The following is a 57,671-nucleotide window of genomic DNA, read 5'->3' as shown; positions in this document are numbered from 1 at the left end:
TGGAGCGGGCCGCTCTCCCGGCAGATCAATAATGGCCTGCATCAGGTTCGTCTGATTGAGATTGGCCCCAGACAGATCGGTGCCCAACAGGTTTGTCCCCAGTAGGTTGGCCCCAGATAGGTCAGCGTTGGCCAGGCAAGCCCCCCACAGGTCAGCGTGCATAAGGTTCGCGCCCGCCAGATTGGCACCGCTGAGGTCGACTCCAGTCAACTTGGCACCGCTGAGGTCAACCCCCCCCAGCGATGCCCCTGGCGCCAGGCGATGGAGGGTTTTGGGTACCTGAAACCCCTGGGGAAACTGGGTGCTATCCGAGTAGAGCGCTCCCTCCAGGTTGGTGGTCGCTAGCCAACATCCCCGCAAATTAGCGCCCATCAGGTTGGCCTGGCTCAAATTGGCGTGGCGCAGGTCCGCGCCGCGCAGGTCCGCCAGCACCAGGGTGGCCTGGCGGAGGTCTGCGTAGCGCAGATCGCTTTCGCCCAGCAGGGCGCTCAGCAAATTCGCTCGATTCAGGATGGCTCCGAACAGCTGGCTGTTGAGCAGCAGGGCACCGCTGAGATCGGCCGCCGTCAGGTCAGTGCCACCCAGATCCCGCTCCTGCAGGTCTTTGGTCGCGAGCGCTGCTCCAGGCTGTACAGTCCACATGCGGGCTTGTTCAGGTCTGAAGCCGGCAGGGAACTGGGTTGCGGCATTATAAATCGCCCCCTCCAGGCGAGCAGCATCGAGATCTGCCCCGGTAAGTACAGCCTCGCGTAGGTCAGTCCAGCGCAGGTCGGCCCCGGCCAGTTTGGCGTCTCTAAACTGGGCCTGCTTGAGATTGGCGCGACGAAAGTTGGCCTGGGTCAGATTAGCCCGGCTGAAGTCAGCGCCCCAAAAGTCTACTTTGGCTAAACTCCAGTGGCTGAGATCGGCCCCAGCCAGGTCAATTCCGGTAAAATCTCGCTCTCCCTCCACGAAAGCTGTCCAGAGTTGTTCCAGGGTTGTGAGATGCATGCTTATGTACTGCTCGAGGTTGCCTGCGGATATCGTTAGCGATTCATTGGCGGTTGGCCATAGGGCCGTCACCCCCGAGCGCTGGCTGCTGGGGTTGGCCAGGGAATAGCCTGCTGGGTCGCTGCTTCGTGAATCCAGACCAGGTAGCCGCTCTCGTCCGGAGTGGCGATCGCTGGTTTACCCCGCTGCTGAAGCTGCGCAATCAGGCGGTGGGCTTTGTCTAGGTTGGGACGGTTGCAGTAGTAGCGGTAGTATTCACCACCTCTGGCTAGAGCCAGGTAGCGCTGCTGGTTTTGCCCCTGAATGTGGTAGAAAAACTGGTCTCTGGGGTCCGCAGAGAGTTGTTCAGCGGCTGGGGCATCTGGCTCGTTTAAGTCACCCTTGGCTACGGTATTGGTTCTATCTCTGGGGACAATCATCGGGCGATCGCCAACGACAGTCAGCACCTGATCGGGCAAAGCAATATTGCGAACGGAGGAATGATCCATTACAGAGGACACACTGAGGTAAACAGACTACCCTCTCGGGCGTCTTCCCCAGAATACGTAACGAACCGGCAAGAAACTGCGAATTCTCCCCAGGTAATCTGTGATACTTTGATGAATCCTCAGGGCAGTCTACGTAATTTTACGTAGATTTTCCGTTCCTTGCTGAATTAAGGCAAAAATTTGGGTAAGGGCAAACGGCAATTTGCTCCCAAGACGCCCTGCTGATTGATTCAGTCTTGTGTTCAGCAACGCCCCTTCAATGCTGTTGTGAACTGGATTTGCTGGATCCGATTCCAGGCATCAGGTTCACCACCGAAACGGATTAGGATGCAGCCGAGAACCGCTCCCGGCCCGGCTCCCAAAGCCGAAAGCCGCCGACAAAGGCATTGCTGTTGTGGCCGAGGCGGCAGCCCGTCGGGAGTTCCTTCAGCAGCTTGATCTGGCCGCCACCAATCACCACATCATCGAGCTGCAGGGCGGCCGTTAGGTGACCCACGCAGGTCTCTACGTATTCGCGCCATTTCTTTTTGTCCAGCCGCTCCAGAGCGCGCTTGCCGAGGTAGTGCTCGTAGGTGCCCTTTTTGTAGGGCAGGTGGGCCAGTTCTAGGGGCACGACCACCCCTTCGACCACCATGGCCGAACCGAGGCCGGTGCCCAGGCCTAAAAAGAGCATGGTGCCGCTTTCATAACTGCCCAGGGCCTGCATCGCCGCGTCGTTGATGATGCGCACCGGGCAGCCAAAGGCCGCCTCAAAATCAAATCCAATCCAGCCTGGACCCAGGTTGTAGGGCTCCTTGGTGACCACTCCCCTGTGCACTAGCCCCGGATAGCCGATCGCCACAGCCTCGTAGGCCCAGTCCTGGGTCAGTGCCTTGACTCCTGCCACCATCGCCTCGGGGGTCATAGTGGGGCCAGAGGGGATCTTGCGAACATCGGTCTGACCCGTCGCCAGAACCTTGACGTTACTCCCGCCGATATCGACTACCAGTACATTCATGGTGATTCAGATTGGATGGATGCCCGTCCCTGGGGGCTGTCATCAATCGGTTTCTGATGAACAGGATGCCTTTAGAAACGGGGGTAGACCGTCAACCCCAAATTACTGAAAGTTGACAATGCGAGCAAAACTGTCGGCTTCCAGGCTGGCTCCCCCCACCAGGGCCCCGTCGATTTCGGGCTGGGCCATCAGTTCATCGACGTTGCTGGGTTTGACCGAGCCGCCGTACTGGATGGTCACGTCAGGGTTTTTGAGCAGCTTGCGAATGCCGCCAATCACCTGGTTGGCATCGGTGGCTTCGCAGGTGTCGCCGGTGCCGATTGCCCAGATGGGCTCGTAGGCAATGATCAGGTTGTTCTGGTCCACATCGACCAGGCCTTTCTCAATTTGGGTGGCAATGACCGCTTCGGTTTCACCGGCATCGCGCTGGCTCTTAGTTTCGCCCACGCACAGGATGGGGGTCAGCCCGCATTTCTGTGCGGCTTGCAGACGCAGATTAACGGTCTCGTCGGTGTCGGCAAAGTACTGGCGCCGCTCGCTGTGGCCCACAATCACGTAGCGCACGCCCAGTTCCCGCAGCATATCTCCCGAGATCTCGCCGGTAAATGCGCCCTCAGGCATCCAGTGAATATTTTGAGCCCCGACTTTAATCCTGGCTCCGTGCAGACTCTTCGACAGGGCCCCCAGGGCTGTAAACGGCGCACACAGCACGATCTCCCGCCCGTCGGGGGTTTCGGTCAGTTGTCCCAGGAAATGACGCAAAAAATCCAGGGTCTCGCCCTGGGTCTTGTACATTTTCCAGTTGCCAGCAATAACAATTTTTCGCACGATAGTTTGAGGTTAGAGGCTAGGTATACAGATTTGCATCCTACTAAGAAAAGAACCCCCGAATCAAATGTTGTGGCGGACAACGTTTGGTTCGGGGGCGGGATGGGGATGGGGAAGATGAGGAGATCAAGACGATAAGGGGTTAGAAAGATCGCATTACCTTCCTCAGCCCCTTTACCTTTCTCATCGCTTCCACTGCGCTATCGCAGCGCTGCCGCCTCCCGCGCCGCTGCGGCCTCATCGGGGTGGATGTTGAGGCGGGTGAGATTGATGCGGCCGCGACCGTCGATCTCCCGCACCTTCACAATCACCTCGTCATCCACGTTCACTTCGTCTTCAACCTTGGCCACCCGGTAGTCGGCTAGCTGGGAAATGTGGATCATGCCTTCCTGGCCCGGCATAAACTCCACAAAGGCACCAATGGGAATCACCCGCGTGACTTTGCCCACAAACACATCCCCGGCGGAGGGCTTGAAGACAATGGCTTCGATCAGGGCTTTGGCCTGGAGAGCCTTTTCCCCTTCGATGGAGGACACCGTTACGGTGCCATCGTCGGCAATGTCGACCTTGGCACCGGTCTGCTCGGTAATGCCTTTGATCTTCTTGCCACCAGGGCCAATGACCATACCGATCATTTCGGGATCGATCTTGAAGCTGATCAGTCGAGGCGCGTAGGGCGAAAGCTCAGTCCTGGGGGTATCAATGGTGGCCAGCATTTTTTCCAGGATATGCAGTCGGGCCGGTTTGGCCTGGTTAATTGCATCGGCAATCACCGTCAAAGGTAGGCCGGTGATTTTCATATCCATTTGCAGGGCGGTGATGCCGCTGTCGGTACCGGCGACTTTGAAGTCCATATCGCCCAAGAAGTCTTCGATGCCCTGGATATCGGTCAGAATCCGCACCTCGTCGCCTTCTTTGATCAGGCCCATGGCGGCACCGCTGACCGGTTTGGTGATGGGTACCCCGGCATCCATCAGCGACAGGGTCGAGCCGCACACGGAGCCCATTGAGGTCGATCCGTTGGACGACAGTACTTCAGAAACGACGCGAATGACGTAGGGAAACTCCTCTTTGGGCGGCAACACCGGCACCAGAGCCCGCTCAGCCAGGGCCCCGTGGCCAATTTCACGCCGACCGGGCGATCGCATGGGCCGCGTCTCGCCCACCGAGTAGGGGGGGAAGTTGTAGTGGTGCAGATAGCGCTTTTCTTCGTCGGGGTGGAGGTCGTCCATCATTTGGGCATCGCCGGGGGTGCCCAGGGTGGTGACCGACATCACCTGGGTTAGCCCGCGACGAAATAGGCCAGTACCATGGACCCGCTTGGGCAACAGCCCCACCTGGCAGGAAATCGGACGCACCTCGTCGAGCTTGCGGCCGTCAACCCGCACCTTCTCGTCCAGGATTTGCTGCCGCATCAGCTTCTTGGTCACGGATTTGTAGGTGTTGCCCAGGGCTTTGCTGTTCTCAGTCACCGCGAGTTTGATCGGGCTGTCGTCTTCGAGGGCCTCGATCGCGGCGGCTAGCTCCTCTTTAATCGCGTCTAGCTTTTCGTCGCGCTCGGGCTTGGTGAGGCTAAACTGCTTCAGCACCTCTTTGATCGCCGCGGCAGTTTTTTCTTCAATAAAGGTGGCGAGGGTTGGATCGGTTTCGGGCTCCTGCTCGGTGACGATCTCAATGCCCAGCTCTTTGATCAGATCCAATTGGGCGTTGATCAGGTCCTGCACCACTTCGTAGCCAAAGTCGATCGCTTCAATCACATCGGCTTCGGGCAGCTGATTGGCGCCGGCCTCAACCATAATCACCCCGTCGGGAGAGCCAGCTACCACCAGGTCTAAATCGCCGGTCTCCACTTCTTTATACGTCGGGTTGATGACAAAGTCGTCGCCCACCAAGCCCACGCGCACCGCCGCCATTGGGCCGTAGAAGGGAATTTTGGCCAGCAGCACCGCGATCGACGCGCCGGTCGCCGCCAGGACATCGGGGGGCACCTGTTCATCCATTGCCAGGGTAGTGGCGACAATTTGAATGTCATCGCGCAGCCACTGAGGGAACAAAGGCCGCATGGGGCGGTCAATCAGGCGAGAAATCAGGGTGGCGCGCTCTGGGGGACGACCCTCCCGGCGCAAAAAACCACCGGGAATCCGTCCGGCAGCGTAGAGGCGCTCTTCGTAATCGACCAGTAGCGGCAAAAAGTCAATGCCCTGACGTCCGGCTGAGCGGGTTGCCGTTACCAAAACGGCAGTTTCCCCCGACCGTACCAGCACTGCGCCCCCCGCTTGGGGAGCCAGCAGTCCACCCCTCAGGTGAATATCGCGACCACCAAAGGATATTGTTTTTTCAAATTCTTGCATGTACGACTACGTCCTTTCTCTCTTACCATTCTTTTGGGTTTCTTTCGCCTGATCCTAGCACCGATGGCGGCAATGGCTGCTGGCTAGGCGCTGAGGAGGCAAAATTAGGCAAAAGACTTAAGATTTCAGGCCTCCTTTGGGCACAATACTGGCACTGGTTCGATTAGCTATTGACTTAGTTGAGGGGAACAGATCATCGCAGTACTAGTGACCGGAGTCGCAGGGTTTATCGGCTCATTTGTAGCTCGGCGGCTGTTGGACAGCGGCCAGCAGGTCTATGGCATTGACAACCTCAACGACTACTACGACGTGGGGCTGAAGCGCGATCGCCTGGCCCAGCTAATGCCTGAGGCGGGCTTTACTTTTGAGCAACTCGATCTCTTTGATCGCGCGGGGATGCTCGCTCTGTTTCGTAACCATCGCTTTCAGTACGTGGTTCACCTGGCGGCCCAGGCCGGGGTGCGCTACTCCCTCGAAAACCCCTTTGCCTACTCCGACAGCAACCTGTCTGGATTTCTGAATGTTTTAGAAGGGTGTCGCCTGATGGGGGTCGATCACCTGGTGTTTGCGTCCTCAAGCTCAGTCTATGGGGCCAATCGCAAAGTGCCCTTTGCCGTGGACGATCGCGTCGACTACCCGGTGTCGCTGTATGCCGCCACCAAAAAAGCCAATGAGCTGATGGCCCACGCCTACAGCAGCCTGTACCAAATTCCCACCACCGGGCTGCGGTTTTTCACCGTGTACGGTCCCTGGGGACGGCCCGACATGGCCTACTTCAAGTTTGTGGAAGCCATTCTGGCCGATCGCCCCATTCAGGTGTTCAATCAGGGGCACATGAGGCGCGACTTCACCTACGTAGACGACGTCGTAGAAGGGGTCGTACGGGTGATGGAGCATATTCCCGTGGCTGGTGCCCAGGGTGACGATGGCAGCCAGGCTCCCTACAAAATCTACAATATTGGCAACCACCAGCCGGTGGAACTGCTGCGCTTTATTGAAATCATTGAGTCGGCCCTGGAAAAGCCAGCAAAAACCGTTCTCTGCCCAATGCAGCCGGGGGATGTGCCCTCTACCTATGCCGATGTCAGCGACTTGATGGCGGAAGTGGGATTTGCGCCCAACACCCCCCTGACCACAGGAATTGAAAAATTTGTTGCCTGGTACAGAGAGTACTACGGGGTTTAGGGCGGTAACGTTTTGCGCCTGAACTCCGCGCAGCTAGGCGACAGTCCCAGGCAAAAGGTCAGTAGGCTAGGGTTTCGAGGGTTTCGCGCAGGTAGCGCCGCACCAGCTGATCGAGGGGAGTGGACTCGGCCTCGGTGGTGGGCAGCTCCCCTTTCCAGCTCTTAAACCCAGAGCTGCTGGCGATCGCGCATTTGAGGCTGTACCAAATGCGAGCGTGGTCGGAAAGTTGTGCAGAGCTTGCGGAGCGGGTTGCGGCCATAGCTGCCTCTTAAAAACTTTGGGTATAACGTTAAACCTGGCGGTCCTAGGAACGTTTGGGGTGTTTCAGTCAATCGGTGAGCCAGCAGAACCCCAATTGACTCAGTGACCACCCCTACACAATAGCGCAACCGTCCCGACGCTGTTGTGACCAAAACCACAGTATCAAGGATTGAGGTAAATCTATGACACTCTCAGCTTACCCCTTGACTCGCTATGGGTAAATGTCTAGCGCTAGGGGTGCAGCGGCAGTGGTCTCAGGGTGGACGATCGCCTCTGGGTCGGCGGAGTCCTGCCAGTCCTCGGCCTCAGGATGCATGGCTTCGGGATGGCTGGAGGGGGAGTCGTCACCTGAGACCGGCTCTGGATGATGGCTATCTGGGGGAATCCTATCTGCGGCCTCTGGCTTTGCCAAAGTTGGTTCTGGGCCGACTGCGATCGGTGTTGCCTCGGCAGGGGGAACTTCGCGGTCGTGCGCTTGCTCAACGTGCGCTTGCTCAACGTGCGCTTGCTCTGGGGGCGATCTGTCAGCCTCTGCGGTCAGAGCCTCTGCGGGATCGCCGGCAGCGAGGGGTGCTGATAGCTCTGCGATCGCTGGATCTACAGGGGCGATCGCTTCGTCGCCGATCCCTGGAACGGCATCCTCCTGAGCGAAAGCTTCTGAATGCAGAGAAGCCGGGGCCCGGTCGCTCGAAACCGCGCCTTCTGGGATTGGCGCCAGGTTCGGCAGTAGCTTACTCACGGGCAGCCCCAACCAGCTAAAGTGAGCCGCTACGGCTTCGGTTGGATACGGGGTCACGTCTGCCATACGGCGATCGGAGGTGGCCAGCACCTGGAGGACGGCGACGGGCACCTGTAAAAACAGGTTGGCTAGAAGGAAGCTGACAGTGGCGACAGCCATGCCGCCAAGCCTGCCCCAGTCACCGAAGGGCGTGATGCCACGGGCTAAAAAGGCCAGGGGGTAGAGCTTGATCAGAACCCACACCAGCGGCACGGGCACCAGTAGGGCTCCCAGCCGCACCCGCCACCGCCGAAACTGGCTCAGCAGGCGGCGCTGGTCATTGCTGAGGGCCGCAGGGCGCAGGGCAATCCCCGGCAGGCTAAAGATGTAGAAGGGGCGGCGCAGCTGCATCAGCAGCACGGGCAAAACGCCCAGCGCGCCGATCAAACCCAGCTCTAGCCCTGGCAGGGCGGGGTTTCCCACCGCCAGCCCCAGCAGGCACAGGTCGATCCACAGGGGTACAGTAGCTAAACCAGCCAGGTGTACCCACAGGTATGGATCGTAGCGCCAGGGTGCCATTGCCTACTCCACTGATGATGTACAGAATTGTCGGGTCGTCTGCGGCTGGACTTGGGGGCATTGCCGGGCAGGACCGCCCAGCAATGTCCTAGGCCATCGCCAGGGTGCGGCGCTTCGTCACCAGACGGTAGGCGTCGATGATGTCGCCCTCCTTCCAGTCGCTAAAGTTGTCGATGCCGATACCGCACTCAAAGCCAGCAGCCACATCCTTGGCGTCCTCTTTCATCCGCTTGAGGGAGTCGAGTTTGCCGGTATAGACCACGTCGCCCCCGCGCACAACCCGCAGGTTGCAGTTGCGGGTCACCTTGCCCGAGAGCACGTAGCAGCCCGCTACGGCCCCCTTGCGCACCGGGAACACGGCCCGAACTTCCACCTGACCCAGGGGTTCTTCGACCATTTCGGGCTCCAGCAGACCTTCCATGGCCCCCTGGATGTCGTCGAGCAGGTTGTAGATCACCTCGTAGTCACGCACATCAACGCCCTGGCGATCGGCGGACTGACGGGCACCTGGGGCCAGCGTGGTGTTGAACCCGATAATGACCGCGCCACTGGCGGCCGCCAGATCGACGTCGGTTTCGCTGATTTCGCCTGGGGCGGCCAGCAGCACTCGAATCTGCACCTCGTTCTGGGGCAGCTGCTGAAGCGCCGCCAGAATGGCTTCGATCGACCCCTGCACATCGGCCTTGAGCAACAGGTTGAGATCCTTGAGATCGCCCTCCTGCACCTGGGCCGAGATGGTGTTGAGGGTGACGCGGCGGGAGGCCATAGCCTGTTGGAGGCGGGACTGGCGCTGCTCGAGCATGCGCTTGTCGGCCACCGCCCGAGCGGTTTTCTCGTCGGGGTAGACCTCAAACTCGTCGCCGGCGGCGGGGACGTCGTTGAGGCCCAGCACCTCCACCGCAAAGGAGGGACCCGCCACCTGAACCCGCTGCAGGCGATCGTCGAGCATGGCCTTGACCTTGCCCAGGATGGGACCCGCCACCAGGGAGTCGCCCACCCGCAGGGTGCCGTTCTGGATCAGCAGGGTGGCCACAGGACCGCGGGCTTTGTCGAGGTTGGCCTCGATTACGGTACCGCGGGCGGGGCGATCGGGGTTGGCCTGAAGGTCTTCGACCTCGGCCACGAGAACGATCATCTCCAGCAGGCTGTCGAGGTTGTCACCCGCTAGAGCGCTGACCGGCACCATGATGGTGTCGCCACCCCATTCCTCGGGCACCAGCCCGTGTTCCATTAGCTCCTGCTTGACGCGATCGGGGTTGGCGGTCTCCTTGTCGACCTTGTTGATGGCGACAATCAGCGGCACCTCGGCAGCCTTGGCGTGGCTGATCGCCTCAATGGTTTGGGGTCGCACGCCGTCGTCTGCCGCCACCACCAGAATGGCGATGTCGGTAACCCGCGTACCCCGCGCCCGCATGGCGGTAAAGGCCTCGTGACCAGGGGTATCCAGGAAGACGATCTGGTGGGATGTGCCTGCGTGGTCCACATCGACGTGGTAAGCCCCGATGTGCTGGGTGATGCCACCGGCTTCGCCCTGAGCCACCTTGGTCTTGCGGATGGAGTCGAGCAGGGTGGTTTTACCGTGGTCAACGTGACCCATGATGGTGACCACCGGGGGACGCCGCTGCAGGCTGTCGAGGTCGGCTTCGTCGATCATCTCGGTGACCTTCTTGGCCTCAGACTCCACCTGACTAGTTTCCACCATGACCTCGAACTCTTCGGCCACCATTTTGGCCGTTTCGATGTCCAGGGTTTGGTTGATGTTGGCGGCAATGCCCTTGAAGAAGAGCGACTTGATTAGCTCAGTTTCGGGCACCATGATTTGCTCGGCCAGTTCATGGACGGTCAGACCTTCGGAAAGAATGATAAATTCTGGCCGTTCCTGGGTGGGTTGGGCTTCGCGGCGTCCGCGACGAGAGCGACCGCCGCCGCTTTCGCGGTGCTGCGGCTTGTGACTCTTCACCGTCGGCGACGAGGGCTTGGCCCCACCAGCGCTCTTGGGCTTGGGCGGACGAGCCAGGGAAACGCTCAGGTTTTGAGCATCGGTGACCTGATCGTCGTCCTCGTCTAGCTCATCAACGAGCACGTCGAGGTCTTCTTCGTCTTCACCCAGCACGCCCTGGCCACGGCGCTTGGTCTTGCCAGCCTTACTGGCTTTTTCCCGCATCTTTTGATCGTCATCCTCGTCCTCGCGCTCTTCGCGCTTGTGGCGCGGCGGCGAGGGACGGCGCGGCTGGGACTCATCGAGTCCGCCGACCCCCAGCACAGAGATGGAGTCGGTAGCGCCGGGAGTCTCGGTGCGGGCGGCCGTTTCGGCCCTGGCCGTTTCGGCGTCGGCATTGGGGCGCCGCAGTTTGGGCTTGGGCTTCAGCCGGGGAACGTCCTCGTCGGCGTCGATTTCGCGAATGGGAATCGTGGGACGGGCAGCTCCTTCTACCGGGCGGTCGGGACTGCTGCTGCGATCGCGGCGAATTACTGGCCGAGGAGGACGGGCGGCCTCGGTTGGCGCATCGGCGGGGCGATCCTCTAGTTCGGGGCGCGATCGCGATACCGGGCTGACCAGCTCGGGCTTGGGTTTGACCGGTGAGGCAGTGGGACGCTCGACGGTTTCGCTGCTGGCCTCGGTTGGGGCGACCGGCGGAGCGGGGCGACTGGGTGCCGCCGGAGGCTTCGGTGGACTGTCAACCGAGTTGCTGCGGGGAGGAGCAACTCCAGGTCGGCTCGGCGGCTTGGAGAGGCTATCGGTGCTGGGCCGAGACGGCTTGTCCTGGGCCGCCGGGGCTGGGGGGGTGGGGGCTGGAGGGCCGGCTTCAGCCTCAGACCTGGGGGTAACCCGGTGACGGCGAATTTCTAAAATTTGCTGCTTGCGCTCGGGACGGGCACTGTTTTTCACCGGTGCTGCCGGACGAGGCCGATCGGGACGGTTGGCTCCGCCGCTGGGGCGATTGGCCCCGCCGTTGGCGCGAGACTGACGCGCCGCTGCACGGATTTGGTCAGCATCTGACTCAGCAATGGTGCTGCTGTGACTCTTCACGGCAATATCGAGGCGACTTGCGATCGCCAAGATGTCCTTGTTATCCAAATTCAATTCCTTCGACAACTCGTAAATTCTCACTTTGCCGTTCATCCACAACTCCCTACGCTAGTCAAGCTTGTTACATAATCCAACCTGCTTCGTCCAACAAAACGACATCAAACCATTCTGACGGAGACGTTAGCCCTAGCAAGGCATTGTAAACCAAGGCTAGGTGCACATGGGACCCCAAGCAAGTTTACTGACGCCGAGAGGGGGTCAGTCAGATACCCATACTATGAGTGTAATCAGTTGCTTCCCCAATGAACAGAATCTCAGAGGGAACGGCCCCAGGAATAACTCGTTTGCAAAAATTTTTAGTTAAGCCTGCTGATTACACCCCCATGGCCGTTGGCCCCACGACCGTTTTCCCTCACTCCGCGCGGGCAGCGGGGTGAGGGCCACGCTGATGGGCCAGAGTGAGTTGGACTCGGGGCTGAGCCCTACACCGCCTCCCCATCGGTCCCAGTCTCTACTGTAGCGGCCGACAGTCGCTGCCAGAGCGTCTGGTAGATCCCATCGGGCACATTGGCTTTGAGGGCACGCCCCAGTCGGCCTTTCTTTTGGGCCTGCTGCAGACAGTCTGCCCGGGGACAAAGGTAGGCCGAACGCCCCATGCCAGTTTCCAAACCCACGGTACGGTCTGGGTAGAGCCGCACCAGCCGCCAGAAGTCGGACTTGGGACCGACCCGTCTGCAGCTGACACAGCGTCGATAGTTGGGTTTCATCGCTACTCCAGAATATCTATTCCTCCTCCGTTGTGGCCGCAGTCTCCTCATCGGCTTCCGCATCGGCCAGATCCGTCGCCAGAGCTTCGGGCTCGTCGGCCAAGTCATCCTCGGCCAGGTCATCGTCGGCCAGCTCTGGAGCCGGGGCGGTAGACTCCAGGGCAGGAGCCTCTGCGATCGCGGCCTCCAGCTCCAGGTCCTCCTCGTCTTCGGGGACGGCCTCCACCTCCAGACCGGCGGCGCGGGCTTCGGCAGCAGCCCGTTCGGCGGCGGCAGCGGCCCGCCAGGCAGCGGCTTCAGCTTCCTCGGCGGCCAGCTCAGCGGCCTCGGCGGCAGCGGCTTCCTTGGCGGCAATCAGATCGGCAATCTTGCGGTCCTCCTCCGCGTAGTCGTACTTGCCGGAGTCTTTGATGTCGATCTTCCAGCCGGTCAGGCGGGCGGCCAGACGCACGTTCTGGCCCTCTTTGCCGATCGCCAGACTGAGCTGATCTTCGGGCACCAGCACGTGAGCCTGGCGATCGTCAGGGTTGACTAGGCGCACCTCATCGACCCGCGCTGGGCTGAGGGCGTTGGAGATGTAGGTGGCCGGGTCGGGTGACCAGCGGATGACATCAATTTTTTCGCCCCGCAGTTCGTTCACTACCACCTGAATGCGCGATCCCCGCGCACCGATGCAGGCTCCTACCGGATCCACATCGCGCTCCAGTGTGTCTACAGCGATCTTAGTCCGGGGACCCACGGAGCGGGAAGGGGGGTTAGCCTCACGGGCCACGGCCACGATGCGGACGATTTCGTCCTCGATTTCGGGCACTTCGTTGGTGAATAGCTCGACCACCAGGGCCGCATCGGCCCGCGACACCAGCAGCTGTGGCCCCCGGTGGGAGCCCTCGGAAACTTTTTTCAGCGCCACCCGGAATGTGGCGTTGGCTCGGTAGTTGTCGTTGGGCAACTGGTCGCGCTTCAGCAGTTCGGCTTCTACCTCGGGCTGACCGACGCCGCTGCTGACCGCCATAATCACCGACTGGCGCTCAAACCGCAGCACCCGGGCCGAGAGAATGCTGCCCTCTAGATCCTGAAATTCTTCTTGAATCAGCTTGCGCTGCTGGTCGCGCAGCTTTTGGGCCAGCACCTGCTTGGTCTGAATGGCTGCCATCCGGCCAAAGTCGCGTTGGTCGGGGGTGACATCGAGGACCACGGTGTCGCCTGCCTGGGCTTCGGGGGCCACTTCGCGCACCTCCGCCAGGGCGATCTCGTGATCCTGGCTGGTGACTTCCTCGACAATAGTTTTGGTGGCCAGCACCCGAAAGCCCTGGTCGTCGTAGTCGTCAACGTCTAGCTCGATGTCAAAGTTGTCGAAGTATTCTTCGTCGAAGTGAGTGTCGATTTCGCGGGTGCGGCGGTAGCGCTCGTATCCCTTCAGTAAGGCCTCTCGCAGGGCATTTTCGACCGCGTGCTTGGGCAAATTGCGCTCGCGGCTAATGACATCGATCATTTCCTGCAAATTGGGCAGACTTACTAGCGACATAACCTACTCACCTCTGGACAATAAAAACTGGGGGCAATCTAAAAACTGAATGGAACGGGGGGCGACTTAGTCAGGGCTTTGGTCACTCAACTCCACCGCAGTGACCAGGTTTCGAGGTAGGGCCGTGGATTTTCCTTTCTGACTGAGCACGATCGCGTCGTCGTCCCGACGCACCAGCTGACCCACCCACTGGCGTTTGCCCTTGTGGGCTTCGCTGAGGGAGACTTCGACCATAAAGCCTTTGAACACCACAAAGTCGCGATCGGTTTCCAGGGCGGCAGAGACCCCTGGGCTGGATACCTCCAAAACGTAGGCATCGGGAATGACGTCGGTGGTATCGAGAACGGCTTCAAGGGCCTGGCTCATTTTTTCGCAGTCGTCGAGGCCGGTGTCTTCGTTTTCCAAGCTGCGCACGTCAATGCGGAGCACCGGGGGAGATTGGTTGGTGTGAAAAACCGCTTCAACCACTTCTAGCCCTAGCTCCTGGGCAACGGGAGCCGCCAGCTCGAGCACTTGGGGAATGAGGGGATGTGCCATGTAACCCAGAAAATAAAGCCAATAAAAAAGTGGGCCTCGACCCACCTCCCAAAACATTGCTGCTAAAGGAACCCAAACCTGAGGGCTTGAGCAACCTTATTTTAGCGGATTGTGGGGGTAATGGGGAGATCTGCTGCGCTGGGCTGGTTGGGGACTGGCATCACGGCGCGCACTGCTCGCCATCGCTGGTGAAGGCGAGGGGGTAGTCGGGGCTGAGGGGATAGCCCTCCGGGCCAGCGCTAAATCCGTAGCCGCGCACCACCTGGTAGGTTTGTAGCACCCGACCAAAGCGGCGAATTTCCACGGTTTGGGGTGGGCTGACCCGATCAAACATGGCCAGGTGGGTGGGGCAGATGGGGTGCCAGGCGTTACCCAGCAGCACGGCGTTGCGCCCCTCCAGGGCGGGGGCATCGTACCAGAAGTCGAACTGGTCGATGCGGCCTGAAATGGCCAGCACATCGGATCGGTTGAGGGTGTAGGCCAGGGCCGAGGCCGAGCGGTAGTCGGTGGTGAGCAGAATGGGATTCTCTAAAGTCTCGGCCTGGGCGGTGACCGCCTGGGCGATCTGGGGCCAGCCAAACAGGGCGGCGCCGTCGGGGTCCTGCGCGTCCAGGAAGACGCTGAAGGGCATTACGGTATAGTAGGTCACCAAAGCCGCTGCCACAAATAGCCCCAGCCCCTGGGCGATCGCCAGTTGGCCCCTCCGCACCGGCGCTATGCACTGGCGATAAAAGCGATCGCTCAGTAACGGCAGCAGCAGGGGGTAGGCCAGAATGTTCCAGTAGAACAGCGCCACCGAAACCGTAGCCAGGGCCGTAAAGGCGGCGGTGGAGAGGCCGAAGATCCACAGGGCCAGGGCGGGGTAGCAGGAGTTTCGCGTGAGGTTGGTCTGTCCCCGATTTCCTATCAATCGGCCAATACTCCAGGTCTGGATGGGGCCGAGGGTGAGGCCGCACAGGGCCAGAAACACCAGGGGCTGGAGCAGGCTGAGGCTGAGCCCGCCGCCAGCGGTGCGATCGCGGTAAAAGCGAAAGGAAAAAAAGTCGTGCTGGATATTCCAGATCAAGATCGGCGAGAGCACCAGCAGGAGCAGCCCCAGGGCCAGGTAGAGGCGGCGATCGCGCAGCAGCGACCGCCGCGTTTTGTCGCTCACCACCAGGGCAAAAAAGCCCAGCCCCACGAAGAGCGCATTGTACTTGCACAGGCCGGCCAGGCCCAGAAATAGAGCGGCACCGTATAGGTCTCTGCCGCTCCCAGCCGGATTGGTTACTGCTTCATCCACGTAGCGCACAAACAAAAAGCTGCTGATCACCGCAAAGGTGACCAGCCAGTGGTCGTGCCAGGCCAGGCCCAGGTACCAGAAAAACAGCGGCGATGACAGGCCCAGCAGCACCACCAGCCAGAGGCGATCGCGGGCCTGGTCGCCGTAGAGATAGCGGCAGATGCGGTAGAAAGTAAGCCCCAGTATGCCGCTGCTGATGGCGTTGGGCAGCCGCAGTACCAGAGGCGATCGGCCCAGGACCGAAAACAGCCCCTGCACCCAGGCGTGAAACGGCGGATGGTCGTAGTAGGAAAAGCCCGGACGCTGCCCCCACAGCCAGTAGTAGGCTTCGTCGGGGTTGGGGAAAGCCGTCAGCCAAAAGCCGATTCTCAGGGCCAAAAAGCCCAGCAAAAACCAGCGTCCCCAGTGCCAGACCGGGGACTGAAAGAGAGGCCAGCGCTTACTCATCGGGGGACTCTAGGGCGCTGGGGTCGATGTCGTCTAGCTCGGGAATGTCGCCCAGGTCAAGGGAACTGGGGGTCTCAGCCGGTTCCATTACCTCGGCATCGAAGGGCAGAATGACCGTGGGCAGCCCCGCCCCCTGCAACCCCTGAAGAATGTGCCCTGGCGTTTCGGGAAACACCACAAACAGCGGGTGGCTTTTGTCGGTGCCGTCGCTGAGCAGGTGCTGGTACTTTTGGGGCAGCAGCCACTCGTAGCCGCGATCGATCAAAATCTGCGTGTGCCGCCAGCGCATCAGCAAATCCGAAAAATCTTCCTGGGGCCGGTGGATGTAGACAAAGATCTCGACCCCCGTTTTGATTTTCCACTCGGGATCGCACATCAGCAGGGCGACATCGCAGGGTAGCGTTACCACTGCGCCGGGCGGCATTCCCGCCCCGTGGGGATTCAGGTGAACGGCCTCGCGCACCCGCACGTTGGGCAACGGCAGCGTAATCAGGCTTTCCTCGGGCCGCCGCATGCTGGGTACGGCCTCCAGGTAGGGGCGATGGCGCTTGAGCAGTTCTAGCGCGCCGTCGTGGTCAGTGCAGACCGAGAGCAGCGTTTCGTACTGAATGGATTTGATCGCCATACTGTCTACCAGGACTACAGGTTAACGTCAGTATTCCCCAGCATTTTACCGAACCTGGCGACGGTGGTCCTGATAGCCGGCTGGCCCGACTCAGGCATGAGTGATCCAGGTGAGGGCGCGGGACTGTAAGCTGGCGAGACAAATTGGGAAGAAACCTATCGGGCGATCGCGCGATCGCAGGTTCTGAGCTTAGAGTAGGGTCAAGCGCTGCCGTTACTGGGATCCTGCGAACGGCAGTGATGGTCGATCGGTGCGCCTCAGTGCCAGTTATGGCCCAGCCCTATCGTTTTTGGGAGTAGCCCTATGAACGAGTCTAAGCCTGCTAGTCTCCGCAAACTGGTGCTGATGGCGGCTCTCCAGCTCAGCACCGTGTGGGATTTAATCACCACCCTGCTGGGCATTTTGCTGATTTTAGACAGCCGCAACCTGGTGGCGGTAAGCCTGGCCGTGATCGGTACGCTGATTGTGGTGGCGTTCAACTTTTCCACTCGGCCCATCTGGCGGCGGCGACAGCGCTACAGTGCCTACGGGCTGCAGCTGCTGGTCTTGCGCCTGGTGTGGCTAATGGCTCTAGTTGTCGATCTGTGGACGTCGTTGACCTGCAACGCCTGGTTTATCGGTTCGCAACAGTCCTACAGCGTGGCCTTGGGAGACTTGCTGGGCGGCCTCAACCTGGGGCAGCTGGTGATTGTGGTGTTTATCACCCTGGTGACCGGGGTCAGCCCCATGCTGGTGGGCTACCTGCGCGACCAGGACATCGACACCCTATTGAACTAAATGGGTGAACTAAACGGGATGCTTCAGTTTGAACTTTTCAGGCTGAATTCTCCGCTACGTCCTGACCCATCTCACCCCCTGCTAGGCCTTGAATCCAGAGGGCCCCGAGTAACCCCCAGCTGACTCTGAACTTTCAGGCTGCGCCAGAGCTGGCTACCGCTGATGTCTCCGGCCAGCAATTGCCGGTACTGGGCGATCGCCCGCTCCACCTCCGCTGGCCCTTCATTCAAAAACTCCAGCCGAAAGTGTCGTGCTCCGGCCTGCATCAGCCGCTGGGCATACTCCGCCCCGGTTTGGGCGACGCCGTTGAACACGGTGTTGCGGCAGCCTGCATCGGCCATGACCACGTGCTCGGTGCCCACCCGATCGCGCAGCGTGACCGACTGCCTCTCGCAGGGGCGACCACAGTCGCGAAAGTCTTTGCCATCCGACAAAAAGGCGCAGAACACGCAGTGCTCCATGTGAAACATGGGCATGTGCTGGTGCAGGGTGATCTCAAACCAGTCGGGTGGCGCAGAGGCCAGCAAATCCACCAGCTGCTCGGCGTTGAGGTCGTAGGAGGCGGTAACGCGCTCCAGCCCGTAGCGCTCCAGCAGGTAATCCGCTGTCAGGGCATTGGCGACGTTGAGGGAGAAATCTCCCACGCAGGGCAGGCCCGCAAAGTAGGCCAGGTGGTCGTAGTTGCGCACCAGGTAGCCATCGGCCTGCGATCGCTTCATCTGCTCCAGAATGTAGGTCTCCAGCGGCTTGGTGATGCGGGGCGGTGCCACCCAGATGGTCTGGGCGTCGCTGATTCGATTGGCCCGGAACCAGTCCACGGCATCCCTGTAGGTCGCCGGATTCTCAAACTCGCAGTAGAGGGTCTCGATGCCCGCAGCGGTGGCGGCGGCGAGTTGGGGGCGGGTGCGGAGGAGGGTGGTGAGGTGGGGGCGAGAGGGTGAGGGGGTGAGGGGGGAAGGGGGTGAGGGGGGAAGGAGATCGGCTAAAGATGCCAATTCGTTTAGGGTCCAGGGGCGGGGGCGCGATCGCACTTCCTCCAGCTGCTCCACCAGCTCCCGCCGCAGCCGGTTCAGCTCGCTGACGGGGATCATCACATGGCCCTGGAGCTGGTTGTCCAGAGCCTCCAGATGAAACGGGGTGTTGCCCAGGCGACCAAACTGCTGGGTGAGGCGATCGCCTGTCAGCGGTTTCGAGTGGGCTTCCACCAGCGGCATGGTGGACACCGCCTGGGCGATGTGGCCCTGGCCGTCGCGGGCGATCGCCACCAGTTCTTGCCCTACGCCGCCGTGAATCTCGATGGCGATGGACCGGGTAAAGCGGGGCTGGTCGCCGCCGTAGGTCTGCTGAATTTCCTTGTCCAGAGCCGGGTCGCTGGTCTTCCACAGGCGATCGCCCACGTGGACCCGCCGCCAATTCACCGCATCGCGGCCAAACTGCAACCGGGTCTCGTGGCCGAACACATCCACCTGGTAGACCCGCCCGCCCTGCTCCTTTTGCGCCGGGTGGCCGTCGTCAAACACTACCCCATCCCCTGGCTTGATCGGAGCTTGGGCCTGGATCCACACCGCTTCCCGATCCACCCGTGTTACCTCGCCCAAAAACACTCCCCGCTTTTTGCCAAACCGGGCGTGAACCAGCGCCTGGTTGTCGATGCCCTCAAACCAGCCGGTGTAGAGGCCGCGGGAGAAGGCCATTTCTAGACGGTAGCGATCGTCGGGGGCAGGGGGGTGGGGAGTGGATGGGTGGATGGGTGGATGGGTGGATGAAGCGCCCATAATGGAATGTTGCGATGGCGCACCTTCTGTAGCGTGGGTCAGCGCCGTGCCCTCATCCTGTGTCGCCAACCGATCTCCAGACCCACGACCCAACTCTGTCCCCAGCCGATCCAACGACTGCCGATACACCCGCGTCACGTTGGCCACGTACTCCGGGGCCTTAAGACGACCTTCGATCTTCAGGCAGCTCACCCCGGTTTTCACCAGCTCCGGCAGCACCGCTAGCCCAGAAAGATCCTGGGGACTGAGCAGGTAGGCGCGATCCTGGAGATCTACCCGCTCCCCATCGGCGATCAGCTCGTAGGGCATGCGGCAGGCCTGGGCGCACTCCCCCCGATTGGCCGATCGCCCCCCCAGCGCCTCGCTGGTCAGGCACTGGCCCGAGTAGGCTACGCACAGTGCCCCGTGGACAAACACCTCCAGGGGCAGGGCAAGGTTCTTCTCCCCCAGCTGCGCCTGAATTTTGGTGATGTCTTTGATCGAGCACTCCCGCGCTAGCACCACCAGTTGGCAGCCGAGTTCCTTCGCAAACGCTACCCCGGCGGCGCTGGTCACCGTCATCTGGGTAGAGCCGTGGATGGGGAAGTCCGGCGACAGGTGGCGAATCAACCGACAAATGCCGATATCCTGCACGATCGCCGCATCTACTCCCGCCGCAATCATAGTTTTGAGGTACTGCTCGGCTTCGCCCAGCTCTGCGGGAAACACCAGCGTGTTCAGCGTCACGTAGCCCTTCACCCCCCGCCGATGCAAAAACGCCATCAACTTCGGCAAATCGGCCTCGGTAAAGTTTTCGGCGCGCATGCGGGCATTGAAGCGATCGAGGCCAAAATAAATCGCATCGGCCCCATTTTCCACGGCCGCCCGAGCGCACTCCCAGTTGCCAGCGGGGGCTAGCAGTTCTGGTAGGGCGTAGGTGGCATTGCCCCCCGCCTCTGGGCTGGCTGAATGGATCGGCGTTGAAGTCATAGGAAATAGCGACAGACAAAGGCAGTAGGGCTTCTTCCATCCTACTTGGCCCACCGCCCAACAGGGCGTCGTCGAAACCCATAGGAGCTTGTTCCCTGAGGACCGCCGGAAGCCAGCTAACGGCTAAGTTGAGCGGCGGCTAGTATCCTTTGTATCCTCGCCAAGATCTCTCGTCCGCCCGCTCCAACGTGTTGTGTACGCCCAGCATGGGCGTGAACTAATGGGGTGAAAGTCCCCTGTGGGAGAACCAGCCATCCAAATGCTCGCAAGTCATAGGAGCCGAGAGATGGACAAATGGCAAGAGTCGCCCGCAAAGTGCGGGATAAGACCCTGCTAGCCTTGATAGGCCGATACCTGCGAGCCGGGGTCATGGTCGAGGGGGTAGTACAGGCCCCAGAGTGGGGGACACCGCAAGGGTCGCCCCTGTCGCCGCTGCTCGCCAACATCCTGTTGGATGACCTCGACCAAGAGTTGGAACGCCGGGGCCACCGCTTTACCCGCTATGTGGACGATGTGGTCATTTTGGTCAAATCAGCCCAAGCCGGCAGGCGAGTAATGGCGAGCGTGACTCGCTATCTGAGCCAGGTGTTACGACTGAAGGTGAATTCGCAGAAAAGCCGGGTTCGACGGATTGAGCGATTGGAATACCTAGGATTTACGTTCCAGGGAATCCGCATTGTTTGGTCTGAGCGAGCCTTCCAGGACCTCAAGTACCGCTTGCGGGGGTTAACCTCGCGGCGGTGGCGAGTGTCGATGGAGTATCGGCTGAAGCGGATTAGCCTCTATCTGCGGGGTTGGATGGGCTACTTTGGAATTTCCCAATTGTACGGGCCAATTCCCGAGTTAGATGGGTGGCTGAGGCGTCGAATCCGGATGTGCTACTGGAAACAGTGGCGTAGGCCGAGAACGCGCATTGGCAACCTGCTCAAACTGGGGACACCGAGACGACACGCCTTCTCGACGGGCTTAAGCCGGAAAGGATATTGGCGGTTGTCGCGGTCCTTAGCGACGCAGACGGGGATGACCAATGAGTGGTTAGCACAAGAGGGATTGCTCTCGATTCGCGACCTTTGGATGAACGCCCAGGGTTACGGTGAGAAGTCTATTACTTCGTCTAGCAGGTAGGTTGAGAACCGCCCATTGCGGAGCCGCACGATGGGTGGTGTGGGAGGGGGGATTCGTGAGGATTCTCCCTATCCCGATTAGACCACGCCTTCTCGACAAATTCACAACTTTTCTGCCACCCTCAGCCTGTTGCTTTTGCAGATCTGCGAAAAGTGCCTTTAAGTTATGGTTGAATGATCGGGAATACTCTTCGCGAATTCGGTGAATTTCTTCTACGATTGCATCTTGATACATAATCAAACTCCCAGCAGTTCATAGGGTGTACAAAGAATCGGCAATTCATATCCAGAGTCAAGACTAATCTCTGCTAACTTCCTCTGAATTTGAGCATTAGCTATGTGCTTACAGTTCCATGTGAGCAGATAATCCATCTCGTGAATTGTTGCGGCTGCGATGTGAACAGCATCAACATCAGCTTTTGAAGGGAGACTGCTACGTTCCAAAAATTGCTCTGCCAGATCAAGAACAGCTTGATTCAGTTCAAGCAATTCAAAATCACGAATAATTTCGAGTCGCTGAGTTGCAATTTGAGCGTCGCCTTGAGAAGTTTCCTTTACGACTGCTTGAGACGTATAAAGTTGGAATTTGCTTCGGCGAATATCCCACCACTCCCTGGTTATCTCAATATTGGCAGCCACAACAAGGTCTCTGCTGGGTCGAGCAGTGAGGTAGCCTAATATGCTCGTTTCGATGTAGACAGCTTCACTCATGCAAACAATAAGCGGTACTACCTATATCTTAGCTTGCCGACTCCAGGCTACGTCAAAACGCCTTCACAAAACTGTAATTATTCTTTGTCGCCAAAGTCTACCCTATGCCTTATCCAGTTCTATCTCGTCATATCCATAGTCAGATGAGTAGTTGGGGCTATCAATCAGAACCTGAGTCGCGCTAATAAGTTTTTCTATGTTTTTTGCTCTCATCGATCCAGACCATGGCGGTGCATGTTTCATGAAAAAGCCTACAAGCACTGAATTGGCTTCTTGCTTGTTTGATAGTGAACTTCCATCAGCTGAAATGGAGATACCATCACCCCAATTCTTTCCTGCTTTCATATTTTTCAATGTTTCCTTAAAGATTTTAGCGTCTATTTTTAATTGGCAGATTAGTTGGCTAATTGCTACCACATAACCATGTAAATGAGATTTCTTCGGATATTTACCGTGCTTAAAATAGAAGCTGTAAGCTTTAGCAATTTCATTGATCGTTGAGCCTACTGCCAACTCATTTGGGAAATTAATTTTCCCCTTAATCGCGGCTTCAAGGGCCGCTTCAATTTCTATATTAATCTCAATGAGTTCTTGTGCGTCATTCAGCTCACTACTAAACTCATTGATGTAAAAGCAATTGAAAAAGATCTCATCATCTATTTCTTCTCCAGGTTCCTCCCCAAGAAATTCACAAACACAATCTCGCACAATCTCTCTTATCCGATTAATGTCACCGCCAAGTATATCTTCTTGTTTACAGCGCTCCTCCTCTTCCTCTCGCCGACATATGGCATCTAATTCTCTTTGTTTACGTTGTTCTTCAGCTTTTAATACATCCCTGAGTTTGCGTTCTGAATCTTCCACCTGCTGACGATTGCGCTCTTTAGCATCATATTCTGGGTAAAGGATTAAGATTGTCTCTGTAATTGTTGTAAAAATAAAGTCAAGCGACACCGCCCGTCCAATCTCAGAATTAAGTCGTTTAGCGAACTTCCAGGCACAATCATCAATGTTTTGCTTGAGGCAATTAAGCTTTTCTAGATCGCTGTATTCCGATTCAATCCAAGCACGAATTACTTTCTTGAGGATTCGGGATTCGGCTTGAGAAATTTGCATTGCTGTTTGGCTCTTCGGCTAGAACAGGATTCTTTTAGCAAATTATCGCGTGACTATCTTGTAGTGGCAAGCAAGGATATCATTGAGCCTCCTGTTAGCCATGTGAAACATGGGCATGTGCTGGTGCAGGGTGATCTCAAACCAGTCGGGTGGCGCAGAGGCCAGCAAATCCACCAGCTGCTCGGCGTTGAGGTCGTAGGAGGCGGTAACGCGCTCCAGCCCGTAGCGCTCCAGCAGGTAATCCGCTGTCAGGGCATTGGCGACGTTGAGGGAGAAATCTCCCACGCAGGGCAGGCCCGCAAAGTAGGCCAGGTGGTCGTAGTTGCGCACCAGGTAGCCATCGGCCTGCGATCGCTTCATCTGCTCCAGAATGTAGGTCTCCAGCGGCTTGGTGATGCGGGGCGGTGCCACCCAGATGGTCTGGGCGTCGCTGATTCGATTGGCCCGGAACCAGTCCACGGCATCCCTGTAGGTCGCCGGATTCTCAAACTCGCAGTAGAGGGTCTCGATGCCCGCAGCGGTGGCGGCGGCGAGTTGGGGGCGGGTGCGGAGGAGGGTGGTGAGGTGGGGGCGAGAGGGTGAGCGAGGTCTTCTTCGTCTTCACCCAGCACGCCCTGGCCACGGCGCTTGGTCTTGCCAGCCTTACTGGCTTTTTCCCGCATCTTTTGATCGTCATCCTCGTCCTCGCGCTCTTCGCGCTTGTGGCGCGGCGGCGAGGGACGGCGCGGCTGGGACTCATCGAGTCCGCCGACCCCCAGCACAGAGATGGAGTCGGTAGCGCCGGGAGTCTCGGTGCGGGCGGCCGTTTCGGCCCTGGCCGTTTCGGCGTCGGCATTGGGGCGCCGCAGTTTGGGCTTGGGCTTCAGCCGGGGAACGTCCTCGTCGGCGTCGATTTCGCGAATGGGAATCGTGGGACGGGCAGCTCCTTCTACCGGGCGGTCGGGACTGCTGCTGCGATCGCGGCGAATTACTGGCCGAGGAGGACGGGCGGCCTCGGTTGGCGCATCGGCGGGGCGATCCTCTAGTTCGGGGCGCGATCGCGATACCGGGCTGACCAGCTCGGGCTTGGGTTTGACCGGTGAGGCAGTGGGACGCTCGACGGTTTCGCTGCTGGCCTCGGTTGGGGCGACCGGCGGAGCGGGGCGACTGGGTGCCGCCGGAGGCTTCGGTGGACTGTCATGCCCGATTGCAACGAAACCGTAACAGATGGTGGAGCAGGGCGATCGCGCCCCACGGTTCCAGGGTTCCCCCTCGATTTGGCTATCCCTGGCGCTCAAATCCAGACTAGGCGGTAGACTGAGGCAGATATAGCGTCGGTTACCCTATTCAGTGACCGTTATCCCTATGGATTTTGAAACCGCTCGCGAATTTGTGGTCCGCCAAACCCTTGGCACCAGCGCCGACCTGCCCGACACCTTTATCGCCTGCCTGCGCCAGGGCAAGCCCCCCATTCCTGGCCAGGTCACCTCTCTGCTGCTGGCCCTCAAGGTGCTGTTCGAAGGGCTCAAAAACGAACCCACTCTCGATCGCACCCTGACCAAAGCCCTCTTCATCCTCTCCTACGAAAGCCGCCAGCTCTAGGGTTTTCATCGCAGGCTCCTTTGCTGCCAGCAGCGCTCCAGGTGGTCAGTGAGAGAGAGCTTTGATTGGGTGGTGGCCTGCACCACGCTCCAGACTTGTAGAGCGGCAGCGGGGGTATCGATCGCGACGCTCAGGGGGCGATCGCAGCCGCAATCACAGGCCAGACCCAATGCTTGCAGGCGATGGTAGACCGTCCACCGATTGATGCGGTCCAGTTCAACTACGGTTTTGGCTGGGGCAATGGTGTACAGGTCGGGCCCGAACTCGGCGTAGTCTGACTTTAAAGCTTGCATATTAACTCGACTGACTCTCCATAGCGGTGACCCCAGGGGGCCTGAACTTATTGAAATTAACTCTAGACTAGGCGCTTGCAGGTGCCGAGAGAGTAGGAGAGCGAAAGGCCAAAAGCCCCTGCCAGCCAAGGTTTCAGCACGCTTTGGTAATTTTCTTAGCTCGACTTCACCGCGACAAGTCTGTCATTGCTATTGACTCTCGTTTTTACTAAGATACCCAAGCTCGGAGATTAATGCAACAAATTTTCAATAAGAAGGCGCTGTTGCCACTAACTCAACCCGGCATTTGGTCACGGGACGCAGACTGGACCAGCGATCGCTAATACACTGGGTTTAACGATCAGTTTGCTGCGATCGCCGAACCATGCCATCTTCCCCAACCGCCGCCGCCCTCCGCGCCAATCTGGTGCAGTCCTACCAAAAGCTTGCCGACCGCGAGCGCGAGTTGGTGCAGCTGTATTCCATCATTTATGCCCCGATCGGCAAGGCAAAGCTGCTCGACTGCCTCAACCTCTATTTTGAGAGCGCCGAAAAGCCCAGCCTTGCGGGGCCGCATCTGCTCAACCCGCTCATAACTCGCCTGAACGGCAAACGCCTGCTGGTTACCCACACCACCTACGGCCCTCAGTGCCACCCGCTGCTGGTCGAAATTGCTACCCGCGACGCCATTCACCAGGGTCGCTTTGAGCCCATGGTCAGGGCGGTGCAGACCAGGCTACCGATTCGCACCCACGGCTGGAACCAGAGCCTGCGCTATTTTCAAACCGAGGACGAGTTTCTGCGCGAGGTCCGCATCGGCCTTTACCGCCACGACTGGGACTACATCGAGCAGCAGTTTGACGCCTACTACAGCAACCCCTACACCTCGGGCCGCATATCCATGGCCCAGGTGTTTGATCTGATTTGCAACAACCGGGAATTAAGTCGTGACTCAATATTTGATCGTCATTGAACCAACTGAGACAGGCTTTTCGGCCTATTCCCCCGATTTACCGGGCTGTATTTCGACTGGGACGACTCGGGCTGAGGTAGAAAGCAACATGCGTGAAGCGATCGAGTTTCATCTCGAAAGCCTCAAGCTAGAAGGCTTAGACGTTCCGCAACCTTCTACCACCTCCGCCTACATTGAAGTCGCCGCATAGCGCCTTAGCCCCAGGCACCATGCCCTGGGGATAGCGCAAGAAGGGTTGGGTGTCTATAGAAATTCAGTACACTGGCATCGGCCAGTGTTCCACCTGCGCCAGAGGTTAAACCCCCTGTGATTCTATCCTCTTCACCGATCATCAACCGCAGCAAGTCGCTCTACGAGCAGGTGTACCACGCGCTGCGTTCGGCGATTTTGACCGGCGACCTCTCCCCAGGCGATCGCCTGGTTGAAACCCAGTTGGCCGAGTGGCTGCAGGTGAGCCGCACCCCCCTGCGCGAGGCGCTGCGCCAGCTCCAGCAGGACGGGCTGGTTACCGCCGATGTCAGCGGCGGGCTGCGGGGGACCACCATTACTGCCGCCGATGCCGAAGAACTCTACGACTGTCGGCTGGCCCTGGAGGCCCTGGCGGTGGCCGGGGCCTGTACCCACGCCACAGCGGAGCAGCTGGAGGCAATTGCCCTCTGCGTGGCCCAGGCCGAGGGGGCCACCGCCAACAGCCACGGCAGCCTCTCCCCCGAAGGGCTGCTCAACGTGGACTACCAGTTTCACCACCTGATTGCCGAAAGCTCGGGCAATCGGCGGCTGGTGTCGCTGCTCGATTCACTGTTTGACGCCATGGCCCTGCTGCGGATCCAGACCCTCCAGCAAAACCCCAACGTGCTCGATATTCGCCTGGAGCACCGCCAGATCTACGAGGCCATCCTCAGCCGCAACTCGGAGGTGGCCGTCAGCGCCATCACCCAGCACCTGCGGGCCAGCAAAACCCGCGTGGTCAAAGAAATTGAGGGCCATCAGCCGGTTGCGGCGGTTCCGTCCTGACGACGGGGATCGCGGTCTGGTAGGATCTTGAGACGATTCACCTAGCAGAAACCGCCATGTCTCAGACTCCCACCACCGGGGCCGATGCCGTTGATGCCGCGATCGCAGCCGGCATCGATCTCGACGGCACCCCCATTCCCCCTGCCAAGCTCGACCTCTACCACCAGGTAATGGCGAAAGAAGCCGGGCGGCAGCGCAGCGGTGTCTCCAACTCCATGCGATCGCGGATTGTGCGAATTGGGGCCAAGCATTTTTCCCAGGATGAGCTGAACGCCATGCTGGCTGCCGCCGACTTTGCCCCTCTCAAAGACAAAGAGATCGCCTATTTCTACGGCGGCAAGTAGTTTTATCTAGGGCAGCGTCAAGCCCAAAAATTTGGGCTCTCGGAGGTTGGGTGAACCCTGCCTTTCACCCAACAGCAACAACCCTGATTGGGGCGCTGCTGAGGCGGCAGCGGCGATTATTTCGCTGGTGGCACCGGGTGCGTGATGGCACCTTGGTACGCTCCGACTTTATCGAGTTCGTCAAACCCTTGCGGGCTGGCTTTAAGGCTGAACTCGTTGCGGCGACAGCCCTGCCTATCGCCATCGCCGAAAAGACGCCGCTAGCTAAAACCATCCGCACCTGCCAGCAACTCTTACAGGTAGAACCCGCCCTTTGGACGTTTGTGCAGACCCCAGGGGTGGAGCCGACCAACAATGCTGCTGAGCGGGCGTTGCGTCCAGCGGTGATCTGGCGGCGCACCAGTTTTGGCTCCCAGTCTCATGGAGGAAGTCAGTTTGTCTCGCGCATGCTGACGGTGGTCACCTCCTTGAAGGCTCAGCATCGCAATGTCTTGGCCTTCCTCAGTCAAACCTGTGCCGCCGCTCGGTTGAACCGGCCCGCGCCATCTTTACTTCCTCAATTTGAGCCCGAGCAGGAGGACTCTCTGGAGGCTCATGGTCAGCCTCTCTCTCTAGCTTAGAAAGTTCGATGAGGGACGCTTACCATATGACAGGGGTGCATCGGTTAATTGTCCAAACTCTATATGGCAGCGGGCTCAGGTTGCGAGAGGCCATGCAGCTACGGGTTAAAGATTTGGACTTTGCCCAGCATCAAATTGTGGTGCGGAACGCAAAAGGTCAAGAAAGCAGAGTGACAATGTTGCCAGACAGTCTGGCTAGCCCCTTGCAGGAGCATCTTCAAGGGGTACGGCGTCTGCACTGCCAAGACTTGGAGCAGGGGTATGGGGCAACGACTTTGCCCTTTGCTCTGGCGCGCAAATATGCCAATGCCAATCGTCAGTGGATTTGGCAGTTTGTATTCCCCGCTTCTAGTCGTTGTCGGGATCCCCGTAGCGGGGCGGTTGTCCGTTACCACCTGCACGAGAGTGGTTTGCAGAAAGCAGTCAAGCAGGCGGTGCATTGTGCAGGAATTCAGAAGCGGGTTGGATGTCACACGTTTCGCCACAGCTTTGCCACGCATCTATTGCAAAACGGCTATGACATTCGCACGGTACAGGAGCTTTTGGGTCACAAGGATGTGAAGACCACCATGATCTACACCCATGTGCTGAACCGAGGAGGTCGAGGGGTGCGGAGTCCGCTGGATGGCTAGACCACTCGCCGTTCTCTCTGGCTCCACGGTTGACGGGGAGCTTTTGTACCACTATGCTCTTACGTTAAGCCGTTCAGGCCGAGCGGCGACCATGCAGAACTCGAAAACTTTAGCGCTGCCGGAAGGTGTTCGCAGCACCAACCGACAGCTAACCCCGCAAATCTCGACGCAGATTGCGAGGCTACGGTAGATCGTACCCTAGCCCCCCCAGTTTGTACTTCAAGCGTGGGTGGCTAGGGTTTTCGCGTTCTGTCTTCCTACACCACAACCGGAGACAGAACCGATGTTTGAATACCTCGAACCCGACGCCGCTGGAGCGCCGAACCAGCCGCCTGCCCAGCCTTCCCAGGCCCACCCCCAGCCCGAAAAGCTGCGCCATCTGCTCTACGGCAGCCGCGCCGCCATTGACCGCACCATCAAAATCCTCCACAGCTTCGGCTATGCCGACCCCAACGACTGGAGCGACCCCATCCCTGCCCCCCAGGGCAACCCCGCCGCCAAACCTGACCAGTGGATGGCGATTCTGATCAGAACCGTGCTGCTGGAATAGACCCCCTCGCCGGAGGTTGCTCCCAGCAGCCTCCGGCAGGAAACTAGGCCTGTGTAAGGTGGTTGGACCTGGCGAAAGCTCAGGTTTACTGTATTCAGTCTGTTAAATAGTTTGGTGATGATCCCCCGGCTTCCTACAATGGAGGGATTAACTGTTGGTTGCAAACTCTGGAGGAAGTATGAGTCGTCCGGTAATCCTCGGCATTGTGGGCGATAGCGCCGCAGGCAAAACCACCCTGACCCGGGGCATCGCGCAGATCCTGGGCGAAGACCAGGTCACCACCATCTGCACGGACGACTACCACCGCTACGATCGCAAGCAGCGCAAAGAGATGGGCATCTCCGCCCTCCACCCCGACTGCAACTACATCGACATCATCCAGCAGCACCTCAGCCTGCTGCGTACCGGGCAGCCCATCCTCAAGCCTATCTACAACCACAGCACTGGCGAGTTCGACGCCCCCGAGTACATCCAGCCCAAGCGGTTTGTCATCGTCGAAGGGCTGCTGGGCTACTCCACCCGCGCCTGCCGCGACGCCTATGATGTCAAAGTCTACCTGGCCCCCCCCGAGGACCTGCGGGCCAACTGGAAGATCAAGCGCGACACCCGCAAGCGCGGTTACACCCCGGAAGAAGTGATCAAACAGATCGAGGCGCGAGAATACGACTCCGAAGCCTTCATCCGACCCCAGCGCCAGTGGGCCGATGTGGTGGTGAGCTTTTACCCTCCCGCCGACGAAAAAAGCGAGGACGAGCTGCTGCTCAACGTGCGGCTGGTGATGCGACCCACTATTCCCCACCCCGACTTTACCCACCTGCTAGAAGATAAACACGGCGGCTCCCTCAGCGATGCGGTGCGGATGGGCCTCGATCGCGACATGGGCAAGCCCGTGGACGTGCTCGAAATTGACGGCCACGCCACCGAAAAGCCTGTGCAGGAGCTGGAGCGCACCCTGTGCGGCGAAATCCCTTACCTGGGTCAGTTTTGCAGCATCGAGGGCAACACCGACATTGGCAAGGTGGTGGGCACCACGGGCGAAACCCTGCAAAGCTACCCCCTGGCCCTGACCCAGCTGCTGATTACCTACCACATGCTGAAGGCTGCCAACATCTACGAATAGCGCTTCGGTACTGTGGCTGGCGTTGCTGATTGCCGGGATGATCTGCCCCCCTAGCCCCCCAATGCTGGGGGGAACCGAACCGTCTCAAAGTCCCCCAGTATTGGGGGATTTAGGGGGCAGTGAAAGGACTTTTGCCGCTAAAAATTCATGCCTTGATTCAGCAACGCCCTGTGGCTAACCCCGCTGGGGAATGGTCTAATGTGCGGCAGTTCGGCTGAGTTGAAGATGCTCTTCTCCCTGGCTGAGCAAGATGGCGAAGAATTGGGGGGCTACCGGCCCAGCACTTGGTTGATGGCCGTGACCACGGCCTGCTGTTTTTTGAGCGGCTCCCCATAGGCCAAAATAAATCGCATCGGCCCCATTTTCCACGGCCGCCCGAGCGCACTCCCAGTTGCCAGCGGGGGCTAGCAGTTCTGGTAGGGCGTAGGTGGCATTGCCCCCCGCCTCTGGGCTGGCTGAATGGATCTAGGGTGCAGTGAAAGGACTTTTGCCGCTAAAAATTCATGCCTTGATTCAGCAACGCCCTGTGGCTAACCCCGCTGGGGAATGGTCTAATGTGCGGCAGTTCGGCTGAGTTGAAGATGCTCTTCTCCCTGGCTGAGCAAGATGGCGAAGAATTGGGGGGCTACCGGCCCAGCACTTGGTTGATGGCCGTGACCACGGCCTGCTGTTTTTTGAGCGGCTCCCCATATAACAGCCTTATGCTGCGCCCGTTGTGCAATTTAGCTCGAGTGGTGTCCACCAGCCTCCCCTCGGTGTCTTCAGATTTCACTACCTTAACCTGCTTGATTTGGCTAAAGGAGTAGCTGGTCTGACGACGCTGGCCCAGCCAGTTGCGGTGGTAAACAGTGAGCTTTTTGCTGCGTCGATCGACGGTGCAGCGGCTGAGGGTCATATAGCTCAGGCAAACACCTAGACTAAACAGCAATACCGCCGCACCGATCGCAGGTCCAATCCAGCCCTTAAACCCCGCCGTATCTCTGACCTCAAAGGAGACATTGCTGGTGGTGAGGTAGCGGTTGATGGCTTGGATATGGCTGTCAGCGCGATCGCGATCGCCAGGAGCCCCGAAGTTGTGGCGCTCACCGGAGGCCGCCACCAGCTCCACCCGGTAGCTGGTTTCGCCGTCGCTGTAGGTGCGGCTGCGCAGCTCGGCCCCGGTGAGGTGGGGAATAAAGGCGGTATCCCTGGGCGGGGCGTTTAAGCTAGCCGTTTGGAGGGTGCAGCTGACTCGCTCGGCGGTGGCCTTGCAAACCAGGCGATCGCGCTCCTCTGTGACAGCGAAGAGGCCCATCAGCAGCAAAAACAGCGTAATGACCGCCGCCATGCCCAGGCCTCCCCAGTGCTCACCCAAGCGCATATCAAACCGCTCGGGGGTCTGTTCTATGATTCGCATAGGGTTTTCTCCGGTGTGGGCTGAGGGAGACAACGCTAGAATGCCCACCACCGACTCCGCCTCACCTACTGCTGCCGAGACACCGACTCGCCCCGCGACAACTCGGTCAGCATCATCTGAATGAAGCCAGAGGCTACCTCGGCCGACTGTTCGTGGGTGGCGAAGACAATCGCCAGGCTATTGGTTTCCCCAGCCCCGTAGCACAGGATCCGAAAGCTGCCGTCCTCAAAGTAGCCGGTGCGATCGATCCCCCCCCGGTCCGACTCCACGCCCAGGGTCTGAATCAGGCGATCGGCCCGGGCCAGGCAGCCGTCTACATCGGTACTGAGCAGTTGGTCGCCGCTGGCGATCTCCGGCCGGGCGATCGCAGGCAGCGTGAACCCGATCAGGCCCAAGCTGGCCAGCAGCAGGCCGGAACGGAGCCGGGCTGCGGGCCGGTTCCCGAACGGTTTGCAATTGGCGAATAGATGCCGTTTCATAAAAATTACGCTTAAGGTTACAACAGGGGCCACCTACCCAGCCCAGGGCCACCGGCTGAGTAGCAGCGGGCATTGGGGTCATAGCCTGTCTACTTAATACAGGTCGTTTCCCCGGATTCCGGATGCCTTGCCGAGTTCTGTGGCCCTGGCCCGACCGCTGACACCGGTGTTGAGCGCCCAAACGCGCGGGTCTGGGCTTTTCCCCGAGGGGCAGAGGTTGCGATTCAGCGCAGGTCCCCTGGGCTACCCAGACAAAAAACACAGACAAAAAAGCGCCGAAGGCTTGCCTTCGGCGCTTTGGGGTGTTGAGGAGTGAACGATTAATAATTAATGTACGAGCGGCGTATGTCACTGAGGTAGCCTGGATATGTCAAGCCTGTGACATTTTTCAACTCCCCAATCTGTGACCCAGCCCGACGCCCTGCGCGCTTTGCTCAATGCTGTTTCCCAGGGGCAGCTGAGCCCCGATGCCGCCTTTAATCAGCTCAAATACCTCGACTTCGAGCCGGTTGACGACTTCGCCAAGGTCGATCATCACCGCACCCTGCGGACCGGCTTTCCGGAAGTGATCTGGGGGCCGGGCAAAACCGTGCCCCAGATCGTGCAGATCATGCGTAGCCTCCACCAGCACAACCCGGTGGTGATGGCCACCCGCATCGAACCAGAGGTCTATGCCCAGATCCAGCGGCAAATTCCGGCTGTCCTGTACTACGAGATGGCCCGCATCTGTGCCCTGGTGCCCCTGAACTGGACTGCCCACCGCCCTGGCACCATCGGTGTGCTGACCGCAGGTACCGCCGACTTGCCCGTGGCCGAAGAAGCCGCCGTCACCGCTGAGCTGAGCGGCTTTGCCGTCAAGCGCCTGTGGGATGTGGGGGTGGCCGGGCTACACCGACTCCTGCACCACCGTCAGCTAATTCGAGATTTAGATGTGCTGATTGTGGTGGCCGGTATGGAGGGAGCCCTGCCCAGCGTGGTGGCCGGGCTGGCCGACTGCCCAATTGTGGCGGTGCCCACCAGCGTCGGCTACGGGGCCAGCTTCAACGGCCTCTCAGCCCTGCTCACCATGCTTAACTCCTGCGCGGCGGGCATCGGCGTGGTCAACATCGACAATGGCTTTGGGGCGGCGGTGCTGGCTGGGCAAATTTTGCGTACCGGAGCGCGCCTGGGTGCCCAGGGTACTCGGGAGTAGGTGGGGAAGTTCCCCACCCCCGACGCAGCCAGAAATTTGGGAAGAGGGACTGCCTGCCCTACCGCAGGTTGTTGGGGAGGGCGGCTGGTTTAACCGCAACGGTTTGATCGCGCCCGTTGCGGTGAATTTCAAGATTGAGGGTATCGCCGATGGCGCTGGCCTCTACCCTGGCCTGCACATCGGGCGGGCTATCCACAGGGGCACCTTCAATTGCGCGGATCACATCGCCCACTTCGAGGCCAGCGGCCTGGGCCGGACTGTTGGGCAACACACCCACGATCAGCACGCCGGGCTCGTCGTCATCCTGGAGTCTGAGGTTGAGCTTCTGCTCGGCGTTGATGCGCTCCACCATTTCCGCCGACAACTCCACCATCTGAATGCCCAGGAAGGGATGCTGCACTTCGCCCGTGGCAAACAGCTGATCGGCAATCCGCTTGGCGGTTTCAATCGGGATGGCAAAGCCCAACCCCTGGGCATTGGCGCGAATGGCGGTGTTCATGCCGATCACCTCGCCGCGATCGTTGAGCAGAGGCCCGCCGGAGTTGCCGGGGTTGATGGCGGCATCGGTCTGGATGAACTGCACCCGTTTGTCGGGGATGCCCACCTGGTTGCTGCTCCGCCCCAGGGCACTGATGATGCCAGCGGTGACGGTGTTGTCGAGCCCCAGGGGGTTGCCGATGGCGATCGCCCACTGACCGGGGGCCAGGTCCTGAGTGCTGCCCAGCCGCACTGAGGGCAGGTCGGCCGCTTCAATTTTGATCACGGCTACATCGGTGACGGAGTCTACCCCGACTACAGTGCCTTCGAAGTCGCGTCCGTCCCGCAGGGTTACCTGCACCGTTTTAGCGCCTTCAACCACGTGGGCATTGGTGAGGATCTGACCGTCGTTGGAGAGAATGAACCCCGACCCGGTGCCCTGCTCCAGGCGATCGGGCAGGTTGGAGGGGGGGAGGTTGCCCTCTTCCTCAAAGAAACGACGGAAAAAGGGGTTGTTGAAGGCATCGGGGGTGACGCCGCGAGCGGAGCGCTCGGCATCGATCCGGACTACGGCTGGGCCTACCTGCTCCACCGCCAGGGCAATAAAGTTTGGGTTAGTATCGCCCGACTGGCCTGCAGCCGGAGGCACCAGGGCTGGCTCTAGCACCCTGGTCAGGGAGGTGGCAACGGCGGCAGGGGGGTCTTCTGACTCCTCGGCGGTCACGTCTGAATTGGTCCGAGAGACATAGGCATGGCTCGCCCAGCCAACCCCGCCACCGATAACCAGGGCGGCGGCTACCCACGCAACCGGCGGAGCAAACTGCTTTGGCAACGAGTCCATTGCTGACGACCTCTGCTATTGTGCCTGAGCGACTGTGTCTGACGGGCTGCCGCCCTGGAGCTGGTCACACCAGCGCCAGGCAGGTCTACAGCAGGGCTGCTCCACTGCCAATCGGCACTCACCCCTGAGCAATCTAGCCCGTCTTGCCTATTATAGAGGCTGTGCCCTGGTGAGCGATATGGCCAAGATATTGGCCTGCCCATGGAGCGGGTTGAGCCTGGGCTAAACCTACATAGAAATTATGGTGTTGTACGTGCAGAGGAATGGGTCGCAGCGGAAACGGCACTTACGAGTGACCAGGGAAATGGGGCGGCTCGTTGCCGGGCTGCTGCTGGCCGGGTTGGCCCCGCTGGCGATCGCGTCTGGGGCGATCGCGCAAACCAGCCCAGGTATCTGTCCTCAGCCAGTGCTGTCGCGCCTGACTCGCCATCGGGTGGCCGCTGGCGAAACCCTGGAGACCATTGCCCAGCGCTACGGGCTGTTGCCCGCCACCGTGATGGGCCTCAACCCTGCGGTTCAGGGAGGCACCGTGCGCCCCGGTCAAGAGCTGCTGATCCCACCCTTCAACGGCATTCGCGTCAATGTGGCCCCCGGCCAAACCTGGGAACAGGTGGCCCAGGCCTACAACAGTCGGGCCGATGTGCTGTTTGAGGTCAACGGCTGCGTGGGCACCGTGCCCGCAGCTATCTATGTGCCGGGGGTGAACTGGTTTCCGGGGGTGCGCACCACAGCCGCCGCAGCGCCTGCCCCCAGCCAAAGCCCGCTCCAGGGCTATCCGTTGCCCCAGCGATCGCAGGTGATTGTCAACTACGGCTGGCAGCCCGACCCCGCCCAGGGCAAGCTGGTGTTCAACACTGGGGTGGCCCTGGCCAGCCCCGCCAGTACGCCGGTGCTGGCGGTGGGGCCTGGCACCGTGGCCTTCGCCGGGCGCGACTCGGTCTACGGCAACCTGATTGTCATCAACCATCCCCAGGGCCTGCAAACCCGCTACGCCAACCTGGGGGCGCTGGAGGTCAGGACCGGGCAGACCGTCGGCCAGGGCGATCGCCTGGGGCCAATTGCAGCGGCGGCGGCCGGCGGCGAATCGTTTTTATTTTTTGAAGTCCGGCTCAACTCCGCCATGGGTTGGGTCGCCCAAAATCCTCAAGATTTTGTGCCGGCTATGGTGCTGCGTTAGGGGGGAACCCGCTCTGGGCAGTATGATGCCACTGCCCAGTGGGTCACACCCTGGCACACACGGGCAAGACCGCCTACAATGAGCCCTAGAGGGGCTTGGTTGGCGGTGAGGTGGTGAACCAGTGGCCTCAGGTGAGTGTATGGCACAGCGTTTTTCTCAGCAGCCTTTGCAGGCTCCCCCAGAACTGTTTTCTGAGGCACAGGACCCAGCCCTGACGTCGGGCCTGTTTTGGGCCCGGCTGCTCGCCTATCGGCCCCTGTTTCTGCTGGGAGGGCTGTGGCTGGCCCTGGTCTGTGTCTCTGCGATCGCCTACCACGGCCTGATGTTCAATGAGCCTGTGGACAATGCTGCTTACACAGAAAGGCCGCTGACTGTGGTTGAAACCCTGCCTCAGGATCTTCCCGCCGCTGAGCCAGATCGCGGCGCCACCTCCGGCTCTGGCACCGTGGCCCTGTGGGCGTTGTTCAGCCTGGTGGGGCTGTGCGGCTTTGGTTGTTTTGTCCTCACCCAGCAAATTCGAGCCTCCGCCCGTCCGGCCAAGCGCAAAAAACCTCGGCCCCGACCCGTGGTCAAAGCCAAGCCTCCGTCGCCGCCCCAGCCCAGGCGGCTGGCCCCCTATTCTCCCCAGCGCGATGGCGTGGTGGTACTGGGGGCCAAGAGCGTTGAGCCCCCGGTGCATGAGACTCCCCCCGATGCTCTGGCCCCTGGCAGGCCGCCGCGTTCCCCGGCCAGGAGCGGGCCGCCGCGACCGGTACAAGCCGCCCTGTCCCAACCCGCTGGGTCCAGGCCCCGGCCTCCAGGGCCACCAAACCATCGCCCCGCTACCGATTCAATCCCCGTCTATCGGCCCACGGTGGTTTCCGAAGAGGCTGACCTGTCGCTGGATTGGCCGGAGGGCAGCGTTGCCCACGTACTGGATGTGCGCCAGCGGCGATCGCTGTCCTCCTTTATGTAAACCCGATTGATTTCAGCCGCGTTCCTCCGGGTTTTTTGAGTCAGCTTCCCGTCATCTACCACCCCGACTACGTGGCTCCGCTGCCCGACGGGCATCGCTTTCCGATGCCCAAGTTTCGACTGCTGCGCGATCGCCTGCTCCAGGACGGCGTGATTACCCCCGACCAGCTTTACCAGCCCGGCGAACCGCCCCAAACCTGGCTGGAGTTGGTGCACCACCCCGACTATGTGAATGCCTATCGCCAGGGCACCCTCAATGCCAAGGCCCAGCGCCGCATTGGCCTGCCCTGGAGTGCCGCCCTGGTCAAGCGCACCTGCACGGCGGTGGGGGGCACCATTCTCACCGCCAAGCTGGCCCTGGAGCGGGGCCTGGCCTGCAACACCGCCGGGGGCACCCACCACGCCTTTCCCGACTACGGGTCAGGGTTTTGCATTTTCAACGACCTGGCGATCGCCATCCGCGTGCTGCAACGCCAGGGCCGGGTACAGCGGGTACTAATTCTTGACCTGGATGTTCACCAGGGCGACGGCACCGCCTGGATCTTTCGCGACGACCCTAGCGTGTTCACCTTTTCCATGCACTGCCAGGAGAACTTCCCCGCCCGCAAGCAGGCCAGCGACCTGGATGTGCCTCTGGCCCTGGGCCTGGAGGACGAGGATTACCTGCGCTGCCTGGCCCAGTTCGTGCCCGATCTACTCGCCCAGGTGCAGCCCGACCTGGTGCTCTACGACGCCGGAGCCGACCCCCACCGCGACGACCTGCTGGGCAAACTGGCGCTGACCAATGAGGGGATTTTTAGGCGCGATCGCTACGTGCTCGACACCTGTATGGCGGCGGGCTACCCGGTAGCCTGCGTCATCGGCGGCGGCTATGGCAAATCCATGGACGACCTGATCTTTCGCCACTCGCTGCTGCACCGGGCCGCCGCCGAGGTGTACTCGGCCTACCGTCTGTAAGCGGGCAAAACCGAGTCGCACAAGGGCAATATCGGGCTCGGGCTCGGCATCGGCCCGGGTCATTGGGCCATTGAAGCGCACATCGGCCCGCCTTGCCAGCAGGGTGTCTAGATATTCGCTGCTACGCTTTGAGCCGAAATTGATGACCCACCCTCTGGCCCCGCCCTACGGACGGCTGAGCCGGGCCAACATCAGCTTCTATAATGGGAACCTTGCCCCCTGCGATCGCACTATGACCTGGGTTGTTGCCACCTTCTACAAATTTGTGCCCCTCAGTGACCCCGAGGCGCTGCGGGCTGAGCTGTTGAAGCGGTGCCGGAACTGGGGTCTGCGCGGCACCATTCTGCTGGCCAGCGAGGGCATCAACGCCACTGTGGCGGGCGATCGCCCCCGCCTGGATACCCTGTTGACCTGGCTGCACTCCCACCCCGAAATTGGCCCTTTCCCCCACCAGGAATCCACCACCGCTGAGTCCCCCTTCGAGCGTATGAAAGTGAAGCTGAAGCGAGAGATCGTCACCCTGGGGCGGCCCGAGGTCAATCCAGCCCGGCAGGAGGTCGGCACCTACGTCGCCCCCCAGGACTGGAACCAGCTGATCGTCGATCCCGACCTGGTGCTGATCGATGCCCGCAACAGCTTCGAGGTGGAGCTGGGCACCTTTCGGGGCGCAGTCAACCCGCAAACCAAATCATTTCGGGAGTTGCCCGACTACGTGGGCAATCACCTCGACCCGGCCCAGCACAAAAAAGTGGCCATGTTCTGTACCGGGGGCATTCGCTGCGAAAAGGCCACCGCCTACCTGCGATTGCAGGGCTTTGAGCAGGTCTACCACCTCCAGGGCGGCATCCTCAACTACCTCAAAACCGTACCCGCCAGCGAAAGCCTGTGGCAGGGCGACTGCTTTGTCTTTGACGATCGCGTCGCCGTGGATCACCAGCTCACCCCCACCGACCACGATCTCTGCCTGGGCTGCGGCCACCCCGTTAGCCCGACTGAGCAGGACTCTCCCCAGTACGAGGCGGGCATTTCCTGCCCTCACTGCTATGCTGAGCTGACTCCCGAGAAGCGATCGCGGCTCGAGGCCCGTCAACGCCATCGCTAGCCCGCCCGACTGCTCCCCCAGCTGCCCAGAGCATCCCTCAATCCAACCTCCAGCATCCCCAACCGCCCCTATGCTCCCCACCAATTCGTTCCTGCAAGCGCTAACCTATGGACCTCCAGACGGCACCGCCGACTGGTGTCTGGTGGCGCTCCACGGCTGGGGAGCCAATGCCGCCGATTTGGTGGGCTTAGCGCCCTACCTCAAGCTCAGCCACCTGGCCATGGTGTTTCCCGATGCGCCCTGGCCCCATCCCCAGGCTCCAGGCGGGCGCATGTGGTACGGCTTCCCAGCGGGGTACGACTTTCGCCGCCCCCACGACTTTGCCCGCCAGAGCGACCTGCAATCCAGCCGCGATCGCCTCAAGAGCTGGCTGGTGGCCCTGCCGCAAACCACCCAGATTCCCCTGGAGCGCACGATTTTGGCCGGGTTTTCCCAGGGGGGCGCAATGGCGCTGGACCTGGGGGCGCAGCTGCCCCTGGCCGGACAAATTATTCTCAGCGGCTACCTGCACGGCCCCGCCCAAACCCCGGTCAGCCCACGCCCCCTGGTGATGGTGCACGGCTCTTTAGATCCGGTGGTGCCGATCGCCCGGGCCTACCAGGCCAAGGAGGCCCTGGCTGCCTGCGGGCAGCCGGTTACCTGGCATGAGCTGCCGATGGGCCATGAAATTCCGCTCCAGGTAATAGAGCTAATTGGCGGGTTTTGCGAAGATTTGAGGCAGGAGCCGGGGAATACCCCGACCAACCCTTTAGGATAGAGGAAGGTGAACTGGCCCCAGCCTGCGGTGGTCGTCTGCGGTGGTCAAAACATTGGCCCCTCAAGGTGAACGCGCAGCAGTCGGGTCGTTGTCGCTAAGGGGGAAAAGACTATGCTGAGCCTACATGTTTCGCAGCAGGCCGTTTCAGACATGACACCGGATACGGTGGCTGAACTCGCCTCTCGCTTAGAAACGGACGCCTACGATAATGCCTTTGAGGGGCTGCAGGACTGGCACCTACTGCGGGCGCTGGCGTTTCAGCGGCCAGAGCTGGTCGAGTCCTACGTCTATCTGCTTGACCTCGAACCCTACGACGAGTCGTAGCAGGGCTCGCTCCCCATCCTAACTACCTATCCTCAACTGGTAGGGGCGATCGGTGTTCGCCCTGGCTTGCCTGTGGTTAAATCGAGGTCTCTGCATTCGGATCGGGCATGATGGAACGGGCTGCTGTCGTAGAATCTCGGCGGGTGCTGCTGGGCATCTGCGGCGGCATTGCGGCCTACAAAGTCTGCTCCGTGATCTCATCGCTGGCCAAGGGGGGGACAGCGGTACGGGCAATGCTGACGCAGCGGGGGCAGGCGTTTATTTCGCCGCTGACGGTGGCGACCTTGTCGCGCCAGCCCGCCTGCACCGATGAAACCTTCTGGCAGCCTGTCCAGGGTCGCCCGCTGCACATCGAGCTGGGGGAGTGGGCCGACCTGCTGGTGATTGCGCCCCTGAGCGCCAACACCCTGGCCAAGCTGGCCCATGGCCTGGCGGACAACCTGCTGACCAACACGGTGCTGGCCTCTACCGTCCCGGTGCTGCTGGCCCCGGCCATGAACACCGACATGTGGCAGCAGCAGGCGGTGCAGCGCAACTGGCACCAGCTGTTGCAGGATGAGCGCTACCACGCTATCGATCCGGGGGCTGGGGTGCTGGCCTGCGATCGCATTGGCACCGGACGGATGGCCGAGCCCGAGGATATCCTCACCCACATTGACTCGCTGCTGCACAGCCAGGGGCGGCGCGACCTGCGGGGCAAGCACCTGCTGATCAGCACCGGCAGTACCCGTGAACACCTGGACCCGGTGCGCTTCATCGGCAACCCCGCCAGCGGCAGAATGGGCATTGCCCTGGCCCAGGCGGCGATTCACCGGGGTGCTACGGTTACCCTGGTGCACGGCCCCCTGGAGGAGGCGCTCAGGGCTCGCCTGGGCGGCATTAAACCCGTGGGTGTGACCACCGCCGAGCAGATGCACCGGGCCATGCTCACCCACCTGCCCCTGGCCGACTGGGTGGTGATGGCGGCGGCGGTGGCCGATGTGCGGCCCACCACCCAGGCCGCGACCAAGCTGGCCAAGGCCGATCTGCCCGATGCCCTGCCCCTGGCCCCGGTGCCCGATATTGTGGCCGACCTGGCCCAAAAGCGATCGCCCCACCAGCGGCTGATCGGCTTTGCGGCCCAGACTGGCGATATCGTGCCCCCCGCCCTCGATAAGCTCCAGCGCAAGGGCCTCGATGCGATCGTGGCGAACCCGGTGGATGTGGAGGGCAGCGGCTTTGGGGGCGATCGCAATCAGGCGGTTTTGCTCACCCGAGCGGGTGACAAACGGGCCATCCCCCCTTGCAGCAAGCTGTCGCTGGCCCATCAGCTCTGGGATGCCCTGCTGCAAGCGGGGTTCTAACGGCGTTGTCCCACCGAATTTTGGGGTGTGACTTGGCATTTTGCCCGCTGTGGGTACACTGAGGCTGATTCTGTGGGGCATAATCTGGGCATACCCCGCAGCGAATCTCTACCGGCCTCTTTGCCCAGAGCGTACGTCCATGAAAAAAGCCAGTCCCGCCTCGGGAGAAACCCTGGAACGCCTCAAACTAACGATTTACCTGGTTCCTATCTTTGGGGTGGTGCCAGCGGTCTACAGTCTGTGGCAGAAACAGGGTAGTCGTCAGGAAATGGCCGTCAGTCGACTGGTGGTGACCCTGGCGTTAACCTGGGTAATCACCTACGTTCTGTTGGGTACGGGCAGCCACCTGGCACCGGGGCTATCGCTGCGGCTGCTTATCACCAACACCCTGGTGACTACGGGGTATACCCTCACCAACCTGGTGCTCATGGTACGTCTACTGCAGGGGAAATCGGTCAGCTTGCCAGGCTTTAGCCAGCTCAGCAAGCGGTTGCCCTAGGGAATGGTCTGGCGCTGCTCCGACTGGCGGCGGTGGACCGAGGGGTGCAGAGTGGAACTGGCTGGCGATCGCCTGGGCCAGGCCTGGGCTTAAGAATTTAGTCCAGCAATATATTCCGTAAGTCGGTTGTCTAAATTGCTGCTACTATGCAGCTAAAAATTTCGTGGGTTCCGAGCCGAGTGGACCTGCGGTTTCTGTAGTGTTTATTTCTACTGCCCTGAGGTCCCTGGTGTCTCAACGTAACCCTCAACATCTCAAGTCTCGTGTTCCCCAGGGTCATCCTCAAAGAGTCTCGCCCCAGAAGCGGCGGCGCATCCCTCGGGTTTTGGGCATTGGTATTGCCCTGGCTGGGGTAGCCGGACTGTCTGGGGTGGCCGGGGCGCTGCTGGCGGTGTCGCTGTCGGCTGCGCCCCTACAGCAGCAGCCGCTCAGTGCTGAAGACTCCGGTGCCTTTAGCCAGGAAACCCCGATCTCATCCAGCGGCACCCTGCGCCTGCCGCGCCTGACTCGTCCGGTGAATATTCTGGTGCTGGGGGTCAAGGTCTTAACGACCGATGTCAACGAGGTGCCGCCTGAACTGCAGGGGCTGGGCTACCACGCCCTGGTTAACTCCTTTGATGGCCTCTCCGACTCCATGCTGCTGCTGCGGTTTAACCCCCAAACCGAGCAACTGGTGGTGCTCTCGTTGCCCAGGGATACCCGTACCTACGTTCGCGGTCGGCTGACCAAACTCAACGAGGCCAACCGCGACGGTGGGCCAGCCCTGGCGGCGGAGTCGGTGAGCGATCTGCTGGGGGGCGTGGCGATCGATCGCTACGTGCGCATCAACGTGCAGGGGGTGGAAAAACTGATCGACGCCCTGGGTGGAGTGACCGTCAACGTGCCCCAGGACATGAAGTATCAGGACGATAGCCAGCACCTCTACATCAACCTCAAGGCGGGTGAGCAGCAGCTCAATGGCGACCAATCGCTTCAGTTTCTGCGATTTCGCTACGATGCCCAGGGCGACATTGGCCGCATTCAGCGCCAGCAGATATTCATGCGGGCGCTGGCCGAGCAGACCCTCAACCCGGTGACCATCACCCGGCTGCCCAAGATTCTCTCCGTGATTCAGGCGAACGTGGACACCAACCTCACGGTGGAGGAACTGCTGGCCCTGGTGGGCTACGGTGCTCAAATCAACCGCTCTAGCGTGCAAATGCTAATGCTGCCCGGCAACTTTAGCCGGCCCCAGGACTTTGCGGCCAGCTACTGGCTACCGAGCTACAAAGACATTGACGGCATGGTTGACCAGTATTTTGGCTTTGGCACCCAAAAGGTCACCACTAGCAGCGATCCCAGCCGGGTGCGGGTGGCGATTCAAGACAGTACCAACGACCCTGTGGCGGTTCAGGCCCTCACCAAGGCCCTGCGGGAGAGCGGTTACTCCAATGTCTATGTTGACAAACGCCTGAACGAACCCCTGCCCATTAGCCGGATTGTGGCTCAGCGGGGCGACGGGGCTACGGCCGAGATGGTGCATCGGTTTTTGGGCATTGGCGAAGTGCGGGTCGAAAGTACGGGGGCCCTCAACTCCGACATCACCATTCAGCTCGGCCAGGACTGGAACCAGGGGCTGGGACAGTCGCTCTAGTACCGCTCGGCAGCAGGGGGATTACCGTCGTGAACTACGCCCAAAAGCCAAGATTTAAGCAGATTCTGTGGTGTGCTTCTCGCAATAGCTGTTACCATGCAGCAGAAATTTCACGGTTGGATGCGCCTGGACACATCTGGCTGTTTACCGTTAATGCCTGAGGTGTCTGGTGCCCCATCGAAAGAGTCCCCCCCGATCCTCTTCCCCGCGATCGCAGGGAATGCGGCCTGAATCACCCCAGGGGTACGTGCCGCGCAAACCCAAACGACGGCGCGTGGGTCGCCTGCTGGGGGTCGGGCTGGCCCTGGCGGCGGTGGCCAGTGTCTCGGGGGTGGCTGGGGCCTTCCTGGCGGTGTCGCTGTCGGCCTCACCCCTCCAGCATCAGCCCCTCAGTGCCGAAGATGCCCAGGTCTTTAGTCAGGACACCCCGATGCTGTCTACGGGCAGTCTGCGGCTGCCGCGGTTGACCCGTCCGGTGAACATTCTGGTGCTGGGCATTAAAACACTCACTACCGACGTGCAGAACGTGCCGCCCGAGCTGAGGAACCTGGGCTACCACGCCCTGGTCGATTCCTTTGACGGGCGCTCAGACTCCATGCTGCTGCTGCGGTTCAACCCCCAGACCGAGCAGCTGGTGGTGCTCTCGCTGCCCCGCGACACCCGCACCCACGTACAGGGCCGGCTGACCAAGCTCAACGAGGCCAATGTCTACGGTGGTCCGGCCCTGGCGGCTGAGTCGGTGAGCGATCTGCTGGGGGGGGTGGCGATCGATCGCTACGTGCGGATCAATGTGCAGGGGGTGGAAAAGCTGATCGATGCCCTGGGCGGGGTGACCGTCAACGTGCCCCTCGATATGAAGTACCAGGACGACAGCCAGCACCTCTACATCAACCTCAAGGCGGGGGAGCAGACCCTCGACGGCAACAAGGCGCTTCAGTTTCTGCGCTTTCGCTACGACACCCACGGCGATATTGGCCGGGTGCAGCGTCAGCAAATGTTTATGCGGGCGCTGACGGAGCAGGCGCTAAACCCGGCGACCATTGCCCGGCTGCCCAAAATTCTCTCCGTGATTCAGTCGAATGTGGACACCAACCTGACGGTGGAGGAACTGCTGGCCCTGGTGGGCTACGGCGCCCAGATCAACCGCTCCAACCTGCAGATGCTGATGCTGCCCGGCAACTTTAGCCGCCCCCAGGACTACACCGTTAGCTACTGGCTGCCCAGCTACAGCGAGATCGATGGCCTGGTGGATCAGTACTTTGGCTTTGGCAGCCAGTCGGTGTCCACCGCCAGCGACCCCAGCCGCGTCCGTATCGCCATCCAGGACAGCACCGATAACCCCGTGGCCGTGGAGACCCTGACCAAGGCCCTGCGGGACAGCGGCTACTCCAACGTGCGCGTGGATAGGGCGCTGAATGAACCCCTGCCCATGAGTCGGATTGTGGCCCAGCGCGGCGATGGGGCCACCGCTGAACTCATCCACCGCTTTTTGGGCATTGGCGATGTGCGGGTGGAAAGCACCGGAGCGCTCAGTTCTGACATCACTATTCAGCTGGGGAACGATTGGGTGCAGGGGCTGGGGGAGGCCCTGTAGGCCAAAGTCTGAGGGGCTGAGGTTGGGCTGTGGTCCCCCCAGCGCTAGACTAGCCAGGTAGCGATCGCAAAGGATTCAGTCAGCTATGGTGCATCAGGTGTGGGGCGCAGCCGCCCTGGTGGGGTTGGCAACGGTGGGTTTGGCTGCGATCGCCCGTGCCCAGGTGCCCCTCCAGGTGGTCTATCCCCCCGACGGCCACCAGACCACCGCCGCGCAGATTTTCTTCATTGGCACCGCCGCCGCCGACCAGCCGGTGCTGCTCAACGGCGAACCGATTGACAATCGCAGCGAGGCGGGCCACTTTGCTCCCTCGCGGCCCCTGGACCTGGGCCCCAACACCTTCACCCTCACCCAGGGCGATCAAACCCTAGAGATTACCGTGACGCGGGTGGACAGCGGTTCGGTGCTGCCCGAGACCCCGGGCTTTGCCGAAGGCTCCCTGGTGCCAGCGGTAGACCTGGCCTACCAGCCGGGGGACTGGGTCTGCCTGGGGGCCGTGGCCCCAGCCCAGGCCACGGTGACGGCCACCCTGGCGGGGCAAACCTACACCCTGCTGCCCCAGGCCAATCGCGCCACCCTGCCCCCCAACTCGGCGGTGCTCACCGATCAGGCCAACCCCATTGCTACCGCCGGCCCCAGCCGCTACGAGAGCTGCTTCATGGCTGAAACCCCGGCCACCCTGGGGCAGCCCCTCTACCGCCTCTCCCAGGGCGGCACAACGGTCACCGCTGAGGCCTCCGGCACCGTCAGCATTCTCAATCCCAATGCGATCGAGGTGGTCGAAGTCACCGCCGCCGCTGGGGTCGCCCGCACCGGCCCCAGTACCGACTACTCGCGCCTGACGCCCCTGCCCCAGGGCACCCGCGCCCGAGTCACCGCCCGCCAGGGAGACTGGCTGCGGCTCGACTACGGCGGCTGGATTCGCGCCAGCGAGACCGAGGCGGTAGCCGGCGCAGGACTGCCGCGATCGCTGATTCGCGGCGTCACCTCCCGCCAGGTGCCCGGCTGGACCGAAATTCTCTTTCCCCTCCAGGTCCCTGTCCCCGTCACCGTCCAGCAGGACACCGACACCTTCACCCTCACCCTGCACAACACCGTCCCCCAAACCGATACCATTTTTGTCGCCGCCGCCGCTCTGATTGGCCGCCTGGACTGGCACCCCGTGCTGCCCGACCAGGCCCAGTACCGCATCCGGCTCAAAACCCCCCAGCAGTGGGGTTACCAGCTGCGCTACGAGGGCACCACCCTGGTGCTCTCCCTCCGGCAGCCGCCCCCGGTTCAAGCCGCTCAGCCCCTGGCTGGCACCACCATTCTGATTGACCCCGGCCACGGCGGCGAGGAACTGGGGGCCCTCGGCCCCGACGGCACCCCCGAGAAAACCCCTAACCTGGATGTCTCGCTGCTGCTGCAAGCCGCCCTAGAAGCCCGGGGCGCGCGCGTGATCATGACCCGCACCGACGACAGCTTCCTCGGTGTTAACGATCGCGCCCTCCAGATTGCCCAGGACCAGCCCACCCTGGCCCTCAGCATTCACTACAACGCCCTGCCCGACAGCGGCGACGCCGAAAACACAGCCGGCATCGGAGCCTTCTGGTTCCACACCCAGGCCCACAGCCTGGCCCAGTTTCTCCACGATTACCTGGTGGTCGAACTCGATCGCCCCTCCTACGGCGTTTTCTGGAACAACCTCGCCCTCACCCGCCCCCATGTTGCCCCCTCCGTGCTGCTGGAACTGGGCTTTATGATCAACCCCAACGAGTTTGAGTGGATTGTGAATCCTCAGGAACAAGCGCGCCTGGTGGAAGTCCTGGCGGAAGGCGTAGAGCTGTGGGTGCGGCAGGCGGCGGGGGAGTAGGGAGATTGGCCCGAACGCAAGGTTCAGGCTTGAGGGGCAAACCCCTGACCATGATTAATACGCCCTGTCAAATTAGCAATCACAGCAATCAATTCAGCCGGCTCCACCGGCTTTGCTATATGGGACTGGAATCCGGCCAAAAGGGCGGTCTGACGATCTTGAGCCCTGGCGTGGGCCGTAAGCGCGATCGCGGGTACTTTCCCTCCCTGTTCTGGCCCCAACGCTCTGACCTGACGCAGGAGCGCATAGCCATCTACTTGAGGCATTTCAATATCGCTAATGAAAACATCCACCCGGGGCGATGTTTGGGTCAAAACCAGCAGGGCTTCATTTGCCGACGCTGCCGTGAGCACCTCTGCGCCGCAAGCTTCCAGGGTATAGGTGATCAAAACCCGCATATCGGCATTGTCATCCACGGCCAGAATTTTCAATCCATCCAGACGTACCGAGCAATGCATCGGGGCGCTGCTGCTGCCCACCGAATACTGAAATTCTGGACCAGGTTCTGTCGAATGCACAATCATCAGGGGCAGCCTGACAATAAACGTCGCCCCCTGCCCTTCGCCGGGGCTTTTAGCCTGGACCGTTCCCCCCTGCAGCTCGACCAGCTGACGCACAATGGCTAACCCCAGCCCCAAGCCCCCAAAAGCACGCGAGATGGAATTATCGGCTTGGCGAAAGCGATCAAACACAAACGGTAAAAAGTCAGGGCTGATTCCCTGTCCTGTGTCTGCCACCACAATCTCAACATAGGAATTAATCCGCTGCAAAGCAATTTGAACCCGACCCTGCTTGGGAGTGAACCGGATGGCATTACTCAGCAGATTCCAGACCACCTGCTGCAGCCGCTCAGCGTCTCCCAGTATCGGCCCGGCATCCGAATCCAGCACCCGCTGCAGGCGGATGGCTTTGGCTTCGGCGGCGGGTCGAACCGTTTCGATGGCGGCATCGATGACCTGCACCAGGTCAACCTTCTGCACATTCAGGCGAATTTTGCCGGTCACAATGCGGGAAATATCCAGCAGGTCATCAATCAACTGCGCCTGGGATCTGGCATTGCGTTCAATGGTTTCCAGCGCCCGCTGGACCATCGCAGCATCGACCGGGTTGGTCCGCAGAATTTGCGACCAGCCCAGAATGGCATTGAGGGGAGTCCGCAGTTCGTGGGAAACGGTAGAGAGAAACTCATCCTTCAGACGACTCAGCCGCTCTGCCTCGGCTCGGGCTTCCTGTTCCTGAATCAGCAGCTGCGCCCGCTCCTCCTCGGCCTGCTGGCGACGGCGAATTTCTTTGGCCAACTGGTCGATCTTATTGTTCAGCAGAATGAAGCGACGGCTGGCGGATTCTTGCTGCTGCAACCGCAGGAAAATGAGGGCCGACGCTGCCGGGGTCCAGGGGCGGAGTACAGCTCCTTCACAGCGGTACTGAAGCGGTTCGCCATGGATTCCCTTAAAGGATAACGAGCCAATCACCGGATCACGACTGCTAGAGCAATTCCGCAGATACTGCTTAACCTGTTCCGCTGAATTCGTCACCAGCTCAAAAATAGACTGAGCCGACCCATCGGCATGTCTTTGCCCCAGCCGTTGAGTAGATGCCCCATTGGCGGCCAAAATTTCCCCCTGCCCCGTAACCAAAAGGGCTGGTTCTGGTATAAGCCTGGCAAATTCAAGGAACTGCTCAGGAGTCAAGCCTAAGCCTCCCCCCTGAAGTATTCTCGGCCCGGGCTGGCTTCGGCGTCTGGGGTAGGCTTGAGATAAACCACAACCCGACAGCTAGGGGCGCCTGTGGCCATGGTTGCCTGGAGATCGACCTTTGCGTATCCCAGGTTGTCTGCCGCGATCGAGCCAAACACGTTGGAGGTCATCATGCACATCACCGGGCGGTCGAGCACCTTTTCTCCAAAGGGGCAGGCCCGGTTCCCTAAAACAATCTTTTCATCCGTTTGCTCAATGATGTAAAAATCTCCCTGAATACGTCGCTTCAGGTCGACCAGCACCGCCGCAACCTGCTCGCGGCTTAACTGGGAAACTTTCAGAGCGGCCCTATAATCCCGATCCATCTGTTGGCCCATAGTCTGCCCCACCACGCTGATGAACCCTGACGCTTCCTCAAGCCCCACCACATCCTGAAGTGTTCCCGACAGCTCCCGAATCAAGTTTCGCAAAAACACATCCCGCTCTAGCGGCAGGTCAAGATCTTGAATGGAAGCTACGGGGGGGTGAGAACAGTTCATCGCTAGTCCCTAGAGGGCTTTAGGCAGAGGATTAATAGATCCCTATCATGCCTGAGGTATGGAAACGAATTCTCCCACTAAAGGCAGGATAATTACTGTGTGTAGGAATAATACCGAAGTTTAGTGACCAATCGTCACTCCAAAAAATCATTAAGCGCTGACCTGCTGGGTGCTAACCCTTTACCGCGCTGAGTTCAATCAGCCGCTATAACTTTTGTCCTGTTAATGAGGGGCCTCACAATGGGCGCATCCCAGTTTTGCAAATGTCACTCTGAACGTAGCAATAGCGAAGTGAAGAATCTCGATCGTGCGCAAGGACTGGGATCCTTCGCTACACTCCGTTTGGGTGTAGTGTCCAACGAAGCCACGCTCATAGCCGACTGAGGCTTGTATTTCGACAGCGTTTGGTCAAAGTTGCCAGAGAGAATATCTAGGTCGATTTAGTGCATACGTGCTTAGCGGTAGAAAGTAATCAGGCACCAAAAACCCCTGGAAGCCCTATGTTTAAAGGGGTTTGAAGACAAGCTGGTGACAAGACTCGAACTTGCGACCGGCTGATTACAAATCAGCCAACGTTTCCTGATATATGGTTCTTTCAGACTCCAAAATCAATTCCTACACCCAATTTACACCCAAAATCCCCCCTTCCTAAAATTTATGCGTTGCCGGTTTATTTCGTCTGGGGTACGCACGGCCCGAAGAGTGGTCGAGGCATTTGCCAGCTGCAAATCCTGGCCAGGTCATGCGCATCCTTACTAAGCGAGTGGCGAAGGTCAGCTAAGTTGTCCTCTGGGTTTTACCCACGCGCTGCGAACATGGCTTGAAGCTACTAGCTAGAAGCTCCCGGTGGTATCGCTGGGAGCTTCTAGCTAGTAGTGTTTGGCAACTTGCTTGCTCTTTGGAGAAAATAGGGTATATTAGTACTGCCCAGCTACACGACGTCTTATAGACGTCTGGACGGTGTCTGCAAGACGTCGTGTAGCCGGAACGCCTGAATTGTTGGTCATAAGCCGCAACTAAGAACGCCTCCCGCCGAAGGTTCGCATTCTTAGGAGTAGCTATGACAGAATATAAGTTTGGTGATAAGCGCAAAGCCGCAGACTTAACGGGTTTTAGCCCAGAAACGCTGAAAAAGTATCGTCTAATTGACAAGAGCCTTTTGGAAAATATCCACTGGGTTAAAGTTAATTCGCGGACAATTCGGTACAACTTGACTTTGCTTGCGGATTGGATAGCAAATCGAGACGACTCTGCTGCACATCGCAGAGCAATTGAGCACTACCTACAATCAAAGCTTTCAAATCAAAGAAAGCGCCCAGGACAGACCATAAAACTGCCCTCAGAATAGTTAAAAGGTAAGGCAATGGCTAAGCAAATTAGCCTGATGTCTTATCTGGCTGAGGACTTCTATCAAAGCTTTGTCTTCATGTGCCTACATGTAATGACGACGAGGCAGTTCTCTTCAGCAGCTAAGACTGAAGGCAGAATTAATACCCAGTTTGGGCATAAAAATCTAACAACAAAAGAGGCTCGGTGAGATGGGCAAGGCTAAGATAAAGCCTTGCCCAGATCGCGACACCAAAAAGTCAATGCCGTTTCCTAGGGGAAGAGGCAATTCGACGGTGCCTGCGAAGACGGATAAGGCTCGTAAGCGACAGTTGACAGCTGCCGACAATAACCAGCTACATGAGCGAACGCTGAAGTTCTTCTCGCAATTTCATACTTGGGACTTTATAAGTGCTCCGGCAGTCAGAGGGAAGCTTGACTGGGCTACTTACTCACAATATCCACTGTCTGCTCCGCTGCTCCATCAACGATGGAGCAGCGAAGACGAAATTGTTGGTGTTAGGTTCCCTAATGGCAAGGGAAAAACTTCTTATTTCCTTTTGGATATTGACTCTGGCAGTAATTGTCATCCTAACAATCACTGGGTAGACTTTGCCAGTCTGCTGAATGCTATGGAGCAGCTTGGCTTGTTTGGTCGAGTTATAGTTCGATCAAGCTTTTCTAATGGAATTCATGTCTACTTTCCCCTGCCCGAACAGGTACATTGCTATAAACTAGCTTTAGCTATTGAGGGCGCATGTTCTAAAGGTGGATTTACAGTAAAACCAGGAACCCTAGAGATTTTCCCCAATGTCAAGTGCAAAGGCTCTAACTATAACGGCCATAGACTTCCTCTCCAATTGGGCTCATGTGTTCTAGATGATTTCGGCGAGGAGCCAATCCATAGTGACTTGAATGCACTTATTAAATTGTGGGAAGCTGCGGCATCTCAGCAGGAAATGCGCCTTGTAAGGCAAGCAATTAGAGCTGCTAAGCCAACTTGGGCTAAGCAGAATAAACAAGTCAAAGGAAATGTCGCAGAATGGAAGCTACGCCTAGAAGAGTCGTTAGAAGAAGGCTGGACTGGGCCTCATCAGACCAATGACATTATCAAAGAAGCCTGCATCTACGCCAGAGTCTTTCGAGAACTAAACTGGGATGAGGTGGAATCCTGGGTGCTCCAGAATGTGCCACAACTACGAGGTTTTCAAAAGTTTTGTGCTCATCGGCATATCTATCAGCGTCGTGTTCGAGAGTGGGTGCGGGCTAACCGCCGGAGCGGCAGATATTACCCCTATAGTCAACGATCGCGGTCTTCAAAGCCACCCAGTGAGCCAAGAGGCCCAAATAACCAGGCTAAAGCTCAAGACGCCTTACAACGTATTCAAGCGGCGATCGCACGCCTTCAAAGTAGCCCCGGTGGCTTACCTGGCAAAGTTAAGGAACGGCAGGAGCTACTTTGTCGGGAAGCAGGATGCAGTCCGGCAACTCTGCGGAAGCATTTGCCTCTGTGGCACCCTCGTCATTTGGTAGACGGAAACAGCGCCAACGATGCATTAGACCTCGCATCTTCGGCTTCGCCATCCTGTGCCAGTGGAGGAATTTTACCGATTCCAGGGCAAGAGTATGTAACTGCCCAGCCTGCAAGGGCTTTAAGCGATTTTGGAAAGGATCTTGTAACAGTAGCTGGATCGGCTGAAACCTCGCAAAATCAGGGGGTTACACACCCAGCGACACTAAGGTGTAGTAGTTTAGTTCAGCAGACTCCAGCCCCAATAGACACATCCCAAGCAATTAGGTCTACTCACCACCAACAAGAGTTATTGCAGCAGATGCAAGGTCTTAAGCTTGTGGAGCCGCCCGGCAAAATTGTTGCGCAAGTATAAATCACTACGGCCTACCTGCCGAAGATCCTGCGTTAGAAGGTTCTCGTGACTCGACGCAGATGTTCTATTGAATCTCTGGGTTCAAAGTTCTGGTTTCAGAGTTAGACACCTCTCCTCTATTCGGCGTTGGCCTATCCTAGAGTCGATTGAGTATTCGGATCCAAGTGATTAGCCGAATTCGACCGACGATGCGTCGGATTCTACATCCTCGGCTTTGGTTACTGATGCCAGTAGAGGAATTTCACCAATTCCAGGGTAAGAGTGTGTAACTGCCCAGCCTGCAAGGGCTTTAAGCGATTTTGAAGAGGATTTTGTAACAGTAACCGGATCGGCTGAAACCTCGTGAAATCAAGGGGTTACACACCCAAGCACACTAAGGTGTAGACGTTTAGTTCAGTAGACTCCGGCCCCAATAGATACATCCAGCAAAAGTTGTTGGAGCAGGTGCAAGGACTTACGCTTAGGCCGCCGCCCGGTAAAGTTGTTGCGTAAGTATAAATCACTACGACCTGCCTGCCGGAGGCCCTGTGTTAGAAGGTTCTTGTGGCTAAGAGCAGCTGTTCTACTCGTGCTCTCCAAAGGTTCAAGGTTCTGGTTCCAGAACTGGGTACCCCCCTTCGGCTCGACGTTAGTCTGCCTCTGCGTCGGTTGAGTATTCGGCTCCAAGTGATGAGCCGAATTCGACTGATTCTGATCGTTTGTAACAAAGATCGACCTGAATCCATTGAATCCGGGTTGTAAACGTAAATGTGCCGTTAAGTTTTGCCCAGCGGAAATCCTCCTAGCGATGTAGCTGGGCACAATCGTTGGGTATAACTGTGGATTTTCTGTTCCAGATACGCCATAACCCATGCCTACCGCACCGCTCCCCACCTCCGGATCTGTTGTCACTTGCCGAGGTCGTCAGTGGGTTGTGATGCCGTCTGAGCAGAACGACCTAATGCGCTTGCGGCCTCTTAGCGGTAATGAAGAACAGGCTTGCGGCATCTACCTGCCCCTGCTGGAGCAAGGTCTGGAGGCGATTGAGTCTGCCCAATTCCCAATTCCTGGCCCTGAGGCGGTTCAAGACCACACAGCCGCCCGCCTGCTCATGGAAGCGGCCCGGCTGAGCCTGCGCAGTGGTGCCGGGCCGTTTCGCTGCCTGGGGCGGCTCTCAGTGCGCCCCAGGCCCTACCAACTGGTGCCCTTGCTCATGGCGTTGCGGTTAGAGACACTGCGGCTGCTGGTGGCAGACGATGTCGGCATTGGCAAAACCATCGAAGCGGGCTTGATTGCCCGAGAATTTCTAGACCGGGGAGAGGTTCAGCGCCTGGCAGTGCTCTGCCCACCCCACCTCTGTGACCAGTGGCAGCGAGAGCTGCGGGAGAAGTTTCACATTGATGCAGTAGTTGTCCGGTCGGGCACGGTGAGCCGGTTAGAGCGATCGCTCCCCGCTGGCGACCACCACATCTTTGGCTTCTATCGCCACATCATTGTCAGCCTTGACTACGCTAAGAGCGATCGCCGTCGCGCCAGTTTTCTCACCCACTGCCCCGACCTGGTAATTGTGGATGAGGCCCACACCTGTGCCCGCCCCAGTGGCCGTAGCGAGTCTCAGCAGATGCGCCATCAGCTCGTGCGCGAAATCGCCGCTAGGCCAGAGCAAAATCTGCTGCTGCTCACCGCTACCCCCCACAGCGGCATTGAGGAGTCATTTCTGTCGCTGCTGGGGTTGCTCAAGCCCGATTTCGAGCAGTACGACCTAGAGCACCTCAGCGAAAACCAGCGCATTGAGCTGGCCCGCTACTTCGTGCAGCGCCGCCGTGCCGACGTTAAACAGTGGTTAGGGGATGATACTCCCTTTCCAGAGCGTGACCCCCTAGAGCAGCCCTACAAGCTCTCCCCCGAATATCGAACCCTGTTCGAGAATGTCTATAACTTTGCCCGTGGGCTGGTGCAGACCACCACCCAAGACATGACCTACGCCCAGCGGCGGGGGCGCTACTGGTCAGCCCTGGCCATCATTCGCTGTGTGATGTCGTCTCCAGAAACGGCGATCGCAACGCTCAACCGCCAAATCGAAAAAGTCGGCGAGCCAGAAAACTTGGGAGCAGACATCGACCAAGACCTGATGGCTGCCTATACCTACGACCCCACCGACCAGGAACAGGCCATTGATGCCCCACCCACCGCTGCCCTTGAGCAGGGCCAGCGCACCTTCAGCGACAGCGATCGCCGCAAGCTGAGGGCCTTTATCCGCGACGCAGAGGCGCTCAAAGGCACCAAAGACTCGAAGCTAAACGAAGCTACCGAAACCGTCGCCGCCCTGCTCAAGGAGGGCTTAAACCCCATTGTCTGGTGTCGTTACATCGCCACCGCCAACTATGTGGCCACTGCCCTGCGCAACAAGCTAGAGAAAAAGCGGGGCAGCCAGTTGCGCGTGATTGCCGTCACGGGCGAACAGTCCGAAGATGAGCGGGAATTGCGGATTCAAGAACTCGCGACCTACCCCCAGCGGGTGCTGGTGGCCACCGATTGCCTGAGTGAAGGGGTAAACCTTCAGGAGGCCTTCCAGGCGGTGATTCACTACGACCTGCCCTGGAACCCCAATCGCCTAGAGCAGCGGGAAGGGCGGGTTGATCGCTACGGGCAAACTGCCCCGGTGGTCAAAAGCTACCTGCTCTATGGCCAAGACAACCCGGTGGATGGAGCCGTTTTGGATGTGCTGATCCGCAAGGCGGTCAAAATTCACAAGAGCCTGGGCATCACGGTGCCGGTGCCGATGGACAGTTCCACCGTCTCGGAAGCGGTGTTCAAGTCCCTGTTTGATCGCGCCACCGATGCCGCTCAGCTCTCCTTGCTAGATTTGCTGGATGACGATGAGCCAGCGGTAGACAAGGTACATAAAAGTTGGGATCGGGCAGTGGAGCGCGAGAAGGCCAGCCGTACCCGCTTTGCCCAGCGCACGATCAAACCCGCAGAGGTAGAACAAGAGCTGGTGGAGTCGGATCGAATCCTCGGCAACGAGTCCGACGTGGAGAGGTTTGTGCTGGCCGCCTGTGCTCGGCTCAATCATTCTTTGCTCAAGAAAAAACAGGGCTGGTATCTCCAGACGATTCCCACTTGCGTGCGGCCCACCCTGGGCGATAAGCCCCGGCTAATGGCGTTTACTACCCCCACGCCGGAAGGGGTGGAGTATGTGGGCCGCAACCACCCCTTGGTGGAGGGGTTAGCTCGCTACGTGTTAGAAAACGCTCTGGAGAATAGCCAAGACCCGGTCGCCGCCCGCTGTGGGTTTACCGTTACGGATGCGGTAGAAAAACGCACCACGCTGCTGCTGCTGAGGGTTCGACACCTGTTGGCTAGCCCTAAGCAGCAAAGCCTGCTGGCTGAAGAATGTCTGGTTACAGGCTTTACTGGGCCACCCTCTGCCCCAGTCTGGCTTGAGCCAGCCGAGGCAACCGAGCTATTTCAGCGGGCTGAGCCCACTGGAGATGTGCCCATAGCCATGAAGCGCCTGGAAATCGCCGAGCTGTTGAATCGCTTAGAGGAGTTTAGGGAGGAGCTAGAAGATATTGCTGCATCTAGAGCCAATGCCCTAGCCCAGTCCCACCGCCGGGTGCGGGAGATTACCAAGGAGGGCCAGATCCGCGTCAAACCTCAGCTCCCCATGGATATTTTGGGGCTGTACGTCCTTCAGCCCAAGCCCTAGGGTACGGCCCGCCAACCTCAAGTCAGCACCAATTAACATTCAAACTTCCCCATGTCTGCCCCCACCGCCACTCTCGCCGGACTCCAAATTGAAGGCAACCTGATCGCCTCAGACTTGATGGCCGATGTGCTGTCTGCTGATATCAAAGGCCAGGTTCCAGAGGCGTTTGGGCTGCAAAAAACAGATAAACTGGCCGACGAAATTGCCCTGGCCTGGGGCGATGCGAAGATCTATTGGGCGGCGTTTCAGCGGGCCTTGAGCCGCCTGCCCGAGCAAGACCTAGCCACCACCGTGACCCGCGAGCAATGGGCGGTGCCGCTGCTGCGCAGTTTGGGGTACGACCCGATATACGTGGCCAAAGCGGAGGTAGTAGACGAGCAAACCTACGCTATCTCTCATCGGGCCGAACCAGGGGATGCCAAGCCCCCGATCCACATTGTGGGCAGCCGAGTGCGCTTAGAGCAGCGTCCCCCCAGCGGCACGCCCCGGCTATCGGCTCATGCCCTGGTGCAGGATTATCTCAATCGCACCGAGCACCTGTGGGCGATCGCAACCAATGGTCTGCGCTGGCGACTGCTGCGCGACTCGTCGCTGATGACCCGACTCACCTACGTCGAGTTTGACCTAGAGCAAATTCTCAATGGCGAGAACTTTGCTGAGTTTGGCCTGTTCTATCGGCTGTTCCACCGATCGCGCCTGCCCCAGGGCATGGAAGATGCCGACAAGTGCCTGCTAGAGTTTTACCACCAGGAGTCGGTGCAGCAGGGCGGGAGGGTGCGCGATCGCCTGCGCGATGGGGTCGAGCAAGCCCTCAAGGTGCTGGGCACCGGATTTCTCCAGCATCCAAACAACGAAGCCCTACGCCAACGGTTATGGCTGGGCAAAGGGGAGCCCATATCCGATCTTCCCTCGCCCCCTGAGAGCGGGGCCGGGGGTGAGGGCTCCGAGGGTGAGGCCCTTACCGAAACCGCCTACTACCGCCAGCTCCTGCTGCTGATCTATCGCCTGCTGTTTTTGATGGTGGCCGAGTCGCGCAACCTGCTGCTCTCTGGCGATGATGTCAACAAGTCCCGCATTTACCGCGAGTACTACAGCATCGAGCGCCTGCGGGCACTGGCAGAAAAAGCCTCCTGGCGACGGGAGGGGTTTCAAGACCAGTGGCAGGGTCTGCGGGTCACCTTCCGGCTGTTCGACGAAAACTGGCGGGGGCAGGTGCTGGGCCTATCGCCGCTAAACGGGGTGTTGTTTGGCTCCCACTCGCTGCTGGATATCGATGCCTGCGCCATTGACAACCATGACCTCACCCTGGCGATTCGCCACCTGTCGCTGTACGAGCAGCGGGGGCAACTGCGCCGGGTCAACTATGGGGCGCTGGATGTGGAGGAACTGGGCAGTGTCTACGAAAGCCTGCTCGACTTCCATCCCCAGGTGGCCGAGCGGCAGGGCATCTATGAGTTTCAGCTGGTCACGGGCAGCGATCGCAAAACCACCGGCTCCTACTACACCCCGCCAGAGCTGGTGGGGCAGCTGATCAAGAGTGCGCTAGAACCTGTGATTGCGGATCGGCTGGAGGCGTTAGGTAAAGATGCCACCCTAGAGGCCCAGGAGCAGGCATTGCTCTCCCTCAAGGTGTGTGACCCCGCCTGTGGCTCGGGGCACTTTCTGCTGGCGGCATCTCGACGCATTGGCAAAGAGCTGGCCCGCATTCGCACGGGTGAACCGCAGCCGGGGCCAGAGCCGTTGCGGGTTGCTATTCGCGATGT

General features: G+C 59.6%; 51 protein-coding genes and 1 pseudogene (2 of these 52 only partly in view). 28 read left to right on the top strand and 24 right to left on the bottom strand.

Translation table 11 applies throughout. The features are described 5' to 3' along the window. The 5 genes from NF78_RS13410 to NF78_RS13390 form a co-directional block, all read right to left on the bottom strand. Positions 1-990 carry the 5' portion of a pentapeptide repeat-containing protein gene (locus tag NF78_RS13410; RefSeq protein ID WP_081972611.1) on the bottom strand. It extends 27 nt beyond the left edge of the window, so 990 of the gene's 1,017 nt are visible here — the first part of the coding sequence; the start codon lies at positions 988-990; its stop codon lies beyond the left edge, outside the window. Between the two features lie 68 nt (positions 991-1,058). Further along, the gene (locus NF78_RS13405; RefSeq protein WP_035987095.1) at positions 1,059-1,478 is read right to left on the bottom strand and encodes a hypothetical protein; all 420 of its coding nucleotides are present in this window, start codon (positions 1,476-1,478) and stop codon (positions 1,059-1,061) included. A gap of 322 nt (positions 1,479-1,800) precedes the next feature. Next, positions 1,801-2,475 (bottom strand): ROK family protein, encoded by a 675-nt coding sequence (locus tag NF78_RS13400; RefSeq protein ID WP_035987093.1) that lies wholly within the window; start codon positions 2,473-2,475, stop codon positions 1,801-1,803. Between the two features lie 102 nt (positions 2,476-2,577). Then, positions 2,578-3,303, bottom strand: coding sequence for a triose-phosphate isomerase (tpiA, locus tag NF78_RS13395; protein ID WP_072016073.1), 726 nt, complete (start codon positions 3,301-3,303; stop codon positions 2,578-2,580). Positions 3,304-3,503: 200 nt separating this feature from the next. Next, entirely contained in the window at positions 3,504-5,654 is a 2,151-nt protein-coding gene (locus tag NF78_RS13390) for a polyribonucleotide nucleotidyltransferase (RefSeq protein WP_035987089.1), read from the bottom strand. Between the two features lie 207 nt (positions 5,655-5,861). Between NF78_RS13390 and NF78_RS13385 the strand changes: the two genes are divergently transcribed. After that, positions 5,862-6,839, top strand: coding sequence for an NAD-dependent epimerase (locus tag NF78_RS13385; protein WP_318655468.1), 978 nt, complete (start codon positions 5,862-5,864; stop codon positions 6,837-6,839). 58 nt (positions 6,840-6,897) lie between these two features. Here NF78_RS13385 and NF78_RS13380 read toward each other — a convergent pair whose 3' ends face one another. From NF78_RS13380 to NF78_RS13345, 8 genes are all read right to left on the bottom strand, one after another. Further along, complete coding sequence (locus tag NF78_RS13380) at positions 6,898-7,098, bottom strand: hypothetical protein (protein WP_035987084.1); 201 nt, start codon at positions 7,096-7,098, stop codon at positions 6,898-6,900. A gap of 213 nt (positions 7,099-7,311) precedes the next feature. Next, positions 7,312-8,397, bottom strand: coding sequence for a low-complexity tail membrane protein (locus NF78_RS28250; protein ID WP_052050353.1), 1,086 nt, complete (start codon positions 8,395-8,397; stop codon positions 7,312-7,314). A gap of 88 nt (positions 8,398-8,485) precedes the next feature. Then, positions 8,486-11,521, bottom strand: a complete 3,036-nt coding sequence (infB, locus tag NF78_RS13370; protein ID WP_035987082.1) for a translation initiation factor IF-2 — start codon at positions 11,519-11,521, stop codon at positions 8,486-8,488. 389 nt (positions 11,522-11,910) lie between these two features. After that, positions 11,911-12,195, bottom strand: a complete 285-nt coding sequence (locus tag NF78_RS13365; protein WP_035987080.1) for a YlxR family protein — start codon at positions 12,193-12,195, stop codon at positions 11,911-11,913. A gap of 16 nt (positions 12,196-12,211) precedes the next feature. Then, entirely contained in the window at positions 12,212-13,720 is a 1,509-nt protein-coding gene (nusA, locus tag NF78_RS13360) for a transcription termination factor NusA (protein ID WP_035987078.1), read from the bottom strand. A 66-nt stretch (positions 13,721-13,786) separates the two neighbouring features. Beyond that, complete coding sequence (rimP, locus tag NF78_RS13355; RefSeq protein WP_035987075.1) at positions 13,787-14,257, bottom strand: ribosome maturation factor RimP; 471 nt, start codon at positions 14,255-14,257, stop codon at positions 13,787-13,789. A 160-nt stretch (positions 14,258-14,417) separates the two neighbouring features. Continuing rightward, complete coding sequence (locus NF78_RS13350) at positions 14,418-15,986, bottom strand: ArnT family glycosyltransferase (RefSeq protein WP_052050350.1); 1,569 nt, start codon at positions 15,984-15,986, stop codon at positions 14,418-14,420. Then, positions 15,979-16,611 carry a hypothetical protein gene (locus NF78_RS13345; RefSeq protein WP_035987073.1) on the bottom strand — a complete coding sequence of 211 codons (633 nt, stop codon included), beginning with the start codon at positions 16,609-16,611 and terminating at the stop codon, positions 15,979-15,981. The genes NF78_RS13350 and NF78_RS13345 overlap by 8 nt, the downstream gene beginning before the upstream one ends. Positions 16,612-16,914: 303 nt before the next feature. On the opposite strand from NF78_RS13345, the gene NF78_RS13340 reads away from it, so the two are divergent. Next, the gene (locus tag NF78_RS13340; RefSeq protein WP_035987071.1) at positions 16,915-17,388 is read left to right on the top strand and encodes a hypothetical protein; all 474 of its coding nucleotides are present in this window, start codon (positions 16,915-16,917) and stop codon (positions 17,386-17,388) included. A 71-nt stretch (positions 17,389-17,459) separates the two neighbouring features. On the opposite strand, the gene NF78_RS13335 is transcribed toward NF78_RS13340, so the two are convergent. After that, on the bottom strand, positions 17,460-20,132 hold the full coding sequence (locus NF78_RS13335) for a U32 family peptidase (protein ID WP_035987070.1): 2,673 nt from the start codon (positions 20,130-20,132) through the stop codon (positions 17,460-17,462). Positions 20,133-20,426: 294 nt separating this feature from the next. Between NF78_RS13335 and NF78_RS13330 the strand changes: the two genes are divergently transcribed. Continuing rightward, positions 20,427-21,257: a reverse transcriptase domain-containing protein gene (locus tag NF78_RS13330; protein ID WP_035987067.1), complete on the top strand. Its 831-nt coding sequence runs from the start codon at positions 20,427-20,429 to the stop codon at positions 21,255-21,257. Positions 21,258-21,493: 236 nt separating this feature from the next. Here NF78_RS13330 and NF78_RS13325 read toward each other — a convergent pair whose 3' ends face one another. The 4 genes from NF78_RS13325 to NF78_RS32960 all read right to left on the bottom strand — a co-directional run bounded on the left by NF78_RS13325 (position 21,494) and on the right by NF78_RS32960 (position 24,360). Next, a complete protein-coding gene (locus NF78_RS13325) occupies positions 21,494-21,895 on the bottom strand; it encodes a type II toxin-antitoxin system VapC family toxin (RefSeq protein ID WP_263970594.1) in 402 nt (133 codons plus the stop codon). A gap of 174 nt (positions 21,896-22,069) precedes the next feature. Continuing rightward, a complete protein-coding gene (locus tag NF78_RS13320) occupies positions 22,070-23,083 on the bottom strand; it encodes a hypothetical protein (protein WP_035987064.1) in 1,014 nt (337 codons plus the stop codon). Positions 23,084-23,125: 42 nt separating this feature from the next. Further along, positions 23,126-23,494 carry a hypothetical protein gene (locus NF78_RS13315; protein ID WP_197064832.1) on the bottom strand — a complete coding sequence of 123 codons (369 nt, stop codon included), beginning with the start codon at positions 23,492-23,494 and terminating at the stop codon, positions 23,126-23,128. Further along, the gene (locus NF78_RS32960; RefSeq protein WP_197064831.1) at positions 23,440-24,360 is read right to left on the bottom strand and encodes a hypothetical protein; all 921 of its coding nucleotides are present in this window, start codon (positions 24,358-24,360) and stop codon (positions 23,440-23,442) included. Before NF78_RS32960 ends, NF78_RS13315 begins: the two co-directional genes overlap by 55 nt. Positions 24,361-24,427: 67 nt before the next feature. Between NF78_RS32960 and NF78_RS13305 the strand changes: the two genes are divergently transcribed. Continuing rightward, positions 24,428-24,664, top strand: coding sequence for a hypothetical protein (locus NF78_RS13305; protein ID WP_197064830.1), 237 nt, complete (start codon positions 24,428-24,430; stop codon positions 24,662-24,664). 5 nt (positions 24,665-24,669) lie between these two features. Here the strand turns inward: NF78_RS13305 and NF78_RS13300 are convergent, their stop codons facing one another. Then, complete coding sequence (locus NF78_RS13300; protein WP_052050347.1) at positions 24,670-24,957, bottom strand: Asr1405/Asl0597 family protein; 288 nt, start codon at positions 24,955-24,957, stop codon at positions 24,670-24,672. Between the two features lie 364 nt (positions 24,958-25,321). Between NF78_RS13300 and NF78_RS13295 the strand changes: the two genes are divergently transcribed. From NF78_RS13295 to NF78_RS13265, 8 genes and pseudogenes are all read left to right on the top strand, one after another. Next, positions 25,322-25,909, top strand: coding sequence for a hypothetical protein (locus NF78_RS13295; protein ID WP_035987056.1), 588 nt, complete (start codon positions 25,322-25,324; stop codon positions 25,907-25,909). Then, positions 25,884-26,099 (top strand): type II toxin-antitoxin system HicB family antitoxin, encoded by a 216-nt coding sequence (locus tag NF78_RS29430; RefSeq protein ID WP_072016071.1) that lies wholly within the window; start codon positions 25,884-25,886, stop codon positions 26,097-26,099. Before NF78_RS13295 ends, NF78_RS29430 begins: the two co-directional genes overlap by 26 nt. A 116-nt stretch (positions 26,100-26,215) precedes the next feature. After that, entirely contained in the window at positions 26,216-26,923 is a 708-nt protein-coding gene (locus tag NF78_RS13290; protein ID WP_035987054.1) for a GntR family transcriptional regulator, read from the top strand. 56 nt (positions 26,924-26,979) lie between these two features. Continuing rightward, on the top strand, positions 26,980-27,267 hold the full coding sequence (locus NF78_RS13285; RefSeq protein ID WP_035987051.1) for a DUF4090 family protein: 288 nt from the start codon (positions 26,980-26,982) through the stop codon (positions 27,265-27,267). A 92-nt stretch (positions 27,268-27,359) separates the two neighbouring features. Beyond that, a pseudogene (locus tag NF78_RS13280) lies at positions 27,360-27,887 on the top strand (IS66 family transposase); the annotation flags it as partial. Between the two features lie 8 nt (positions 27,888-27,895). Beyond that, the gene (locus NF78_RS13275; RefSeq protein WP_318655467.1) at positions 27,896-28,519 is read left to right on the top strand and encodes an integron integrase; all 624 of its coding nucleotides are present in this window, start codon (positions 27,896-27,898) and stop codon (positions 28,517-28,519) included. 283 nt (positions 28,520-28,802) lie between these two features. After that, positions 28,803-29,069, top strand: a complete 267-nt coding sequence (locus NF78_RS13270) for a hypothetical protein (protein ID WP_035987049.1) — start codon at positions 28,803-28,805, stop codon at positions 29,067-29,069. Between the two features lie 178 nt (positions 29,070-29,247). Further along, positions 29,248-30,189 (top strand): phosphoribulokinase, encoded by a 942-nt coding sequence (locus tag NF78_RS13265; protein WP_035987047.1) that lies wholly within the window; start codon positions 29,248-29,250, stop codon positions 30,187-30,189. A 625-nt stretch (positions 30,190-30,814) separates the two neighbouring features. Here NF78_RS13265 and NF78_RS13260 read toward each other — a convergent pair. Together NF78_RS13260 and NF78_RS13255 are read right to left on the bottom strand one after the other, a co-directional pair. Beyond that, entirely contained in the window at positions 30,815-31,585 is a 771-nt protein-coding gene (locus tag NF78_RS13260) for a hypothetical protein (protein ID WP_035987045.1), read from the bottom strand. 65 nt (positions 31,586-31,650) lie between these two features. Beyond that, positions 31,651-32,064, bottom strand: coding sequence for a hypothetical protein (locus NF78_RS13255; RefSeq protein ID WP_225885293.1), 414 nt, complete (start codon positions 32,062-32,064; stop codon positions 31,651-31,653). Positions 32,065-32,467: 403 nt separating this feature from the next. On the opposite strand from NF78_RS13255, the gene larB reads away from it, so the two are divergent. Further along, positions 32,468-33,256 carry a nickel pincer cofactor biosynthesis protein LarB gene (gene larB, locus NF78_RS13250; protein WP_035987043.1) on the top strand — a complete coding sequence of 263 codons (789 nt, stop codon included), beginning with the start codon at positions 32,468-32,470 and terminating at the stop codon, positions 33,254-33,256. Between the two features lie 58 nt (positions 33,257-33,314). On the opposite strand, the gene NF78_RS13245 is transcribed toward larB, so the two are convergent. Continuing rightward, positions 33,315-34,574 carry an HhoA/HhoB/HtrA family serine endopeptidase gene (locus tag NF78_RS13245; protein WP_035987041.1) on the bottom strand — a complete coding sequence of 420 codons (1,260 nt, stop codon included), beginning with the start codon at positions 34,572-34,574 and terminating at the stop codon, positions 33,315-33,317. 304 nt (positions 34,575-34,878) lie between these two features. On the opposite strand from NF78_RS13245, the gene NF78_RS13240 reads away from it, so the two are divergent. The 11 genes from NF78_RS13240 to NF78_RS13190 all read left to right on the top strand — a co-directional run bounded on the left by NF78_RS13240 (position 34,879) and on the right by NF78_RS13190 (position 46,769). Continuing rightward, the gene (locus tag NF78_RS13240) at positions 34,879-35,751 is read left to right on the top strand and encodes a LysM peptidoglycan-binding domain-containing M23 family metallopeptidase (RefSeq protein WP_035987039.1); all 873 of its coding nucleotides are present in this window, start codon (positions 34,879-34,881) and stop codon (positions 35,749-35,751) included. Between the two features lie 139 nt (positions 35,752-35,890). After that, positions 35,891-36,706 (top strand): hypothetical protein, encoded by an 816-nt coding sequence (locus NF78_RS13235; RefSeq protein ID WP_035987037.1) that lies wholly within the window; start codon positions 35,891-35,893, stop codon positions 36,704-36,706. Positions 36,707-36,741: 35 nt separating this feature from the next. Next, the gene (locus tag NF78_RS13230) at positions 36,742-37,662 is read left to right on the top strand and encodes a histone deacetylase (RefSeq protein ID WP_035987034.1); all 921 of its coding nucleotides are present in this window, start codon (positions 36,742-36,744) and stop codon (positions 37,660-37,662) included. Positions 37,663-37,804: 142 nt separating this feature from the next. Beyond that, a complete protein-coding gene (locus NF78_RS13225) occupies positions 37,805-38,764 on the top strand; it encodes a rhodanese-related sulfurtransferase (RefSeq protein WP_318655466.1) in 960 nt (319 codons plus the stop codon). Between the two features lie 70 nt (positions 38,765-38,834). Further along, the gene (locus NF78_RS13220; protein ID WP_035987031.1) at positions 38,835-39,521 is read left to right on the top strand and encodes an alpha/beta hydrolase; all 687 of its coding nucleotides are present in this window, start codon (positions 38,835-38,837) and stop codon (positions 39,519-39,521) included. A gap of 111 nt (positions 39,522-39,632) precedes the next feature. After that, entirely contained in the window at positions 39,633-39,845 is a 213-nt protein-coding gene (locus NF78_RS13215; RefSeq protein ID WP_035987027.1) for a DUF2555 domain-containing protein, read from the top strand. A 110-nt stretch (positions 39,846-39,955) separates the two neighbouring features. Continuing rightward, positions 39,956-41,188, top strand: coding sequence for a bifunctional phosphopantothenoylcysteine decarboxylase/phosphopantothenate--cysteine ligase CoaBC (gene coaBC, locus NF78_RS13210; protein ID WP_035989644.1), 1,233 nt, complete (start codon positions 39,956-39,958; stop codon positions 41,186-41,188). Between the two features lie 139 nt (positions 41,189-41,327). Continuing rightward, positions 41,328-41,687: a hypothetical protein gene (locus NF78_RS13205; protein ID WP_035987025.1), complete on the top strand. Its 360-nt coding sequence runs from the start codon at positions 41,328-41,330 to the stop codon at positions 41,685-41,687. A gap of 229 nt (positions 41,688-41,916) precedes the next feature. Continuing rightward, positions 41,917-43,320 (top strand): LCP family protein, encoded by a 1,404-nt coding sequence (locus NF78_RS13200; RefSeq protein WP_156119757.1) that lies wholly within the window; start codon positions 41,917-41,919, stop codon positions 43,318-43,320. A gap of 220 nt (positions 43,321-43,540) precedes the next feature. Then, positions 43,541-44,914, top strand: coding sequence for an LCP family protein (locus NF78_RS13195; protein ID WP_052050341.1), 1,374 nt, complete (start codon positions 43,541-43,543; stop codon positions 44,912-44,914). Positions 44,915-44,999: 85 nt separating this feature from the next. Then, positions 45,000-46,769: an N-acetylmuramoyl-L-alanine amidase gene (locus NF78_RS13190; protein ID WP_035987023.1), complete on the top strand. Its 1,770-nt coding sequence runs from the start codon at positions 45,000-45,002 to the stop codon at positions 46,767-46,769. 23 nt (positions 46,770-46,792) lie between these two features. Here NF78_RS13190 and NF78_RS13185 read toward each other — a convergent pair whose 3' ends face one another. Then, positions 46,793-48,460 carry an ATP-binding protein gene (locus NF78_RS13185; RefSeq protein WP_035987021.1) on the bottom strand — a complete coding sequence of 556 codons (1,668 nt, stop codon included), beginning with the start codon at positions 48,458-48,460 and terminating at the stop codon, positions 46,793-46,795. A gap of 2 nt (positions 48,461-48,462) precedes the next feature. Beyond that, positions 48,463-49,005 carry a methanogen output domain 1-containing protein gene (locus NF78_RS13180; protein ID WP_035987019.1) on the bottom strand — a complete coding sequence of 181 codons (543 nt, stop codon included), beginning with the start codon at positions 49,003-49,005 and terminating at the stop codon, positions 48,463-48,465. 1,060 nt (positions 49,006-50,065) lie between these two features. Between NF78_RS13180 and NF78_RS29425 the strand changes: the two genes are divergently transcribed. The 4 genes from NF78_RS29425 to NF78_RS13165 form a co-directional block, all read left to right on the top strand. Further along, a complete protein-coding gene (locus NF78_RS29425; RefSeq protein ID WP_072016069.1) occupies positions 50,066-50,353 on the top strand; it encodes a hypothetical protein in 288 nt (95 codons plus the stop codon). 310 nt (positions 50,354-50,663) lie between these two features. Next, positions 50,664-52,217, top strand: a complete 1,554-nt coding sequence (locus tag NF78_RS31150; RefSeq protein ID WP_156119756.1) for a hypothetical protein — start codon at positions 50,664-50,666, stop codon at positions 52,215-52,217. A 940-nt stretch (positions 52,218-53,157) separates the two neighbouring features. Further along, entirely contained in the window at positions 53,158-55,908 is a 2,751-nt protein-coding gene (locus NF78_RS13170) for a DEAD/DEAH box helicase (protein ID WP_263970593.1), read from the top strand. A gap of 51 nt (positions 55,909-55,959) precedes the next feature. Further along, positions 55,960-57,671, top strand: the 5' portion of a protein-coding gene (locus tag NF78_RS13165) for an Eco57I restriction-modification methylase domain-containing protein (protein ID WP_197064827.1). 2,230 nt of this gene lie beyond the right edge of the window; the window shows 1,712 of its 3,942 coding nt (coding positions 1-1,712); it begins with the start codon at positions 55,960-55,962; its stop codon lies off the right edge, out of view.

Origin of the sequence: Leptolyngbya sp. KIOST-1, from assembly GCF_000763385.1 — a bacterium.
In the GTDB taxonomy this organism is placed as follows: domain Bacteria; phylum Cyanobacteriota; class Cyanobacteriia; order Phormidesmidales; family Phormidesmidaceae; genus Nodosilinea.
Note: the sequence above shows the minus strand (reverse complement) of the source record. Positions and strands in the feature narration are given on the sequence as shown.

Excerpts from the sequence above, each read along its gene's own strand:
- NF78_RS13215 (WP_035987027.1), top strand. The coding sequence starts at position 39,633 with ATGCTGAGCCTACATGTTTCGCAGCAGGCCGTTTCAGACATGACACCG.
- NF78_RS13240 (WP_035987039.1), top strand. The coding sequence starts at position 34,879 with ATGGGGCGGCTCGTTGCCGGGCTGCTGCTGGCCGGGTTGGCCCCGCTG.
- rimP (WP_035987075.1), bottom strand. The coding sequence starts at position 14,257 with ATGGCACATCCCCTCATTCCCCAAGTGCTCGAGCTGGCGGCTCCCGTT.
- NF78_RS13170 (WP_263970593.1), top strand. The coding sequence starts at position 53,158 with ATGCGCTTGCGGCCTCTTAGCGGTAATGAAGAACAGGCTTGCGGCATC.
- NF78_RS13340 (WP_035987071.1), top strand. The coding sequence starts at position 16,915 with ATGAACGAGTCTAAGCCTGCTAGTCTCCGCAAACTGGTGCTGATGGCG.
- NF78_RS13350 (WP_052050350.1), bottom strand. The coding sequence starts at position 15,986 with ATGAGTAAGCGCTGGCCTCTCTTTCAGTCCCCGGTCTGGCACTGGGGA.
- NF78_RS13270 (WP_035987049.1), top strand. The coding sequence starts at position 28,803 with ATGTTTGAATACCTCGAACCCGACGCCGCTGGAGCGCCGAACCAGCCG.
- NF78_RS13305 (WP_197064830.1), top strand. The coding sequence starts at position 24,428 with ATGGATTTTGAAACCGCTCGCGAATTTGTGGTCCGCCAAACCCTTGGC.
- NF78_RS13335 (WP_035987070.1), bottom strand. The coding sequence starts at position 20,132 with ATGACTTCAACGCCGATCCATTCAGCCAGCCCAGAGGCGGGGGGCAAT.
- NF78_RS13400 (WP_035987093.1), bottom strand. The coding sequence starts at position 2,475 with ATGAATGTACTGGTAGTCGATATCGGCGGGAGTAACGTCAAGGTTCTG.
- NF78_RS13285 (WP_035987051.1), top strand. The coding sequence starts at position 26,980 with ATGTCTCAGACTCCCACCACCGGGGCCGATGCCGTTGATGCCGCGATC.
- NF78_RS13405 (WP_035987095.1), bottom strand. The coding sequence starts at position 1,478 with ATGGATCATTCCTCCGTTCGCAATATTGCTTTGCCCGATCAGGTGCTG.
- NF78_RS13365 (WP_035987080.1), bottom strand. The coding sequence starts at position 12,195 with ATGAAACCCAACTATCGACGCTGTGTCAGCTGCAGACGGGTCGGTCCC.
- NF78_RS29425 (WP_072016069.1), top strand. The coding sequence starts at position 50,066 with ATGACAGAATATAAGTTTGGTGATAAGCGCAAAGCCGCAGACTTAACG.
- NF78_RS13225 (WP_318655466.1), top strand. The coding sequence starts at position 37,805 with ATGACCCACCCTCTGGCCCCGCCCTACGGACGGCTGAGCCGGGCCAAC.
- NF78_RS13300 (WP_052050347.1), bottom strand. The coding sequence starts at position 24,957 with ATGCAAGCTTTAAAGTCAGACTACGCCGAGTTCGGGCCCGACCTGTAC.
- NF78_RS13260 (WP_035987045.1), bottom strand. The coding sequence starts at position 31,585 with ATGCGAATCATAGAACAGACCCCCGAGCGGTTTGATATGCGCTTGGGT.
- NF78_RS13235 (WP_035987037.1), top strand. The coding sequence starts at position 35,891 with ATGGCACAGCGTTTTTCTCAGCAGCCTTTGCAGGCTCCCCCAGAACTG.
- coaBC (WP_035989644.1), top strand. The coding sequence starts at position 39,956 with ATGGAACGGGCTGCTGTCGTAGAATCTCGGCGGGTGCTGCTGGGCATC.
- NF78_RS13330 (WP_035987067.1), top strand. The coding sequence starts at position 20,427 with ATGGCAAGAGTCGCCCGCAAAGTGCGGGATAAGACCCTGCTAGCCTTG.
- NF78_RS13180 (WP_035987019.1), bottom strand. The coding sequence starts at position 49,005 with ATGAACTGTTCTCACCCCCCCGTAGCTTCCATTCAAGATCTTGACCTG.
- NF78_RS13220 (WP_035987031.1), top strand. The coding sequence starts at position 38,835 with ATGCTCCCCACCAATTCGTTCCTGCAAGCGCTAACCTATGGACCTCCA.
- NF78_RS13190 (WP_035987023.1), top strand. The coding sequence starts at position 45,000 with ATGGTGCATCAGGTGTGGGGCGCAGCCGCCCTGGTGGGGTTGGCAACG.
- NF78_RS13295 (WP_035987056.1), top strand. The coding sequence starts at position 25,322 with ATGCCATCTTCCCCAACCGCCGCCGCCCTCCGCGCCAATCTGGTGCAG.
- NF78_RS13195 (WP_052050341.1), top strand. The coding sequence starts at position 43,541 with ATGCGGCCTGAATCACCCCAGGGGTACGTGCCGCGCAAACCCAAACGA.
- NF78_RS13275 (WP_318655467.1), top strand. The coding sequence starts at position 27,896 with ATGAGGGACGCTTACCATATGACAGGGGTGCATCGGTTAATTGTCCAA.
- NF78_RS13255 (WP_225885293.1), bottom strand. The coding sequence starts at position 32,064 with ATGAAACGGCATCTATTCGCCAATTGCAAACCGTTCGGGAACCGGCCC.
- NF78_RS13265 (WP_035987047.1), top strand. The coding sequence starts at position 29,248 with ATGAGTCGTCCGGTAATCCTCGGCATTGTGGGCGATAGCGCCGCAGGC.
- NF78_RS13245 (WP_035987041.1), bottom strand. The coding sequence starts at position 34,574 with ATGGACTCGTTGCCAAAGCAGTTTGCTCCGCCGGTTGCGTGGGTAGCC.
- NF78_RS13345 (WP_035987073.1), bottom strand. The coding sequence starts at position 16,611 with ATGGCGATCAAATCCATTCAGTACGAAACGCTGCTCTCGGTCTGCACT.
- NF78_RS28250 (WP_052050353.1), bottom strand. The coding sequence starts at position 8,397 with ATGGCACCCTGGCGCTACGATCCATACCTGTGGGTACACCTGGCTGGT.
- NF78_RS13205 (WP_035987025.1), top strand. The coding sequence starts at position 41,328 with ATGAAAAAAGCCAGTCCCGCCTCGGGAGAAACCCTGGAACGCCTCAAA.
- NF78_RS13380 (WP_035987084.1), bottom strand. The coding sequence starts at position 7,098 with ATGGCCGCAACCCGCTCCGCAAGCTCTGCACAACTTTCCGACCACGCT.
- nusA (WP_035987078.1), bottom strand. The coding sequence starts at position 13,720 with ATGTCGCTAGTAAGTCTGCCCAATTTGCAGGAAATGATCGATGTCATT.
- NF78_RS13320 (WP_035987064.1), bottom strand. The coding sequence starts at position 23,083 with ATGCAAATTTCTCAAGCCGAATCCCGAATCCTCAAGAAAGTAATTCGT.
- NF78_RS13390 (WP_035987089.1), bottom strand. The coding sequence starts at position 5,654 with ATGCAAGAATTTGAAAAAACAATATCCTTTGGTGGTCGCGATATTCAC.
- infB (WP_035987082.1), bottom strand. The coding sequence starts at position 11,521 with ATGAACGGCAAAGTGAGAATTTACGAGTTGTCGAAGGAATTGAATTTG.